At 59.9% G+C, this 56,875-nt stretch carries 53 protein-coding genes and 5 tRNA genes (2 of these 58 cut by a window edge); 31 read left to right on the top strand and 27 right to left on the bottom strand.

The genetic code is table 11. The features are described 5' to 3' along the window. The 9 genes from A9G06_RS01310 to A9G06_RS01350 form a co-directional block, all read right to left on the bottom strand. Nucleotides 1-1,248 carry the 5' portion of an HD-GYP domain-containing protein gene (locus A9G06_RS01310; RefSeq protein ID WP_069554035.1) on the bottom strand. 126 nt of this gene lie to the left of the window's left edge, so only the first 1,248 of its 1,374 coding nucleotides appear in the window; it begins with the start codon at nt 1,246-1,248; the stop codon falls past the left edge of the window. A gap of 87 nt (nt 1,249-1,335) precedes the next feature. After that, on the bottom strand, nt 1,336-1,890 hold the full coding sequence (locus A9G06_RS01315) for a DUF3332 domain-containing protein (RefSeq protein ID WP_047439970.1): 555 nt from the start codon (nt 1,888-1,890) through the stop codon (nt 1,336-1,338). Between the two features lie 180 nt (nt 1,891-2,070). Continuing rightward, nucleotides 2,071-3,372 carry a PAS domain-containing methyl-accepting chemotaxis protein gene (locus A9G06_RS01320; protein WP_069554036.1) on the bottom strand — a complete coding sequence of 434 codons (1,302 nt, stop codon included), beginning with the start codon at nt 3,370-3,372 and terminating at the stop codon, nt 2,071-2,073. Nucleotides 3,373-3,462: 90 nt separating this feature from the next. Next, nucleotides 3,463-3,942 (bottom strand): GNAT family N-acetyltransferase, encoded by a 480-nt coding sequence (locus tag A9G06_RS01325; RefSeq protein ID WP_069554037.1) that lies wholly within the window; start codon nt 3,940-3,942, stop codon nt 3,463-3,465. 97 nt (nt 3,943-4,039) lie between these two features. Continuing rightward, nucleotides 4,040-4,483 (bottom strand): DoxX family protein, encoded by a 444-nt coding sequence (locus A9G06_RS01330; protein ID WP_069554038.1) that lies wholly within the window; start codon nt 4,481-4,483, stop codon nt 4,040-4,042. Next, on the bottom strand, nt 4,480-5,232 hold the full coding sequence (locus A9G06_RS01335) for a DNA-binding domain-containing protein (RefSeq protein ID WP_069554039.1): 753 nt from the start codon (nt 5,230-5,232) through the stop codon (nt 4,480-4,482). The genes A9G06_RS01330 and A9G06_RS01335 overlap by 4 nt, the downstream gene beginning before the upstream one ends. Next, on the bottom strand, nt 5,225-6,073 hold the full coding sequence (locus A9G06_RS01340) for a DUF692 domain-containing protein (protein WP_069554040.1): 849 nt from the start codon (nt 6,071-6,073) through the stop codon (nt 5,225-5,227). Before A9G06_RS01340 ends, A9G06_RS01335 begins: the two co-directional genes overlap by 8 nt. A gap of 72 nt (nt 6,074-6,145) precedes the next feature. Beyond that, nucleotides 6,146-6,409, bottom strand: coding sequence for a DUF2282 domain-containing protein (locus A9G06_RS01345; protein ID WP_005334862.1), 264 nt, complete (start codon nt 6,407-6,409; stop codon nt 6,146-6,148). A gap of 434 nt (nt 6,410-6,843) precedes the next feature. Then, the gene (locus A9G06_RS01350; protein WP_005334863.1) at nt 6,844-7,044 is read right to left on the bottom strand and encodes a YbfA family protein; all 201 of its coding nucleotides are present in this window, start codon (nt 7,042-7,044) and stop codon (nt 6,844-6,846) included. 212 nt (nt 7,045-7,256) lie between these two features. Here A9G06_RS01350 and A9G06_RS01355 point away from each other — a divergent pair, with 212 nt between their 5' ends. Continuing rightward, entirely contained in the window at nt 7,257-7,550 is a 294-nt protein-coding gene (locus tag A9G06_RS01355; protein ID WP_069554041.1) for a hypothetical protein, read from the top strand. 50 nt (nt 7,551-7,600) lie between these two features. On the opposite strand, the gene A9G06_RS01360 is transcribed toward A9G06_RS01355, so the two are convergent. After that, nucleotides 7,601-7,674, bottom strand: a tRNA-Cys gene (locus tag A9G06_RS01360). Between the two features lie 57 nt (nt 7,675-7,731). Then, nucleotides 7,732-7,807 (bottom strand) — tRNA-Gly (locus A9G06_RS01365). Nucleotides 7,808-8,056: 249 nt separating this feature from the next. On the opposite strand from A9G06_RS01365, the gene A9G06_RS01370 reads away from it, so the two are divergent. From A9G06_RS01370 to A9G06_RS01420, 11 genes are all read left to right on the top strand, one after another. After that, nucleotides 8,057-11,494, top strand: coding sequence for an ATP-binding protein (locus A9G06_RS01370; RefSeq protein WP_069554042.1), 3,438 nt, complete (start codon nt 8,057-8,059; stop codon nt 11,492-11,494). Between the two features lie 415 nt (nt 11,495-11,909). Then, on the top strand, nt 11,910-13,595 hold the full coding sequence (locus tag A9G06_RS01375) for an ABC transporter substrate-binding protein (RefSeq protein WP_069554043.1): 1,686 nt from the start codon (nt 11,910-11,912) through the stop codon (nt 13,593-13,595). Nucleotides 13,596-13,713: 118 nt separating this feature from the next. Next, a complete protein-coding gene (locus tag A9G06_RS01380; RefSeq protein WP_005334871.1) occupies nt 13,714-14,697 on the top strand; it encodes an ABC transporter permease in 984 nt (327 codons plus the stop codon). 1 nt (nt 14,698) lies between these two features. Next, nucleotides 14,699-15,619: an ABC transporter permease gene (locus A9G06_RS01385; protein WP_064340888.1), complete on the top strand. Its 921-nt coding sequence runs from the start codon at nt 14,699-14,701 to the stop codon at nt 15,617-15,619. Beyond that, a complete protein-coding gene (locus tag A9G06_RS01390; protein WP_019446723.1) occupies nt 15,616-16,635 on the top strand; it encodes an ABC transporter ATP-binding protein in 1,020 nt (339 codons plus the stop codon). The genes A9G06_RS01385 and A9G06_RS01390 overlap by 4 nt, the downstream gene beginning before the upstream one ends. Nucleotides 16,636-16,646: 11 nt before the next feature. Further along, a complete protein-coding gene (locus A9G06_RS01395; protein ID WP_069554044.1) occupies nt 16,647-17,639 on the top strand; it encodes an ABC transporter ATP-binding protein in 993 nt (330 codons plus the stop codon). Between the two features lie 114 nt (nt 17,640-17,753). After that, nucleotides 17,754-19,487, top strand: a complete 1,734-nt coding sequence (locus A9G06_RS01400) for a glycoside hydrolase family 9 protein (protein WP_069554045.1) — start codon at nt 17,754-17,756, stop codon at nt 19,485-19,487. A gap of 110 nt (nt 19,488-19,597) precedes the next feature. Continuing rightward, nucleotides 19,598-20,470: a BadF/BadG/BcrA/BcrD ATPase family protein gene (locus tag A9G06_RS01405; protein ID WP_069554046.1), complete on the top strand. Its 873-nt coding sequence runs from the start codon at nt 19,598-19,600 to the stop codon at nt 20,468-20,470. Continuing rightward, complete coding sequence (locus tag A9G06_RS01410; protein ID WP_069554047.1) at nt 20,455-22,320, top strand: beta-N-acetylhexosaminidase; 1,866 nt, start codon at nt 20,455-20,457, stop codon at nt 22,318-22,320. Before A9G06_RS01405 ends, A9G06_RS01410 begins: the two co-directional genes overlap by 16 nt. Nucleotides 22,321-22,531: 211 nt before the next feature. Continuing rightward, nucleotides 22,532-24,085, top strand: coding sequence for a PAS domain-containing methyl-accepting chemotaxis protein (locus A9G06_RS01415; RefSeq protein ID WP_069554048.1), 1,554 nt, complete (start codon nt 22,532-22,534; stop codon nt 24,083-24,085). Between the two features lie 66 nt (nt 24,086-24,151). Beyond that, nucleotides 24,152-24,508, top strand: a complete 357-nt coding sequence (locus A9G06_RS01420; RefSeq protein WP_019446729.1) for an MGMT family protein — start codon at nt 24,152-24,154, stop codon at nt 24,506-24,508. A 16-nt stretch (nt 24,509-24,524) separates the two neighbouring features. On the opposite strand, the gene A9G06_RS22235 is transcribed toward A9G06_RS01420, so the two are convergent. Beyond that, nucleotides 24,525-24,689: a hypothetical protein gene (locus A9G06_RS22235; RefSeq protein WP_005334891.1), complete on the bottom strand. Its 165-nt coding sequence runs from the start codon at nt 24,687-24,689 to the stop codon at nt 24,525-24,527. Between the two features lie 108 nt (nt 24,690-24,797). Then, nucleotides 24,798-27,419 carry a type I DNA topoisomerase gene (gene topA / locus A9G06_RS01425; protein ID WP_069554049.1) on the bottom strand — a complete coding sequence of 874 codons (2,622 nt, stop codon included), beginning with the start codon at nt 27,417-27,419 and terminating at the stop codon, nt 24,798-24,800. A gap of 355 nt (nt 27,420-27,774) precedes the next feature. Between topA and astB the strand changes: the two genes are divergently transcribed. From astB to A9G06_RS01460, 7 genes are all read left to right on the top strand, one after another. After that, a complete protein-coding gene (gene astB / locus A9G06_RS01430; protein WP_069554050.1) occupies nt 27,775-29,112 on the top strand; it encodes an N-succinylarginine dihydrolase in 1,338 nt (445 codons plus the stop codon). Nucleotides 29,113-29,352: 240 nt separating this feature from the next. Continuing rightward, a tRNA-Tyr gene (locus tag A9G06_RS01435) sits at nt 29,353-29,437 on the top strand. A 38-nt stretch (nt 29,438-29,475) separates the two neighbouring features. Beyond that, nucleotides 29,476-29,560: transfer RNA gene (locus tag A9G06_RS01440), tRNA-Tyr, on the top strand. A 45-nt stretch (nt 29,561-29,605) separates the two neighbouring features. Further along, nucleotides 29,606-29,690 (top strand) — tRNA-Tyr (locus A9G06_RS01445). A 141-nt stretch (nt 29,691-29,831) separates the two neighbouring features. Next, nucleotides 29,832-30,122, top strand: coding sequence for a hypothetical protein (locus A9G06_RS01450; protein ID WP_040069073.1), 291 nt, complete (start codon nt 29,832-29,834; stop codon nt 30,120-30,122). A 277-nt stretch (nt 30,123-30,399) separates the two neighbouring features. Next, a complete protein-coding gene (yegQ, locus tag A9G06_RS01455) occupies nt 30,400-31,761 on the top strand; it encodes a tRNA 5-hydroxyuridine modification protein YegQ (RefSeq protein WP_005353849.1) in 1,362 nt (453 codons plus the stop codon). Nucleotide 31,762: 1 nt separating this feature from the next. After that, nucleotides 31,763-32,011, top strand: a complete 249-nt coding sequence (locus A9G06_RS01460; protein ID WP_005334896.1) for a YfhL family 4Fe-4S dicluster ferredoxin — start codon at nt 31,763-31,765, stop codon at nt 32,009-32,011. Nucleotides 32,012-32,068: 57 nt separating this feature from the next. On the opposite strand, the gene A9G06_RS01465 is transcribed toward A9G06_RS01460, so the two are convergent. Next, on the bottom strand, nt 32,069-32,461 hold the full coding sequence (locus tag A9G06_RS01465; protein WP_069554051.1) for a DUF1090 domain-containing protein: 393 nt from the start codon (nt 32,459-32,461) through the stop codon (nt 32,069-32,071). A 158-nt stretch (nt 32,462-32,619) separates the two neighbouring features. Between A9G06_RS01465 and A9G06_RS01470 the strand changes: the two genes are divergently transcribed. Then, nucleotides 32,620-32,973 carry a DsrE/DsrF/TusD sulfur relay family protein gene (locus tag A9G06_RS01470; protein WP_005334901.1) on the top strand — a complete coding sequence of 118 codons (354 nt, stop codon included), beginning with the start codon at nt 32,620-32,622 and terminating at the stop codon, nt 32,971-32,973. Between the two features lie 174 nt (nt 32,974-33,147). Continuing rightward, nucleotides 33,148-34,230, top strand: a complete 1,083-nt coding sequence (locus A9G06_RS01475; protein WP_069554052.1) for a protoglobin domain-containing protein — start codon at nt 33,148-33,150, stop codon at nt 34,228-34,230. 34 nt (nt 34,231-34,264) lie between these two features. Here the strand turns inward: A9G06_RS01475 and A9G06_RS01480 are convergent, their stop codons facing one another. Together A9G06_RS01480 and sohB are read right to left on the bottom strand one after the other, a co-directional pair. Continuing rightward, a complete protein-coding gene (locus A9G06_RS01480) occupies nt 34,265-35,488 on the bottom strand; it encodes an MFS transporter (RefSeq protein WP_069554053.1) in 1,224 nt (407 codons plus the stop codon). Nucleotides 35,489-35,668: 180 nt separating this feature from the next. Further along, a complete protein-coding gene (sohB, locus tag A9G06_RS01485) occupies nt 35,669-36,676 on the bottom strand; it encodes a protease SohB (RefSeq protein ID WP_069554054.1) in 1,008 nt (335 codons plus the stop codon). A gap of 13 nt (nt 36,677-36,689) precedes the next feature. Here sohB and A9G06_RS21820 point away from each other — a divergent pair, with 13 nt between their 5' ends. The 3 genes from A9G06_RS21820 to A9G06_RS01495 all read left to right on the top strand — a co-directional run bounded on the left by A9G06_RS21820 (nt 36,690) and on the right by A9G06_RS01495 (nt 38,696). After that, a complete protein-coding gene (locus tag A9G06_RS21820; protein WP_139126126.1) occupies nt 36,690-36,887 on the top strand; it encodes a hypothetical protein in 198 nt (65 codons plus the stop codon). Between the two features lie 11 nt (nt 36,888-36,898). Continuing rightward, the gene (locus A9G06_RS01490) at nt 36,899-37,654 is read left to right on the top strand and encodes a YciK family oxidoreductase (RefSeq protein WP_005334909.1); all 756 of its coding nucleotides are present in this window, start codon (nt 36,899-36,901) and stop codon (nt 37,652-37,654) included. Nucleotides 37,655-37,781: 127 nt separating this feature from the next. Then, nucleotides 37,782-38,696 carry a LysR family transcriptional regulator gene (locus tag A9G06_RS01495; protein ID WP_069554055.1) on the top strand — a complete coding sequence of 305 codons (915 nt, stop codon included), beginning with the start codon at nt 37,782-37,784 and terminating at the stop codon, nt 38,694-38,696. 15 nt (nt 38,697-38,711) lie between these two features. Here A9G06_RS01495 and A9G06_RS01500 read toward each other — a convergent pair whose 3' ends face one another. Continuing rightward, the gene (locus A9G06_RS01500) at nt 38,712-39,884 is read right to left on the bottom strand and encodes an MFS transporter (protein ID WP_069554056.1); all 1,173 of its coding nucleotides are present in this window, start codon (nt 39,882-39,884) and stop codon (nt 38,712-38,714) included. Between the two features lie 181 nt (nt 39,885-40,065). Here A9G06_RS01500 and A9G06_RS01505 point away from each other — a divergent pair, with 181 nt between their 5' ends. Further along, entirely contained in the window at nt 40,066-41,211 is a 1,146-nt protein-coding gene (locus A9G06_RS01505; protein WP_069554057.1) for a MalY/PatB family protein, read from the top strand. 82 nt (nt 41,212-41,293) lie between these two features. Then, entirely contained in the window at nt 41,294-42,610 is a 1,317-nt protein-coding gene (locus tag A9G06_RS01510) for a TAXI family TRAP transporter solute-binding subunit (protein ID WP_083243717.1), read from the top strand. 104 nt (nt 42,611-42,714) lie between these two features. On the opposite strand, the gene A9G06_RS01515 is transcribed toward A9G06_RS01510, so the two are convergent. Beyond that, nucleotides 42,715-43,629, bottom strand: coding sequence for a LysR family transcriptional regulator (locus tag A9G06_RS01515; RefSeq protein WP_005353868.1), 915 nt, complete (start codon nt 43,627-43,629; stop codon nt 42,715-42,717). A gap of 170 nt (nt 43,630-43,799) precedes the next feature. Between A9G06_RS01515 and A9G06_RS01520 the strand changes: the two genes are divergently transcribed. The 4 genes from A9G06_RS01520 (at nt 43,800) to ygjK (ending at nt 49,278) form a co-directional block, all read left to right on the top strand. Then, a complete protein-coding gene (locus tag A9G06_RS01520; RefSeq protein WP_005334922.1) occupies nt 43,800-45,056 on the top strand; it encodes an adenylosuccinate synthetase in 1,257 nt (418 codons plus the stop codon). Between the two features lie 197 nt (nt 45,057-45,253). Beyond that, a complete protein-coding gene (locus A9G06_RS01525; RefSeq protein WP_069554058.1) occupies nt 45,254-45,790 on the top strand; it encodes a YbhB/YbcL family Raf kinase inhibitor-like protein in 537 nt (178 codons plus the stop codon). A gap of 11 nt (nt 45,791-45,801) precedes the next feature. Beyond that, nucleotides 45,802-46,602, top strand: coding sequence for an AraC family transcriptional regulator (locus A9G06_RS01530; RefSeq protein ID WP_069554059.1), 801 nt, complete (start codon nt 45,802-45,804; stop codon nt 46,600-46,602). A 195-nt stretch (nt 46,603-46,797) separates the two neighbouring features. After that, nucleotides 46,798-49,278, top strand: a complete 2,481-nt coding sequence (ygjK, locus tag A9G06_RS01535) for an alpha-glucosidase (protein WP_069554060.1) — start codon at nt 46,798-46,800, stop codon at nt 49,276-49,278. Between the two features lie 100 nt (nt 49,279-49,378). On the opposite strand, the gene A9G06_RS01540 is transcribed toward ygjK, so the two are convergent. The 3 genes from A9G06_RS01540 to A9G06_RS01550 all read right to left on the bottom strand — a co-directional run bounded on the left by A9G06_RS01540 (nt 49,379) and on the right by A9G06_RS01550 (nt 51,488). Next, nucleotides 49,379-49,930: a hemerythrin domain-containing protein gene (locus tag A9G06_RS01540; RefSeq protein WP_005362195.1), complete on the bottom strand. Its 552-nt coding sequence runs from the start codon at nt 49,928-49,930 to the stop codon at nt 49,379-49,381. Nucleotides 49,931-50,000: 70 nt separating this feature from the next. Beyond that, on the bottom strand, nt 50,001-50,678 hold the full coding sequence (gene ung, locus A9G06_RS01545) for a uracil-DNA glycosylase (protein WP_005353881.1): 678 nt from the start codon (nt 50,676-50,678) through the stop codon (nt 50,001-50,003). 69 nt (nt 50,679-50,747) lie between these two features. Beyond that, nucleotides 50,748-51,488, bottom strand: coding sequence for an ABC transporter substrate-binding protein (locus A9G06_RS01550; protein WP_069554061.1), 741 nt, complete (start codon nt 51,486-51,488; stop codon nt 50,748-50,750). Between the two features lie 367 nt (nt 51,489-51,855). On the opposite strand from A9G06_RS01550, the gene grcA reads away from it, so the two are divergent. Beyond that, nucleotides 51,856-52,236 carry an autonomous glycyl radical cofactor GrcA gene (grcA, locus tag A9G06_RS01555; protein ID WP_069554062.1) on the top strand — a complete coding sequence of 127 codons (381 nt, stop codon included), beginning with the start codon at nt 51,856-51,858 and terminating at the stop codon, nt 52,234-52,236. A 144-nt stretch (nt 52,237-52,380) separates the two neighbouring features. Here grcA and kdsA read toward each other — a convergent pair whose 3' ends face one another. The 6 genes from kdsA to hemA form a co-directional block, all read right to left on the bottom strand. Then, the gene (kdsA, locus tag A9G06_RS01560) at nt 52,381-53,235 is read right to left on the bottom strand and encodes a 3-deoxy-8-phosphooctulonate synthase (RefSeq protein ID WP_005334937.1); all 855 of its coding nucleotides are present in this window, start codon (nt 53,233-53,235) and stop codon (nt 52,381-52,383) included. A gap of 269 nt (nt 53,236-53,504) precedes the next feature. Beyond that, a complete protein-coding gene (locus tag A9G06_RS01565; protein WP_005362204.1) occupies nt 53,505-54,305 on the bottom strand; it encodes a tetratricopeptide repeat protein in 801 nt (266 codons plus the stop codon). Between the two features lie 12 nt (nt 54,306-54,317). Beyond that, nucleotides 54,318-54,701: a SirB2 family protein gene (locus A9G06_RS01570; RefSeq protein WP_069554063.1), complete on the bottom strand. Its 384-nt coding sequence runs from the start codon at nt 54,699-54,701 to the stop codon at nt 54,318-54,320. Nucleotides 54,702-54,757: 56 nt separating this feature from the next. Continuing rightward, nucleotides 54,758-55,609: a peptide chain release factor N(5)-glutamine methyltransferase gene (gene prmC, locus A9G06_RS01575; protein WP_069554064.1), complete on the bottom strand. Its 852-nt coding sequence runs from the start codon at nt 55,607-55,609 to the stop codon at nt 54,758-54,760. A gap of 61 nt (nt 55,610-55,670) precedes the next feature. Beyond that, nucleotides 55,671-56,759 (bottom strand): peptide chain release factor 1, encoded by a 1,089-nt coding sequence (gene prfA / locus A9G06_RS01580; protein WP_042061304.1) that lies wholly within the window; start codon nt 56,757-56,759, stop codon nt 55,671-55,673. A gap of 51 nt (nt 56,760-56,810) precedes the next feature. Continuing rightward, a protein-coding gene (gene hemA / locus A9G06_RS01585) for a glutamyl-tRNA reductase (RefSeq protein WP_069554065.1) crosses the window boundary here: on the bottom strand, nt 56,811-56,875 show its 3' end. It continues 1,195 nt past the right edge of the window; the window shows 65 of its 1,260 coding nt (coding positions 1,196-1,260); its start codon lies off the right edge, out of view; it ends in the stop codon at nt 56,811-56,813.

Raw genomic sequence — 56,875 nt, forward strand, 5'->3', positions numbered from 1 at the left:
CGCCTGCGGCACAGGGATGGCGCCGCGATAGGGGCGCTTGGCGGTGATTGCATCGAAGATGTCGGCTGTGGTGATGATGCGCGTCTCAAGGGTAATCTCGTCCCCTTTCAGCCCCTTGGGGTAGCCCTTGCCATCGAGCCGCTCATGGTGGGCGCCCGCCACTTGTGCCAGCTCCTCGAAGGCGCCGATACGGCTCAGGATCTCCTCGGTATAGGCGGCATGCATCTGCACCGCCGCCCACTCCTGCGCATCGAGTTTGCCCGGCTTGTCGAGAATGGCGTTGCTCACACCGAGCTTGCCCACATCATGGAGCAGGGCTCCCCGCTTGAGCCAGCGTCGACGCGACTCGGACAACCCCATCTGGGTGGCGAGAATATCGGTATAGAGCGCCACCCTGCCGCTGTGACCCGCGGTGTAGGGACTTTTGGAGTCCACCACCTGCCCGAAGGCCGCCGCGATTTCGTCCAGATAATCCTCATCCAGCGCCACCTCCCCTTGCCCGGCCGGGTGGACCAGCACCCACTCGGTCAGTCGGGGATCGGCCAGTCCTTGCCAGAACTCTTCGTCGGCCAGCGCTTCAAATTCCCGAACCAGTGCCGGATCAAACCAGCTGCCGCTGCGCTCGCGCAGCTCCTTGAGCGCCGCATCCGGGCCTGCGGCTGCGTGAAACACATCCACCACCTGACAGAGCAGGGCAATGCGCGAGAAGAGCGGGATCGCCTCGCCAGCCAGTTGCAGGGGCCGACCTTTGCCATTCCAGTGTTCATCAAGGGAGAGGATGCCATCGGCTACCTCGTCACTGAAACGCAACTGGCGAGCGATATCCGCCCCCCGATGACAGCGGGTCTGGATCAGTTCGTTGGCAATCTGGTCACCGTTGCGAAAGATATGAAACAGGCTGCGAAAACGTCCCAGCAGATCCGCCTGCAAGCCGGTGTGGCCCAGCACAAAGTTGACTACCTCGGAGAGGGAGCCATCCACCAGTTTGAAATCGCGTTTGAAGTGAAGATCGTCGGTGAGATAGAGCTCGCAGATACGGGCAGCATTGCTGCTGCACCCAAGATCCTTAAGCAGGAGCGTGTAGTAGAGATCATGGCGCAGCCGGGCGTCCAGTCCCAGCCGCTCCCCCAGACGGGAACCTATCCAGCAGCAGCGAATGCAGTGTCCTCTTGGTTGCCCCTCAGTCATATCGAGCGCATGACTGAGGGAACCAATCAACTCCGCCAATCGCAATCCATTCACCGTCATAGTCTACTCCCTTAGACATCATGGCGATTTTGCCAGCAGATTAGGTATACCCCATCTGAAGCTGGATCGATCTGGATTCAGTTGAATTTAGGCAGCAGCCTTGCCCTGATTAGCCCGCTCTTCCAGCTCCGCACGGCTCAGGGTAGAGACAAAGCGGCCATCGAAGTAGATATCCATCAGCTCGCCACGCTTCTCGCCACGCATCATGCTGCGGCGGCCATCCAGATAGTGCACCTCCATCTGGGCGGTATGCTCGTCCGGGTAGCTGATCTCCACCTCACGCACCCCTTGTGGCAGCATGGCCAACGGCACCGTCTTGAGGGCCGGATCCAGATGCTGGTTCACCTTGATCACCGGATTGGCTTTCATGTCCACCACAGCCGGAGATTTGCCGGTGATGGGGTTCTTGCCAGACCAGAACTCGATGGTATTGAAGACGAACAGGTCAGCGGTCGCGGCCAGACCGTAGACAGGGGAGAGCAGCATAAAGACCCCGGCACGAGCGTAGCGGTTATCCACCACGCTCAGGTTGCCCTTGGTGACCATGCCGGAAAGCCCCATCTGCCCCATACAGCCGCCCAGACCCATGCTCGCGACCATAACCAGCAGGGCCATTGCCCGCCCCTTCTGTTGTAATGCCATCGTGTTCTGTTCCTGCTCTGAAATAAATGAGGCGGCAAGCCTAATCAAGGGGCCAGAAGAGGACAATTCACAATGGCGGGACGATACAGGAGGGGTTCAGATTGGCATATCAAGTGCGCAATAAATAAGCACCGATAGGATTATCATCCGATCGGTGCCTCGTTCAACAATCAATAACCGTCAGGAGCCGATGGCCAGATTGGAGACTGTCTCGGTCACATTGATGGCACCCTGCTCTATCTGTGCCATCACGCCACTCACCTCGCCGATCTGCTCCTTGCCACGCTGGGCGCTGGTGGCCACCTCATTGATGTTGCCGGTGATCTGGGCCGTCAGTTCGCGGTTTTTCTGAACCACGCTGGCGATCTCGCCGGTCGAGAGGGAGGTGCGCGCAGCCAGCTGACGTACCTCGTCGGCCACCACCGCAAAGCCGCGCCCCTGATCGCCAGCCCGGGCTGCCTCGATGGCGGCGTTAAGGGCCAGCAGATTGGTCTGCTCGGCAATACTGCTGATGGTCGAGACAATGGCTTCAATACTTTTCGACTGCTCATTGAGCTGGCCAATCAGGCCGGAAGTGCGACTCACCTGTTCGGAAATGGCGCTGGAGATGGCAACCGATGCCGCCAGCAGCTCAGACCCGGTTTCGGCAAAGCGGGTGGTCTCCTGCGAAATGGTCTGGGCTATGTTGGCCGCCTCGCTCACTGCCTGGGCGCGCTTGATCCGCTCTGTCACCTCACTGGCAAACTTGATCACCTTGACCACCTTGCCGCTCTCATCCTTGATGGGGTTGTAGGTAGCCTCCAGCCAGATCTCGTTGCCGTGGCTGTCACGACGACTGAACAGCCCCGACTTGAGCTGGCCGTGGGCCAGATCGTCCCAGAAGTGAGGTTGCTCGTGATAGAAGCTCTCATCGCAAAACAGCCTGTGATGCTGCCCCTTGAGCTGCGAAAGGGAGTAACCGACGCAGGAGAGGAAATTCTGATTGGCCGTCACAATCTCCCCCTTGGGGGTGAACTCGATAATGGCGAGTGCCCGATCGAGTGCCGAGATGATCGCTTTCTGACGACTCAACTGCTGATAACTCTCGGTGATATCGGAGGCTATCTTGACGACCCTGACCACCTTGCCCTCAACCTTGACCGGGAAGTAGGTCGCCTCCAGCCACAACTCCCTGCCATGTTTGTCAATGCGCTGGTAGATGCCACTGTGGGAATGCCCCTGACGCAACTGCTCCCAAAACTGGGCATAGGAGGATGACTGGGCGTAGTGGGCATCACAAAAGATCCGGTGGTGTTTACCAATCACCTCCTGCTCGCTATAGCCCACCACACTCAGAAACAGCGGGTTCGCCTCGAGGACCTCGCCGCTTGGAGTGAAACTGATGGTAGCGACACCGACTTTTACTGCATCAATAAATGCCTGGGCCTGGGCCAACTGCATTTGACACGCTTGTAATTCCGCTTTGAGTTTGAAGTTGAACATCTTGCCCTGCCCCTCTGTTACCTGGTTACAACTACGTCACATCTGCATGAACTTTAGACGAGAAACCATAGAGATAACGGGGCCCATCGATTAAGGTGCCAGGTCCCACTCCAGATAGGCCGGATTGGCGACAAAGCCGATCCGCTCATAGAGAGGGCGCCCCTGCTCGCTGGCATGGAGCCACACCTTGCCCAGCTGACGCGATCTGGCGAAGTCTGTAATGGCATCGAGCAGCGCCGTGGCGATCCCCTGCTGGCGCCATTGTGGCCGCGTATACATATTGAGCAGATACCCCTCCATCCCCGCCAGATTGCCGGGATAGGGTGGCCGTTCAAACAATGCCAGCGTCCCTGCAGCCACGATCTGTTTACCGCCCTCCTGCGTATCGGCCTCAGCCAGCCAGGATAAAGCACTCTCTTCACTCATCGCCCGGGTGAAATAGTCAAGGGTGGCCTGCCACAAGGCCGGGTCTGCCTGCGGCGTCACCAGCTCACCGACCTTACAAAACAGCTCCATGCGCAGCGCCACCAGTGCGGGAATATCTGCGGTCCTTGCCTGACGAATAATCATTGGCTGCTCCTTTTCTCTCATGGGAAATTTCGCCAGCCGTCATTATGACAAAGAGCGCCTTGTGGCGCTCTTTGTCATTGGGGAAATCACTGATAAATCAATGGTTGCGACGTGTCAGCCAATAATCCAGGCTCAGCACACCGCCGCCCCAGATGGTCAGGGTCAGCAGCATCCAGCCCCACAGCTGGTGATCGTAAAAGCCGCCCGCCCAGAGGGTCGGGTAGGAGATCACCGCCATGATATTGAAGCCAAACAGCAGTAAGGCGGCCGGGCGAGTAAAAAGCCCCGCCAGCAGGAAGAGCGGCAACAGCAGCTCGGTCGCCGTACCCAGATAAGCAGCCCACAACCAGGGCAGCAGGGGCACCTGATACTCGGATTCAAACAGATAGAGGGTGGAATCCCACGCCGTCAGCTTGAGCCAGCCTGAAGTGAAAAAAACCGAGGAGACCCAAAGCCGCGCCAGCAACAGCACACCAGCGCTGCTCCAGCGCGGCAAATCACCACTCGAGCTGGCCAGCACCAGCCATTTGTTTGCCATCATGGCATTACCTCCATATCCACCAGCAGACCAAGGGTTATCAGGCGAGTGAGATGTTCACTGGCCGCAGGGTCGGCCGCAAGCAGATCGACCAGCGCCGTACCAGCGAGACAACCCTGTAGCAGCGCCCACTCACCCACCGTCAGGGGCAAGGGGGCAACCCGGCAATCCGGCTGTTTCTTCAATGCCAACCAGACGGGGGCATCAAGCGCGTCCACCGCTTCACCACAGTGCAGCGCCATCTGCCACAGGGCCAGCACCGGATAATCGCTGGCAACCAGCAGCAGATCCGTGGCTGGCAACAGCCGCAGCCGCTCCCATTGTTGCGGCGATAATGCGGCCAGACGCTCGGCTGGCCAGCAGCGTGATTCCAGCGGCAGCAGACTGGCACGCTCAAGCTGCCATTCGAACTGAGCCAGCTCCTCCAGCCAGGGCAGTCCGGTTGTAGTCGGCAAGCGGGCCAACCATTGGCCAAATCCGGCGCCATAGTGCATGACGCTCCCTTCCCTGAGCGGCTCGGCCAATACGAAGCCACGGGCCGCCGCTGCAAAAAAGTCATCCCCGACCATAGCCTTGACGGCGGGATAACTGCTCGCCAGCATCTCGCCGAGGCTCAGGATGAAGTGGTTGCGATAGACCTGCAGCACAGACTCGGCAGAAAAGAGCCGGGAGCTGATGTGAGGGGAAATGGCGTCAGGCGCCCCCAGCAGACCCTCGGCAAAGTGCTGTTGCAGCTGTGCCAGTTCAGCCATGGGCCACCTCCCGTGGCGCACTCATGGCTCGCGCCTCATCCAGAATTGCACTGGCCTTCGCCGCCTCTGCCAGCAAGACCGGCAGCGGCGGGATCTCGAGGTCCCACTCAATCAGGGTGGGAATGGCCTGCTTGCGGCAGATCTGGCGATAGAGTTCCCAGACCGGTGCCACCACAGGGGCGCTGTGGGTGTCGATATAGAGAGAGCCTTCCGGCAGCTGTTTCTCGGTATAACCGGCCAGATGGATCTCCCCGACGGTGGCGAGATCGATCGCCGCCAGATACTCATCGCAAGAGAAACCGTGATTGAAAGCACTGACATAGAGATTGTTGAGGTCGAGCAGAATGCCGCACTCGCTGCGCTGCTGCAGCTCGGCCAGAAATTCCCACTCGCTCATCTCCCCGGGCAGTTGCAGATAGGAGGAGGGATTTTCAATCAACATGCGGCAACCCAAGGTCTGTTGTACCTGCTGGATCTTGTCGCTCATGTTGCGCAGGGAGGCTCGGGTATAGGGCACCGGCAGCAGATCGTTGAAGTAACGCCCGCCAATGCTGCCCCAGCTGAGATGTTCGGAGATCCGTACCGGTTTTATCGCCGCGGCCAGTGTCGACAACTGCAGCAGATGGTGCGGATCGAGCGGGTCGGCAGAACCGAGGGACATGCCAACGCCGTGAAGACTGACGGGGTAGTGCTGCGCCAGTTCGGCGAGCACCTGAAAACCGTGACTGTGCCGTTCGAAGTAATTTTCACTGTGCACCTCCAGCCAACCGACTGCCGGCAGGGTTTGCCGGATCTCATCGTAATGGGGAGTGCGTAATCCGATACCAATCAAAGGGTTCATCGCAAGACTCGCTTTCACCAATCAGAGAAGATGCAGGGGGTGGCCCGTTGGCCATCCCCTGCCCGATGTCTCTTACTTGGGTTGCAGCGAACCGCCGACCAGCTTCTCGCACAGCCCTTTGGGCATCACCACAAAGGCATCACCCTGAGCATCTTCCTTGGCAGTACCGGCGCAGGAGCTGCTCTTGGTCGCACAGTCATTTTTGCTGGCCTTGACCACGCCGTAGCACTTCTCCTTTTCATCGGCAGCCATTGCTGGTGCCGCGATAAATTGGGCGCCCAGCGCCAGCAGACCGGTCATGGCGGAGGCGATAGCAGTGCTTTTTTTAACATTCATGTTCATGTTCCTTTTGATGTCGTTGGATGTTGCTGATATCCCCGATTTGTCGCAACCGGGTACCTGCAATAGAACCGGCAAACGGGATATTCCCTTTCAAAAAAAACACAAAAAGAGTTAAAAAATCCAAAGACAGACACTCAATCAATTGATTTTAAAAAGCTATTTTATCATTGAAAATTTCTCGACGACCACCCATTAATGAACGAGGAACGTGCCATATGGTGCTTTCATCCCGTTAATCTTCGTCACTGCTTCCATCAAAAGAGAGGCGTCAGACATAAAAAATCCCCGCCAACAGGCAGGGCTGGATGCAACTTTAAAGAAACAAGAAATAAACAATCTGAGTAGTGTTGGGAGGCAGGAGTTGCGGCAAACAGATAAAAAAAGAGACAGCTTTGGCTGTCTCTTTTTGCACATGGTGCGAATGGGGTTTAGTAGAAGATCCGCTCGCCACGCTCGCTCATTTTGAGCCACACCGGTTTGGTGCTGGTTTTGTTCCAGATCCGGTGCAGATAGCTGTAGAAGCGGGCACGATCGCTGCGAAACAGCATCACGGGGAAAGCCAGAATGCCCACCAGCAATACATAAATGCGACGAAGAATAATCTGAGTCAGGGAAAAGGGATGAAACATGATGTAACTCCTTACTGGTAAGACCACCGAGCAAAGATTACCCCACTCCATGTAGGATTACTACATCACCAACGCATTTTTTTATAAAAAAATGGTGAAAAACGGGAAATACTGAAAACGGGTTACGTCATTAACCAACAGTTAACAAACTTGCGAAAATCGTGCGCTTTGCCACAGTTATCAGGGGAAAAACATGCAATAGGGAGACACGCATGAAACTGCCGGAAGTGGCACTGCTGGTGCTGATGGTTGCCCTGACACGGGCACAACTGGAGGAGTGGCAACTGAATCGGGAAGATGCCATCGTGCTGGCCGAACGGGGCGTACCCGCCGTCAGCCTGTGGCAATGCGGCACACTGAAGCAACGGATTGCGGATCTCAACCAGCACAGTGCCGAGGTGCAGTTTCAATATCGGGGGCAAAACATGGCGGATGTGAGCCACTATCTCGAGCGCGAGTGGAAACAGGCTGGCTGCGAACAGTTACTGGTGCAGCAAGGATACTGACCAAGCTTTACGGATCGAAGAGTGATGAATCAGGGAAAAGAGAGAGAAGATGGAGGCACGTTCCGGAGTCGAACCGGACTAAACGGATTTGCAATCCGCTGCATAACCGCTTTGCTAACGCGCCATGCTGACAAGACTGATTGTCTTGAAAGTGATTTCCATCATTGGTGTGATGGAAAATTGGAGCGGGAAACGAGACTCGAACTCGCGACCCCGACCTTGGCAAGGTCGTGCTCTACCAACTGAGCTATTCCCGCGTTACTGCTTTCGTGCCAGTTGCCTGACAACGAGGCGCATTATACGTACCACGAGCGCCAGCACAACCCCTTTTTCGCAATTTAAGCCCTGATGCAGACTGTTTGCTCAGGGTTTAAACGCCTTGCTGCATTTTTCTCCAGCCAGCTGTGACCCACCAAGCGAATTTGGGATAAAGTCGTTGAAATGATTACGCTTTCGTTCGAGACTTGAGCGGCTTAATAACCGGATTCTCAATTGAAAATCACAAGATGAAATGGATCTTCACGCTTCGTGGGCTCAGGCCGCAGTTAATGCTGGCTTTTTTCATGTTGGGCATGGTGCCCTTTTTGGTCATCACCCTCTTCTTCCTATACAGCCACGGCAAGGATCTCACCACCCAGACCTCCAACCATCTGGTCTCCGTTCGTAATATCAAGAAGAGTCAGCTCGAGGATTACTTCAACAACCTCAAAGAGCAGATCATCAACTTCTCCCAGCAGGATTTTGCCGGCAACAGTATCGGCCGTTTCTATGGCTTTACCGGCGCCTTCGAGAAGTTGGGCACCACACCGCAGGAGGCCCGCAGCCGTGCCCAGGCCCGCTATCTGCCAGGCTCCTGGGATCAACTGCGCAAACCGGACAGTCAGGTGGAGATCGAACCCTCCATCACGGCGCTTATCCTCGCCGACGAGATGTATGGCCGGGTGCACCAGCGCTTTCATCGCGGCTATGCCGACATGGTGCGCAAGTCCAACTACAGCGACATCTTTCTGGTGGACCTCAACGGTGATGTGGTCTATTCGGTCACCAAGCACCCTAACTTTGCCACCAATCTGCTCTCAGGACCTTATCAGGGCAGTGGCTTGGGCCAGACCTTCGCCAAGATCAAACGCCGTCTTGATGGCGGCCAGAAGCCGCAGCAGATCTTCGAATTCACCGATTTTGGCCGCAACGAGCTGACCGGGCAGGTGGTCGCCTACATGGCGGCGCCCGTGATGCAGTACGACTATGTGCGCGGTGTGGTGATTTTCGAGCTGTTGCCGGACAAGCTCAACCAGATCATGGCGGAGCGGGAGGGGCTGGGCGAGACCGGCGAAACCATCCTGATCGGCCCTGACAAACGGATGCGCGCCGATGCCTGGCTGGCGCCGGAGTTCAGCGTCGAGAACAGCTTCAGCCCCAACTTCCGTCCACTGCAAACGCCCCTCATCACCAAGACGCTCTCCGGCGAGCAGGGGGTCGGGCTGTTCCACTCCTATCAGGATGACGAGGTGCTGGCCGCCTACACCCAGGTGAAGGTGTTCGATACCGAGTGGGCCTTTATCGCCGAGATCTCCACCCGGGAAGCCTATGCCCCCATCCGCCAGCTGGAAACTCTGGTGATTGTGCTGGGTGCGGGCTCGGTACTGCTGCTGATCCTCTTCTCCCGCTGGCTCTCCCACTCCATCACGGCGCCGCTGCGATCCCTGACCGAAGCAGCCGAGCAGGTGGCCGACGGCGCGCTGGATCACCCCATCGCCATCGAGCGCACCGGCGATGATATCGACCGGCTGGCCGAGGCGTTTCGCCATATGCAGCGCTCGGTGAAGGACAAGATCGAACTGATCGAACAGCAGACCCAGGAGCTGCAACAGCAGGTCAAGCTGACCCACAAGCAGAACCTCAGCCTGCAGCAGGCGGACAAACTCAAGGATGAACTGCTGGCCAACACCTCCCACGAGCTGCGCACCCCCATTCACGGCATCAAGGGGATGGCAGAGTCGATGCTCGCCAGCCAGCAGGATTTGACCGAAGGGCAGCAAAAGCAGCTCGGGCTCATCATCAAGAGTGCAGACGGCTTGGCCCGTCTGGTTGACGATCTGCTGGACTACCACCAGATGCGCTACGGCCAGCTGGAGATCCACTCCCAGCCCGTCTCATCAAAAGGGGTGATCCGGCTGGTACTGGATCTCTGCCAGCATCTGGTGCAGGCCAAACCCCTCACTCTGGTGGATATCAGCCCGGCCGAACTGCCGCCGGTGCTGGCCGACGAGCAGCGGCTCGAACAGGTGCTCTACAACCTGGTGGGTAACGCCATCAAGTACACGCCGCAGGGCAAGGTGGTGCTCAGTGCCATCGTCGAGAACAACTTCCTGCGCATCAAGGTCACCGATACCGGCATCGGCATCGCCCCCGACCATCTGGAACATATCTTCGAGCCGCTGGTGCAGATGAGCCCGGAGGTGAGCAAGCAGGGGGCTGGTCTTGGTCTCTCCATCACCCGCCAGCTGGTGCACCTGATGGGGGGCGAGCTGTTTGTCGAGAGCGAGCCGAGCGTTGGCTCTACCTTCGCCTTTACCCTGCCCCTTGCCACCGGCAAAGCGGCCAATCTGACTCTCGACAGCCGCCAGATCGAGCATCAGCTGGTGCGCCAGCAACCGCTGATCCTGCCGGACTGGGAGAGCGACGATCTGCCCCCTCCCCCCGAGGATGCTCCGCTCATTCTGGTGGTGGATGACGAGCCCATCAACCTGCACATCCTGCGCCATCTGCTGCAACCCTGCGGCTACCGCATCCTGCCCAGCAGTGACGGCCACGATGCGCTGGCCAAGCTGGCCGAGGAGCCGGTGGACCTCATCCTGCTCGATGTGATGATGCCGACCCTCTCCGGTTTTGACGTCTGCCGTCGCCTGCGCGAGCTGCACCCGAAAGATATGCTGCCGGTGCTGCTGCTCACCGCCCTCAACCAGCCCAAGGATATCGAGGAGGGCTTCGGGGCCGGTGCCAACGACTATCTGGTCAAACCCTTCTGCAAGGAGGAGCTGTTTGCCCGGGTCAAGGCATTGCTGGAGGCCAAGGCCGGACGCGCCTCGCTGGTAGAGAACCGGCTATTGAAGCAGGAGATCGAACATCGCCTCACCCTGCAGGATCGGCTGCATCAGGATCAGCAGCGGCTGCTGGCCCTGCTCGGCGAAGGGGCCGACCCCATGATCTTTATCGACGAGCAGGGCATAGTGCTGTTTGCCTCCCGGGTACTGGCGCGCCTGCTGGGACAAGAGCCGGAAGCCTTGGAGGGGCAGCCCCTCAATGAGTGGCTCGCCACCCCGCTGCAACAGCAGTGGCCCGATCTAGCCAGCGAGCGGGAACACAATCTGGAATTTTTGGTGGCCGGGCAAAAAGATGTGCTCAACGCCCGCGCCCTGCCCATCGCGCTCGGAGGACAGGCCGCTTTCGCCCTCACTCTGAGTACCGAGCTGCGTCAGGATGAGAACCGGGTAATGGCGCTGGAGAACGCCCTCAAGAACCTCTCGCGGCAAGCCATCATCGAAGATGAACAGCTACTGGGCGAGCTGAGCCGCCTGGGTGGCGAGTTCCGTTCTCTGGCCGACGACCTCATTCGCCAGCAGGATGACGAGCCGCTGCGCCGGGCGCTGGTAGAGACCATGCAGCTCACCCTGGATGCCTGGCAGCAGGGGACCGGCAAAGGCAAAATCGTGCTGGCGGAGAAGAGCAAGCTGTGGCGGGTCTATATGGACAGATCCAGCCCGCAGACCCGCACCCTCGACAAATACCTGAGTCTGGACACCCTGCCCAAGTCACCACGCTGGAAGACGGTGGTGGCCACCACCGAGTATGTGCTGGGCCACTGCCCGCTCAATGACCACCAGCGCCAGCAGTTGCAGCACAGCGCACAGACCCTGCGTCAACTCGCCAACCGCAAACCGTGACACGGCGCTCTAAACGGGCGCCGGATCACAATTGGCAATCTGGTTTCTTTTTATGCAAAACAAAGCCCCGCCCGCCCCTGAAACCGAGAGCAGATCCAATTCACAAATTTGTCATATACGCCATTTTCACAGCCACTTTTTACGCGAAAGCAAATAACGCAAGACAATGATTTTAAACAGATAAAAATCAATTTTGACGAGATTGACGTAACACCGTCAATTTTTACGAAAACAACGAAATCAATAGTTGTTGTTTTCCTGTTAATTCTGGTTTGCTTAGGGCGTTGGAAAACAGAACGACAAAGGTTAGACACCTGACCAACACAGAGGGCCGATTTCATCAGCATGCGAAACCGGTGCTCACACAAAACAAGGCGAACCCTCGGGAATGCCAAAAAATAAGAAAGGAAAACATATGCTTGCCAAAGTATCCAAAATCTCTACCGCTGTAATGCTGGGAACCATGATGCTTGCCGGTGCCGCCGGTAACGCCATGGCCGCAGAAAACAAAACCGTGCTGACCATGGTCGCACAGCAGGAAACCGCCTGGGTCAAGAACTTCAACCCCTTCCTGCAAGCGGGCTTGCTGCACACCACCCGTCACTTCATCTATGAACCGCTGGTGATCTTCAACGATATGCAAGGGGGCAAACCCGTCTATCGTCTGGCCACCAACTACGCGTTCAGCGATGACCTGAAATCCGTCACCTTCGATCTGCGTGACGGCGTGAAGTGGTCTGACGGCGAAGCCTTTGATGCCGATGACATCATCTTCTCCTTCAATCTGGTCAAGGCCAACAAGGCGCTGGATGAGCGCTCAATCTGGACCCAGATCAAGAGCGTCGAGAAGCTGGCCCCCAACAAGGTCAAATTCGACCTGACCGAGGTCAACACCAACGTGGTGAACGATCTGGTGCTGGTACCTATCGTGCCGGAGCATCAGTGGAAATCGGTGAAAGATCCGGTTGCCTTCACCAACGACAAGCCGGTTGGTACTGGCCCCTTCACCGAAGTGGACAACTTCTCTGCCCAGCTCTACACCCAGTGCCGCAACCCGCACTACTGGGATAACGCCAACCTCGCCATCGACTGTATCCGCATGCCGCAGATGGCCACCAACGACCAGGTGCTGGCGGCTGTCATGAAAGGTGACATCGACTGGTTCGGCTCCTTCGTGCCGGATATCGAGCGCCTCTACGTTGGCAACGATCCGAAGAACAACAAATACTGGTTCCCGGCCTCTGGTACCGTGGCGTTCAACGTCAACTTCCAGACCAAGAACCCGGGCAATAATGAAGCCTTCAACGACATCAACTTCCGCCGCGCCTTCTCCATGGCGATGGACCGCCAGTCCATGGTGGATATCGCGGGCTACGGCTACCCCACCGTCAACGAGTACCCGTCAGGTCTGGGCAAAGCCTTTGACTCCTGGAACAACCCGGAAGTGGACAAGAAGTACGGCAAGTACAACAAGTTCGATCTGGAAGGTGCCAAGGCCCTGCTGAAAGAGGCAGGCTACAAGGATTGTGACGGCGACAAGTTCCTCGACACCCCGAGCTGCAAAAAGATCGAGTTCAAGGTTCTGGTGCCGAACGGCTGGACCGACTGGGTCAACACAGTCCAGATCGGTGTAGAAGGGCTGCAGGCATTGGGCCTGAATGCCAAGACCGCTACCCCGGAAGCGACCGTCTGGACCGAGAACCTGATCACCGGTGACTTCGACGTCGCCCTGCAGGGTTACTTTGCCGGAGCCAACCCGCACAAGTACTTCGAGACTGCGTTCCACTCCCGCAACATGGGTGAGCGTGGCAACCGCTTCGCCGCGCCCCGTTACAAGGATCCCGAACTCGACAAGCTGATCGATGACTTCACCCAGACCGCCGATGCGGCCAAGCAGAAGGAGATCATGTTCGCCATCCAGGATCGTGTTGGTGCCAACCAAACCATCATTCCGGTCTTCAACAACCCGACCTGGTATGAGTACAGCACCAAGCGCTTCAACGGCTGGTTCAGTGCTGATAACCCGGTAGCCAAACCTCAGCTCCACCCGGACACCCCTGAGCGTCTGCTGCACGTGTTGTCCCTCAAGCCAAACAGCTAAACAATCCCGGCCCCCTGCAGGGGGCCATCTTCCCCGTTAATCCCCTTCTTGCCCGGCTTTGCCGGGGTTGGGGTAGCTATACCCGACGCGGGGCAGACTTGCAGTAAAAGGTACTATCATGGGATTCATACTGAGACGCTTTTCCTTCTACCTGGTTGCCTTTCTGGTAGCCGCCACCATCAACTTCCTGTTACCCCGTGCCATGCCAGGGGATCCTGTCTCCGTGATGTTTGCCCGCGCTGGCGCCATGATGGAACCCGCCGCCCTGGAAGCCCTCAAAGCCACCTTCGGCTTTGTCGACGGCCCCATCGGCACCCAGTTTCTCACCTATGTGAAGAGTGTCTTCACCTGGGATCTCGGCACCTCGGTGCGCTTCTACCCGCAGCAGGTCTCTGACGTGCTGGGCCGTGCCATCGGCTGGACCCTGTTTCTGGTCGGCACCTCCACCATCCTGAGCTTCTCCCTCGGTTCCATCGTCGGCATCTTTGCCGCCTGGTATCGCGGCGGCCGGATGGACAGCATTCTCTCCCCGCTCACCCTGGTGATGCAGGCCATTCCGCCTGTAGTGGTCTCCCTGCTCGCCCTGTTTCTGTTCGGGGTCAGCCTCGAGTGGCTGCCCATCGGCTACGCCTACAGCCCGGAGATCAAGGCTGACTGGGGCTGGGAGCACATCAAGAGCATCATGACCCACGCCATCATGCCGGTGCTGACCCTGGCCGTGGTGCAGGTGGGGGGCTTTCTCATCACCATGCGCAACAACATGATCAACCTGCTGGGCGAGGATTACATCACCATGGCCAAGGCCAAGGGGCTCTCCAGCAACCGGGTGATCTTCAACTACGGCGCCCGCAACGCCATTCTGCCCAGCGTCACCGCCCTCTCCATGGCGCTCGGCTTCGTTATCGGTGGCTCCCTCATCACCGAGGTGATCTTCAACTATCCCGGCCTGGGCCTGACCCTCTATCAGGGCATTCTGGCCCGCGACTACCCGCTCATTCAGGGGCAGCTGCTCATCATGACCATCACCATGCTCAGCTTCAACTTCCTGGCCGACGTGCTCTACGTCTTCCTGGATCCCCGTCTGCGTACAGGAGGCAAATAAGATGCGTATGCCGACCATTCTCAAGATCCTGCTGGGCAACAAGAAGGCTGCCTGTGGCCTCGCCATCGTGGTTGCCTTCGTACTGATGGCCATTTTTGCCCCCATTCTGGCCAGCAACGAGCCGACCAAGCGGGTAGCTCGCCCGCACCAGCCGCCCAGTGCCGAGTTCGTGATGGGGTCCACCCGCATGGGCCACGATATCTGGGCCCAGTTCACCAACGGCGCCCGTATTTCGCTGCTGGTGGGCTTCAGCGCAGGCCTGCTGGTCTGCACCCTGGCCGTCGCCATCGGCATCACCGCTGGTTACTTCGGGGGTCTGGTGGATGAGTGCCTCACCTTCCTGATGAACGTGGTGCTGGTGATCCCCAACCTCCCCTTGCTACTGGTACTGGCGAGCTTTATCGGGGAGGCGTCACCGGCGGTGATTGCCGTGATAATAGGGTTGACCTCCTGGGCCTATGGCGCGCGGGTCATCCGTGCCCAGACCCTGGCGCTGCGCGAGAAGGAGTTCGTCATCGCCGCCGAAGTGCTGGGCGAGCCAGCCTGGCGCATCATTCTGGTGGAGATCCTGCCCAACCTCATCTCCATCATCGGGGTGAGCTTTATCGGCTCCATCATCTACGCCATCGTTACCGAAGCGACCCTGGAGTTCCTGGGGCTTGGCGACCCGACCGTGGTGAGCTGGGGCATCATGCTCTACAACGCCCAGACCTCCAGCGCCATACTGGTCGGCGCCTGGTGGGAGATCCTGGCCCCCTGCTTTGCCATCGCCACCCTGGGTGCCGGTCTGGCCCTGCTCAACTTCGCCATCGACGAGATTGCCAACCCGCAGCTGCGCTCCCACAAAGGGCTGAGCCGCTGGAAGAAACTCGCGGCGCCGGTCACCACTCCGGTTGCCACTGCACAGGAGAAGACAGCATGAACAAGCATCCCCTGCTGTCAGTACGCAATCTTTGCGTCGACTACATCACCGAAAATGGCGACGTGCGCGCCGTCAACTCGGTGAGCTTCGATATCAGACAAGGCGAGATCTTCGGTCTCGCCGGTGAGTCGGGCTGCGGCAAATCCACCGTCGCCTTCTCGGTGGCCCGGCTGCACAAGCCGCCCGCCTATATCAGCGGTGGCGAGATCCTGTTCAAGGGGGAGAATATCCTCCACTACAACGACGAACGGTTGCGCTCCTACCGCTGGCAACAGGTGTCGGTAGTGTTCCAGTCCGCCATGAACGCCCTGAACCCGGTGCTGCGGATGGAGGAGCAGTTCTGCGACGTGCTGCTGGCCCACAACCCCGGCATGACTCGTTACGAGGCGATCAAGCGCGCCCAGGAGCTGCTCACCATCGTCGATATCCACCCGAGCCGGCTCAAGGACTACCCGCACCAGTTCTCCGGCGGCATGCGCCAGCGGCTGGTGATCGCCATCGCCATGGCGCTCAACCCCGAGCTCCTGATCATGGATGAGCCAACCACGGCGCTCGATGTGGTGGTACAGCGGGAGATCCTGCAGAAGGTCTATGCCCTGAAAGAGAAGTTCAACTTCTCCATTCTGTTCATCACCCACGACCTCTCCCTGATGGTGGAGTTCTGCGATCGCATCGGCATCATGTATGCCGGTGAACTGGTGGAGGTGGCTCCTTCCAAGGCGATCCTGACCGCGCCGCTGCACCCCTATACCAGAGGGCTCGGCAACTCCTTCCCGCCCCTGCACGGGCCGAAGAAGGTGCTGGAGGGGATCCCGGGCACACCACTCAACCTGCTGGAGGTGCCTGTCGGCTGCCGCTTTCAGGCCCGCTGCGGCAAGGTGCACGATCGCTGCCGTCAGGAGTACACCAAATTGGCCGAGATCCGCCCCGGGCAACAGACCGCCTGCCACCTCTATGAAGAGCAGGGGCTGCAACAAGATTCCGTGATCTATCTGGACAAGGCCGCTGGCTGTTAAGGATGTCTGTCATGCAAATCGCCAAAACCGATGCACCCATCATCGAAGTCCAGCACCTCTACAAGGACTTCCCCATCAACTCCAATGCCATCAAGAGTGGCAAGATGCGGGCACTCTCCGACATCACCTTCAACCTCCACCGGGGCCGCGCCCTGGCGGTGGTCGGGGAGTCGGGCTCCGGCAAGAGCACCATCGCCAAGATCATCGCCAAGATGTACAAGCTCAGTGCCGGGCGCATTCTCTATCGCGGCCACGATCTGGAGGAGTTCAACAAGGGCACCGCCCTGCTGGACTATCGCCAGAGCGTGCAGATGGTGTGGCAAGATCCGTTCGGTTCTCTCAACCCGACCCACACCATCTATCACCACATCGCCCGCCCCCTGCTGCTGCACAGCAAGGTGATCGACAATAAAGAGCTGCCCGACATGGTCTACGCCCTGCTGGAGAAGGTCGGCCTGACCCCCGCCAAGGCAACGGCGGCCAAGTATCCGCACCAGCTCTCCGGCGGCCAGCGCCAGCGGGTCAACATCGCCCGCAATCTGGCGGTGGAGGCGGAAGTGGTGCTGGCGGACGAGCCCACCTCCATGCTCGACGTCTCCATTCGCATCGGCATCCTCAACCTGATGGAGCAGATGAAGGATGAGCTTGGCGTCTCCATGCTCTACATCACCCACGACATCGCCACCGCTCGCTACGTGGCGGAAGATCTGGCGGTAATGTACGTGGGCCACATGGTGGAGTGGGGCGAGGTGGACGAGATCCTGCACCACCCGCAGCACCCCTACACCCAGCTGCTCATCTCGGCGGTGCCCGATCCGGAGAAAAGCATCCACGCCGAGCTGGAAGGAGGCCGCAAGGGGGAGATCCCGCTCTGGACGCCGGAGTCCTGCGGTTGCCCCTTTGCCGGGCGCTGCAATCAGGCAATGCCCCGCTGCAAGGAGGCGCTGCCCCCCATCACCAAGCTTGCCGACAACCACTTCGTGCGCTGCTACCTCTACGAGTGAGGGTGAGCCTTAGACCGGCCGGACAACCCTGTCCGGCCATGCCTCGATACGGGGCGGCCACAGCCCCGTGATGTGCCTCACCGCCCGTCGGTGAACCACAGGAGTAAGAAGTTGATGGAACTCTTGATCAATCAGGTGGGCTACGAGTGCGACGGACACAAGGTCGCCCTGTTGCAAACCTCCCCCGCCCCTGATCTCGGCGGCTATGTCAGGCTGCAACGCCTCGACGATGGCCAGATCCTGTTTGAAACCCCGCTGCAACCGGCTGGCAGCGTCCCAGGCTGGCAAGGCCGCGCTTACTGGCGTGCCGACTTCTCCGCCTTCAAGGAGCCCGGCCACTATCGGCTGGAGGCGATCACTGCCCAAGGCATTGTCCGCTCGACCCGCTTTGCCATCGGCCAGGATCTGCTGGCCAGCCGCTGCCTCTCGGACGTCATTCACTACTTCAAGGGGCAGCGCGCCAGCGGCACCTTCGATCGGGCCGACCGCAGCGCCCGCCTGTTTGGCACCGACCAGCACAAAGATGTGCACGGCGGCTGGTTCGATGCCAGCGGCGACATGAGCAAGTACCTGAGCCACCTCTCCTACGCCAACTACCTCAACCCCCAGCAGACCCCCATGGTGGTGTGGGCCCTGCTCAAGTGCCGCGAACTCTTGGCCCCGCGCCGCGATATCGACGAGGTGAACCTCTGCAAGCGGCTCAATGACGAGGCGCTGCACGGCGCCGATTTCCTCTGCCGGATGCAGGATGAGTCGGGCTTCTTCTTCATGACCCTGTTCGACAAGTGGAGCAAGGATCCCGCCCAGCGCGAGCTGTGCGCCTATGCCACCCAACAGGGGATCAAGTCCGCCAACTGGCAGGCCGGTTTTCGCCAAGGGGGCGGCATGGCCATCGCCGCACTGGCCCGCGCCGCCCGCGAGAGCGTCAGTGGCGACTTCGATGCCAGCCGCTACGCCGAGGCAGCCAAACGCGGCTACCTGCATCTGTGCGAACACAACCTTGCCTACCTCGATGACGGGGTCGAGAACATCATCGACGACTACTGCGCCCTGCTGGCGGCGGTGGAGCTGACCCGCACTTTCGGCAACGAGTGGCTCAATGAGGCAAGAGCCCGCGCCAGCAAGCTCTGTGCCCGCCAGCGCCCTCATCCTGAGCTGGGTCACTACTGGTCGGCCAACGAGGATGGCTCGCGCCCCTACTACCACGCCGCTGAGGCGGGTCTGCCGGTGCTGGCGCTGCTGGAATATCTGGGCGTAGAACCGGATCAGGAATACAAGGCTAGGGTACAAACCGTAGTGGAGCAGGCGCTGGCCGCCGAGCTGGCGCTCTGCGCCCGCGCGGGCAACCCCTTCTCCCTCGCCCGCCAATATGTGAAAGGGGTGGATGAAGCGCCGCGCGTCAGCTTCTTTATGCCCCACAACAACGAATCCGGTTACTGGTGGCAGGGGGAGAATGCCCGCCTCGCATCGTTGGCGACCATGGCCTTTGCTGGCGCCCGCCACTTCCCCCGCCAGAGCCAGCCGCTCATCACTTACGGTCAGCGCCAACTCGACTGGATCCTAGGGCAAAACCCCTTCAACGCCTGCATGCTGGCGGGCCACGGCATCAACAACCCCGCCTATACCGCCGGGTATCCCAATGCGCAGGGGGGTATCTGCAACGGCATCACCTCAGGGTTTGATGACGAAAATGAGGTGGCCTTTATTCCGGAGGAGTACAAGGATCGGCTGGATCAGAACTGGCGCTGGGGCGAGCAGTGGATCCCCCACGCTGCCTGGTTTGCTTTGGCTATCAGCTGGCAGAGTGCCCTGAGTCCTCGAAATGAGCAGGGAGAGCACCATGATTGAGATCGGCTCGAGCATCATTGGCATTGGGGAGAGTCGTGGATCCTCCATACAGCCAGCCTGGTTTGCCCTGGCTATCAGCTGGCAGAGTGCGCAGGGAAATGGAGGTCGACATGATTGAATACTGGGTCGGTGTCGATGGCGGGGGCACCCACACCCGCGCCCGCATTCGGGATCGGGCGGGCAAGCGGCTCGGAGAGGGGCGCGCGGCAGGATCCAATCTGGAGCTGGGCATCCCCCATGCCCACGCCAATGTGCTGGCTGCCATCGCCAGCGCCCGCCTTGCCGCCGGGCTCGGAATAGAGTGCGAACAGCAGATGGGGATCGGGCTGGCGCTCGCCTCCGCCGAGCTGGCCGACTGCTATCACGCCCTGCTCGAGATGCCCTTCCCCTTTGCCAGCGTCAGGCTCACCTCTGATGCCTTCGGCGCCTGCCTCGGCGCCTTTGGCGGCCGTGAGGGGGCCATTCTGATCGCAGGTACCGGCTCGGTGGGGCTGGTCTATCAGGAGGGGCAGATCCGCACCTGCTCCGGCCGCGGCTTCCCCATTTCAGACATAGGTAGCGGCGCCTGGCTGGGGCTGTGCGCCATCCAGCAATCCCTGCTCTGCCACGACGGCATTCTGCCCCCCAGCACCCTCGCCATCCGCCTGATGGACCGCTTCAAGCGGGATCAGGCCGAAGTGGTACGTTGGGCCACCCGCGCCATTCCGGCGGACTATGGCCACTTTGCCCCCTGGGTATTCGATGCCGCCAGCGATGGTGACGAGCTCGCCAATCAGCTGCTGGACGAAACCTGCGAACAGCTGCGGATCCTGCTGGAGGGGATGACCCAGCTGGGTGCCAGACAAATCGCCCTGCTGGGGGGGATTGGCACCCGCCTCGCTCCCCGTCTCGGCCAGCTCAACCTGATCCCCCCCCAGGCAGATGCGCTCGATGGCGCCATCCTGTTTGCCCAATCAGAGGATTTTCCATGTCTACACCCCTGATCCACACCCAGGTCGCCCGACGTGACGGCGAGGATGTCTGGTTCACCTTCACCCTCTCCCGCATGCCGGATACCAAGTGGAAGCTGCACTTCTGTCTGGCTCGCCACATCGACCCCGACTCCTTGCAAGGGGGCGAGCTGGAGCGCCAGAGCGGCAGCTACAAGGTGATTGTCCCGAACGCTGGCAGCTGCGAGCTGCGCTTTTGCTGCCGCCAGACCCCCATCAAGAAGCTCTCCGACATGCCGCAGGGCTTTTTCCTCAGCTTGCCGGAGGCGACCACGGGTGCCCAGCTGCTGCCGGTGACGCTGGCGGCTCAGGATCTCGGACTGGAGAACCCGCCGGTAACCCGCCCCGACCTGCCAGATGTCGAGCCCCTGCCCGGCATCGTGCCACAACCGGCCCATCTGGTACTGCTGGAGGGGAACTTCCGGCTGGCAGAGCGGGCTCATGTCAGCGCCCCCCGCGATGTGCCGAAATTGCTGGCCCACTTCAACGAACTCACATCGCTGGCGCTGGAGCAGGATCACGACGCTGAAATCCGGCTGACCGAGGCCAAGCTGGCCCCCGAAGCCTACCAGCTCACCATCACGCCGCAGGAGGTGGTAATTGCCGCCGCCGACGAAGCGGGCTGGCGTCATGGGCTCGTCACGCTGGCCCAGTGGTATCTGCAACATGGGGAGAGCCTGCCCTGCGTCACGCTGGAGGATGCCCCGCGCTTTGGCTTTCGCGGCATTTTTCTCGATTGCGCCCGCCACTTCCACACACCGGCCACCATCAAGCGCCTGCTCAAGCTGATGAGCCTCTACAAGTTCAACCGCTTCCACTGGCACCTGACCGATGACGAGGGGTGGCGACTCGAGATAAAGGCCTTCCCGGAGCTGACCGACGTGGGTGCCTGGCGCGGCCACGATCTGGCGATCGGCCCCCAGCTCAGCGGCGGTGCCGAACCTTATGGCGGCTACTACACCCAGAGCGAGGTGAAGGAGCTGGTGAGCTATGCCGGTGAGCTCGGCATCACTGTCATTCCCGAGATCGACATTCCGGGCCACTGCCACGCTGCCATCAAGGCGCTGCCCGAGCTGCTGATCGAAACGGCGGATCACTCCCGCTACCGCTCGGTCCAGCATTTCGATGACAACGTGCTCAACCCCGCCCTGCCCGGCACCTACCGCTTTCTGGAAGCGGTGCTGGACGAGGTGTGTGAGCTCTTTCTCGGCCCGCAGATCCACATGGGGGGTGACGAGGTGCCGACCGGGGTCTGGACCGACAGCCCCACCTGCCAGCAGCTAATGGTCGAGCAGGGCTACGCCGACTGCCGCGAGCTGCAGGGCCATCTGCTGCGCCACTGCCAGCGCTATCTGGCCGCCAGAGGCAAACAGATGATCGGCTGGGAGGAGATCCTGCATGGCGACAAGGTGAGCCGCAAAGCGGCCATCTGTGCCTGGACCAGCTTTCAGGCGGGGCTGGATGCTGCCGCGGCCGGTTATCCGGTGGTGATGGCGCCCGCCCAGTTCCTCTATCTGGACCTCGCCTGGAGCGCCGATATTCATGAACCCGGCCTCTATTGGGCGGGAACCCTCAATCTGGAGCAGGTTTATGCTTGCGATCCTGCCCCAGCCGATTTCCATGCCAACGATAACATCCTCGGGGTGCTGAGCCCCTTGTGGTCAGAATTGATCACCAGCCGTGATCGTCTCGACTACATGTTGTTCCCGCGTATGCTGGCCACGGCCGAGGTGGCCTGGAGCGATCCCGCCCACAAGGGGTGGGAGCACTTCGCCGCCCGCCTGCCGGGTCAGCTGCAGATCCTCGATCAGTTGCAGGTGCGCTACCGGATGCCACAGAGGTAATGTTGTCTCTACTTTGGCGGCCAATCGGTCGCCTTTTTACGATTAACCAACAAAACATCAACTTCCCCCTACCATTCATCCGCCATTATTGGCAAAATCCAGCCCCCAATGAAGCTGGTCTGCCTCCTGCTGGCGCGAGCCTGCGGCCACCTCCAGACCTGCCACAATAACAACGACAACATTATCAACAAGAACATCGGAGCGTATTCCTATGGCCCGCAGAGACGTCCATACCCTGGATAGCGAAGTGGAGTTTCCTGCCGACGTACAACTGGTCTCCACCACTGACCTGCGCGGGGTGATCACTTATGCCAATCCGGCTTTTTGCACCATCGCCGGCTATAACGCCGACGAGCTGGTCGGTCACAACCACAATCTGGTACGCCACCCCGACATGCCCAAGGCCGCCTTCGCCGATCTCTGGGCCCGCCTCAAGGAGGGCAAACCCTGGCGCGGTATGGTAAAAAACCGCTGCAAGGATGGCCGTTACTACTGGGTAGATGCCTATGTGACCCCCATCTATGAAGGCAACAGGATCAGCGGCTACCAGTCGGTACGCTGCAAGCCAGAGCCCCAATTCAAGCGCATCGCCGCTCAGACCTACCAAGCCCTGCTCAAGGCCGAGCGCGGCAACAGCAGCAACCTTCCCTCTCTTGCCAGAGTGCGCACCCCGGCCATTACCCTGCTGCTGCTCGGCCTGATGGGCTGGACCTTCGCCAGCCAAGGGGCCATGACCGTCCTGCTGATGCTGCTGCCCCTGTTGCTTATTGGCGGAGCCTACTGGCGCGAGCTCTTTGCCCTGCCCCACTATCTGCAGCAACTGGGCCGCGAATATGACAGTCTGACCCGGCTGGTCTACTCCGGTGACAACCCCGGCGCCATTGCCGATTTTCATATCAAGATGCTGCAGGCCCGCATCCGAACCGTGTTGGGGCGGATCAATGATGCCACGGCACCTCTGCAAACCCTGGCCATCAATCTGAAGCAGGCCTCTCATCAAGCCTGTCTCGATATCAACGAGCAAGATGCCCAGACCCAGCAGATGGCTACGGCTATGACTCAGATGGCCAACACAGCTCACGAAATCGCCCGCAACATTCAGGACTCCAACGGTCAGGTCAACGAAGCTCGCAATCGTTGTGAACAAACCAACCAGCAGTTGAACCAGACCGAGCAACAGATCGAACAGCTCGCCAAACAGGCAGAGCTGGCGTTCAACTCGGCGGTAGAGCTCGCCAGTGAATCCGAACGGATTGGCAGTGTCATGGGCGAGATCCAGGGCATCGCCGAGCAGACTAACCTGCTGGCCCTCAACGCGGCCATCGAAGCCGCTCGCGCCGGGGAGCAGGGCCGTGGTTTTGCGGTAGTCGCAGACGAGGTGCGTACTCTATCGACCCGCACCCACAAGGCGACCGAGCAGATCCTGGGCAGCATCAAGCAGATCCAGCACACTCTGGGACGCTGGAAGGGGATGATGCAGGAGAACCTGCAACAGACCCGCGCATGTGCCGAGATGACCCGCCAGGGCGCCAGCAGCCTCCATACCGTGCTGGCAGAGATAGAGCTGGTCACCGAACACTCCACCCAGATCGCCACCGCTGCAGAGCAGCAACAAGCGGTCGTGGAGGAGATCAGCCGCAGTATCCACCAGATCTCCGAGTACTCCCACGCCAACAGTCAGAAGATGCTGGATGTCGATCACTCCAGTCAGGCTCTGCTGGAACGGGCCAAGCAACTGAAGGGGCTTAGCCAGACCTTCGGCTGAATCATTGCCAGCCCCATGACAGAAGCGCCACAATGGCGCTTCTGTTGTTTTTGACGAATCGGGTCTATGAGCATTGAACCAAGTCCATCCCCATTGAACAAAACGGCCCGTATCGAAGCGATCATCGCCCTGATCCCGGCAGGCCGGGTGGTCAGCTATGGTCAGGTGGCCGATCTGGCGGGGCTGCCCGGACGGGCAAGACTGGTGGGCAAGGTGCTGCGGGAAACCGACAAGGTACTGCCCTGGCATCGGGTGCTGGGCGCAGCGGGCACCATCTCGTTACCGAAAGGATCGCCAGGCTTTGCCGAACAGACGGGACGCCTGCAGCAGGAGGGGGTCGTGGTGATCGGGGGGAGGGTCAGAATGAAGGAGTGGCAATGGCAGCCCGATCTGGCCGAGCTGCTTTTTCTACTGCCGTTTTGAGGGGATCACAGCCGGATCACTCCAGCGGCGCCAGGATCTCGTCGCTGCGCACCTGCACCGGTATGGTCTCATCCGCTCGCTGCAGCAGCACCAGCAGGCTCTGCCGGTCCACTTCCAGCACATAGGCCGCCCCTTCACGGGTCATGCAGCTCATGCCCGGCCGGATCTCGTTAATCTCCATCTCAACCTCCTTGTCTACTTCGCGATTGACGACAGCTGCACTCCTTGCAGCTGTCTCAGTATACCGCTATCCATAAGCAAAGAGGCCCCTTGTCGGGGCCTCTTTTCATCACGCTTTTTTAGCCTTTGGCAAACTCTCTTGCCAGGTACCGTTGTCGTAGTGAGCGGTCCAACCGGTCGCCTTGCCGTTGACCTCGCTCATCACGTACTGCTCCTTGGTCTTGCGACTGAAGCGCACGATGGCGGGGTTGCCGTCCGGATCGGTGAGCGGGGCACCGGCCAGATACTTGTGCTTGGCGGAGATGCGATCCTTGAAGCGCTTGAGCTCTTCCACCAGCGGCGCGCGGGTCTCGCGGGATTTGGGGAAGTTGCTGGCCGCCAGGAACAGACCGGCAGCCCCGTCGCGCAGCACAAAGTGAGCATCGGACTGGGTGCACTTGAGCTCCGGCAGCGGCACCGGATCCTCCTTCGGCGGCGCGATGTCGCCGTTTTTCAGGATCTTGCGGGTGTTCTTGCAGGTCTCGTTGGTGCAGCCCATGTACTTGCCGAAACGGCCGTTCTTGAGCTGCATCTCGGCTCCGCAACGGTCGCACTCGATGCTCGGCCCTTCGTAGCCCTTGAGCTTGAACTGGCCCTTCTCGATCTCGTAGCCATCGCAATCCGGGTTGCGACCACAGACGTGCAGCTTGCGACTGTCGTCGATGATGTAGGCATCCATCGCAGTGCCACAGACACCGCAGCGGTGCTTGGCGCGCAGCGCTTCGGTTTCCGCCTCTTCGCCGTCAGTGGCGGAGACAAACTCGTCGGCAGAGACCAGGTTGATGGTCTTCTTGCAGCGCTCTTTGGGCGGCAGAGCATAGCCGGAGCAACCAAGGAACACGCCGGTGGTGGCGGTACGAATACCCATCTTGCGGCCGCAATCCGGGCAGTCGATGTCGGTCATCACCATCTGGTTGGCACGCATGCCGCCCTCTTCGGGCGCCTTGTCGGCCTTCTCCAGCTCCTGGGTAAACTCGGCGTAGAAGGCGTCGAGCACCTTCTTCCACTCAAGACTCCCTTCGGCGATGCCATCGAGCTTGTCTTCCATCTTGGCCGTGAACTCGTAGTTCATCAGCTCGACGAAGTTCTCCACCAGGCGATCGGTGACGATCTCGCCCATCTTCTCGGCGAAGAAACGGCGGCTCTCGACCCGCACATATCCGCGATCAACGATGGTGGAGATGATGGATGCGTAGGTAGAGGGACGACCAATGCCGCGTTTTTCCAGCTCGCGCACCAGCGCGGCTTCGGTGAAACGGGCAGGCGGCTTGGTGAAGTGCTGGCGCGGATCCAGCTTGATCAGCTTCAGCACCTCGCCCACGGTCACCGCCGGCAGCTGACTATCTTCGCCCTTGCGACCCATCGGCGGCAGGGCCTTGGTCCAACCGGCGAAGCGCAGGGTACGGCCACGAGCCTTGAGCTCGAACTCACCCGCCTTGACGGTCAGGGTGGAGGAATCGTACTGAGCCGGGGTCATCTGGCAAGCAACGAACTGACGCCAGATGAGGTCGTACAGACGCATGGCATCCGGCTCCATCCCTTCCAGCATCTCGGCAGTCACCTGTACGTTGGAGGGACGGATCGCCTCGTGCGCTTCCTGAGCATTGGCCTTGGCGCCATACAGATTCGGCTCGGCAGGCAGATAGGCCGCGCCATACTGCTCGCCGATATATTCACGCACCGCCTCAACCGCCTCTTTGCTGAGGTTGGTGGAGTCGGTACGCATATAGGTGATGTAACCCGCTTCATAGAGACGCTGGGCCATCATCATGGTTTTCTTGACCCCGAAGCTCAGACGGGTAGAGGCCGCCTGCTGCAGGGTGGAGGTGATAAACGGCGCGGACGGTTTGGAGCCGGTCGGCTTGTCTTCCCGGTTCACCACCTTGTAGTCGACCCCTTTCAGGGCTGCGACAGCGGCGAAGGTCTCGGCCTGGGTCACCGGCTTGAAGTCGGCACCGTTGCGGCTGACCACTTCCATCCGCAGATCGCTCTTGTCGGCGGTCAGCAGGTCGGCATTGAGATCCCAGAACTCGACCGGAACGAACGCCTTGATTTCGCGCTCTTTATCGACGATGAGACGCACCGCGACAGACTGCACCCGACCGGCGGAGAGACCGCGGGCCAGCTTTTTCCACAGCAGCGGGGAGACCATGTAACCCACCACGCGGTCGAGGAAACGACGGGCCTGCTGGGCATTGACGCGGTCAATATTGAGTTCGGACGGCTGGGCGAACGCCTCCTTGATGGCGCTCTTGGTGATTTCGTTAAACACCACGCGCTTGTAGCGGCTGTCGTCGCCACCGATGATCTCGCGCAGGTGCCAGGCGATCGCCTCTCCTTCTCTATCCAAGTCGGTTGCGAGATAGATGGTGTCTGCCTTCTCGGCCAGACTTTGCAACTCGCTGACCACCTTCTCCTTGCCGGGCAAAATCTGGTAGTTAGCCTGCCAGCCAGCGGTCGGATTGATACCCATCCGGGCAAACAGGGCCTTGCGATCCTTGGCAGCCTTCTCGGATTCGCTCAACTTGATGCCGCGAATGACAGGTTTCTTGGGCTCGGTGCTGGCGCTGCCGCTGGTGGGCAGATCGCGAACATGACCAACGCTGGATTTCACCACGTAGTCCTTGCCCAGATATTTGTTGATCGTCTTGGCCTTGGCCGGAGACTCCACTATGACCAGTGATTTGCCCATGCTGTAACTATTATCCTCATTGCACCCGACGGGGTTGGTGTGCGGTTTTGTGGGGCTGTATAAGAGATTTGGCGCGAAAAAGCAATCTTGTGAGCAAATTTGCCTGACCAGCCCGAACCACACGGCTTCTTTTATTGCTTCTTTATTTATTAATGCGAAGGCAACAGGCCGGACGCAACCGCTTTTTCAATTTTCTGCCATACCGCCCCTCTTTTTATATCTGAAACGACATAAAAACGTCTGCTGGTTACCGGCTTGTTACAAAAACATAAAATCTCTTTATAATGGCCCAACCCCGACGCATTGTGCGCGGAAGGAACCGCTACCCATCATAAAAATCGAAAGGATGTACTCAATGAAGCACTTCGAGGTCAATTTCGACGGTCTGGTCGGCCCGACTCATAACTATGCCGGCCTCTCCTACGGCAACGTTGCCTCCCAGAGCAATGCCCTGGAGGCTTCCAATCCGAAAGAGGCCGCCAAACAGGGGTTGCGCAAGATGAAGGCGCTGACCGAACTTGGCATGACTCAGGGGGTACTGGCGCCACAAGAGCGCCCTGACCTCGCCACCCTGCGCCGCCTCGGCTTCACCGGCAATGATGCCCGAGTGCTGGAACAGGCCGCCAAGCAGGCTCCTGCCGTACTGGCTGCCTGCTATTCGGCCTCCAGCATGTGGACCGCCAATGCCGCCACCGTCTCTCCCAGTGCCGATACCCAGGATGGCCGCATTCACTTCACCCCCGCCAACCTGACCAACAAGTTTCACCGCTCCCTGGAGCCGGACGTCACGGGCCGCATCCTGCGCGCCGTGTTCAACAATGATCGCCACTTCAGCCACCACCTCCATCTGCCGGAGAATGACCACTTCGGCGACGAGGGGGCAGCCAACCACACCCGCCTCTGCCGCGCCTATGGCGAGGCGGGGGTCGAGCTGTTCGTCTATGGCCGCAGCGCCTTTGACTACTCCCGCCCGGCGCCGAAGCGCTACCCGGCCCGCCAGACCCTGGAGGCAAGCCAGGCCATCGCCCGCCTGCATGGCCTTGGCGAGGAGAGCGTGGTGTTTATTCAGCAAAACCCGGAGGTGATCGATCAGGGGGTATTCCATAACGATGTGATCGCGGTGGGCAACCAGAACGTGCTCTTCTTTCACCAACAAGCGTTCCTCAACACCGAAGCGGTGCTGACCGAAATCCGCGGCAAGTTTGGCGAAGGAGATTTGCACTTTATCGAAGTGCCAACCGCCGAGGTATCCGTGCTGGATGCGGTGAAATCCTACCTGTTCAACACCCAGATCCTCACCCTGCCGAGCGGCGAGATGGCCATCATCGCCCCCACCGAGTGCCGCGACAATCCGGCGGTCTCTGCCTATCTCGGCAAACTGCTGACACAAGCTACCCCGATCAAGGCGGTCCATTATATGGATGTGAAACAGAGCATGCGCAATGGTGGCGGCCCCGCCTGCCTGCGACTGCGGGTTGCCATGAACGATCAGGAACTCGCCGCGGTCAATCCGGCCTGCCTTATCAACGACAGCCAGTTTGCCCGCCTCGATGGCTGGGTCGATCGCCACTACCGTGACCGCCTGACCCTCGACGATCTGCGGGATCCGGCACTGGTGCAGGAGTCCCGCAGCGCACTGGACGAGCTGACCCAGATCCTGAAACTGGGTTCGGTCTACCCATTCCAGCGCTAGATGTGATGCCCGGCAAGACCGCCGACACTGGCGGTCTTCTGCTATCTGCCTGTCTTCAGCGCGATCGCCAACTTGCACAGATGCTGTTTTGTGCAGAAAAGCAGCGCACAACTTGCTGATAAGCTTGAATTTTGAGCTGGATGTATCAAAAAATCGACGAACAGTCATTTTTTACTGCCAGATGCCTCATCAAGGGGTTCACAAAGCCTCTGGATCTGATAGTATGCGCCTCGCACTTGGGGAGGGGTTCCCGAGCGGCCAAAGGGATCAGACTGTAAATCTGACGGCTCTGCCTTCGAAGGTTCGAATCCTTCTCCCTCCACCATTCAAGTGCAAAGTAGTGACAATCAGGAAATACCCCGTGGAGGGGTTCCCGAGCGGCCAAAGGGATCAGACTGTAAATCTGACGGCTCTGCCTTCGAAGGTTCGAATCCTTCTCCCTCCACCATTTCCCTGATTGCAATGGCTGAATACAATTTGCTTTGCCCCCTGTGGAGGGGTTCCCGAGCGGCCAAAGGGATCAGACTGTAAATCTGACGGCTCTGCCTTCGAAGGTTCGAATCCTTCTCCCTCCACCATCATTCAAGAAAACCCGGCCTCGCGCCGGGTTTTCGCTTTCTGCTATCCCCTCACACTTTTTCGGCATTGTCAGATCTGACAGTTGCAATTGCATCCCATCTTGCTCATCGTGGCATCATCGACATCAGAGTGTTCACATCATGTTTGAAGTCTGGGACGAGCATGGTCACGCCACCGGTCTGACACTGCAGGCGCTCAAAGTCAGAATCAGCAACGACTATCAGGGTGATCTGATGGTGCGCTACAGCAACAAGCTGGGACTCCCAACGACCCTCTTTCTGACCATTCATCAGGGCGTTGCCTATCAACGCTTCAAAGCGGGCTCGCCAAAACTGGATTGGGAATGGCTGGCCACCGCAGGCAATGGCCACAGCCCCCGCAATTTTATGAGCGAACAGTTCCCCGATTTTCAACTCGCACTGGATAATTGAAGATCAGCAACTATTGCTAACCCACCATCACAGATTACCCAAAAACTGATTTTCCATTCGCATGATATTCCTGCCAAATTGCATGATGACGTGGGGGCGAGTACAATCTCGCACCCCGAATATCCGGCGCATCTTCTTTAGATAACCCCGGATATGCCGTCATCGGGTCGCGCTGCATTGAGCCTCCTCTCGAAGGGCATCTTGCACCGCAACTCAACCACTACGATGCCATCAGGTGGCATCGTCCTGATTTGCAATCAGATATAAAGAGTCCGCCATGTTTAAACCAGAATTGCTCTCCCCCGCAGGTTCCCTCAAGAACATGCGTTACGCCTATGCCTATGGCGCCGATGCCGTCTATGCCGGTCAGCCCCGCTACAGCCTGCGGGTGCGCAACAACGAATTCGATCACGAAAACCTGCAGCTGGGCATCAACGAAGCCCATGCGCTGGGCAAGCAGTTCTATGTGGTGGCCAACATCCAGCCCCACAACTCCAAGCTCAAGACCTTTATCCGCGACATGCGCCCTGTGGTGGAGATGAAGCCGGATGCGCTGATCATGTCCGACCCCGGCCTTATCATGATGATGCGCGAAGCCTTCCCGGACATGCCCATTCATCTGTCGGTGCAGGCCAACGCGGTCAACTGGGCCACGGTGAAGTTCTGGCATCAGATGGGCCTGACCCGCGCCATCCTCTCCCGCGAGCTGTCGCTGGACGAGATCGAAGAGATCCGCATGCAGGTACCGGAGATGGAGCTGGAGGTGTTCGTCCACGGGGCGCTGTGCATGGCCTACTCCGGCCGCTGCCTGCTCTCTGGATACATCAACAAGCGTGACCCCAACCAGGGCACCTGCACCAACTCCTGCCGCTGGGAGTACAAGGTGCACGAAGGTAAAGAAGATGACGTGGGCCAGATCGTCCACCGTCAGGAGCCGATCAAAGTGCGTCCGGACAACACGCTAGGCCTTGGCAAGCCGACCGATGCGCTGGTGCTGCTGGAAGAGTCCAACCGCCCGGGCGAGTACATGAGCGCGTTCGAGGACGAGCACGGCACCTACATCATGAACTCCAAGGACTTGCGCGCCGTCGAGCACGTCGAGCGACTGACCAAGATGGGCGTTCATTCCCTGAAAATCGAAGGGCGCACCAAGTCTTTCTATTACTGCGCCCGTACCGCTCAGGTCTATCGCAAGGCCATCGACGATGCAGTGGCGGGTCGTCCGTTTGACCGCAGCCTGATGGGCACCCTCGAAAATCTGGCCCACCGCGGCTACACCGAGGGCTTCCTGCGCCGTCACAACCACAGCGAATACCAGAACTACGACTACGGCTACTCTGTCTCCGACACCCAGCAGTTTGTCGGCGAGATCACCGGTCGCAAAGGTGACATGGTCGAGGTCGAGGTGAAGAACAAGTTCCTGGTGGGCAACAACCTGGAGCTGATGACCCCGCAGGGCAACGTCCGTTTCAATCTGGAGCAGATGGAGAACCGCAAGGGGGAGCTTATCGATACCGCACCGGGCAACGGTCACGTGGTCTATGTGCCGGTCCCGAAAGATCTGGATGTGAACTACGGCATTTTGCTGCGCAATCTGGGCGATAGCCAGGATACCCGCAACCCGCACACGGCGGCCTGAGATGGCGTTGCTCATCACCGACAAGTGCATCAACTGTGACATGTGCGATCCAGAGTGCCCCAACCAGGCTATCAGCCTGGGTGAGGAGATCTACGAGATCGACCCCAGTCGCTGCACCGAGTGCGTCGGTCACTATGAGAAGCCGACCTGCATCAGTGTCTGCCCTATCGACTGCATCATCTGGGATCCCGCTCATGTGGAGACCGAAGATCAGCTGATGGAGAAGTTTGTGCGGATGCACAGGCAGTAAAACGAAAAAAAGGCCGAGCAATCGGCCTTTTTTGATCCTGCGTGCAGCGACTGGCCATCACTTTTCAACCAACCGGATCAGTTTGTCCAGCTCCCGCTGGGCTTCCAGCATCCGGGTCTGAGACTCCTCCAGCCTGGCCTGCCGCTTGGCAATCTTCTCCGGTTTGCCACTGACTCTCGCCTCCTGCAGCTCGAGCAGGCGCTCATCCACCTCGCCGCGCAGTTTGTTAACCCGCTCTTTCTGCTCCTTGAGCAGACCTTCATCAGTACAGTTGGCCTTGATATTGCGCGCTGCCTGTTCGAGCCCGGCAATCTGCCCGGCATTGTTGTGTGCTTTGGCAAACACCAGCTGGTCATTGACGGCCTGCAGACGGGCCTTGCAACCGACCGCCTCACTGCCAAAGGCCTGACCCGCCAATAGCAGCAAGCCGGCTCCCAATACTTTCCACATCTCGATTCATCCGGTCTTGTTTGCGAGCTGACCATAAAAACCTCGATCGACAGCAGGGTCAAGCAAGTGGGAAAAAGGTGCGACAGAAGTTGTGCGACATCACGCAATTGGCACCCTGTTGGTTCTACAATGGCGCTCTTTCCAATCGGGAGTCTGTTATGAATCAACAAATTGTGGTCATTGCCAACGGAGCACCCTATGGCAGCGAATCCCTGTTCAACGCCCTGCGTCTCGCTATCGCCCTCAACGAACAGGGGGGGGCCAGCCTGAAGCTGTTCCTGATGTCCGATGCGGTGAGCGCGGCGCTGGCCGGTCAGGCACCGGCCGAGGGGTACAACCTGCGCCAGATGCTGGAGATCCTGCTGGCTCAGGGCGTCACCATTCGCCTGTGCAAGACCTGCACCGATGCTCGTGGCATCACCGCCCTGCCACTGATCGAGGGGATTGAGGTCGGCACCCTGCCGATGCTGGCCCAGTGGACCCTGGCTGCCGACAAGGTGCTGACCTTCTAATCTCCCCCTCCGGATCTCTTGCCCCTTTAGCCTTCACCTGACCCTCCATGGCCCCCGCCACGCGGGGGCATTGCGTGCGCACCCGCCCAACTGACTACACTATCAATTGAGACTCTTTCTTGCTTGTCCCACCTCACGGACAGCACAACGCCCAGCCATAGAGCGAGGACGACGATGAATCCGACCGAACAGACTCTGCTTGAGCAGATGAGGATCACCGAATTCGAGATTGCTCATCGCAAGGAGTTATTGCTGCTCAATGAACAGGATGTGGCGCGGTTGGCAAGTTACTGCAGCAAGATAGAGCCACGGATCGATGCCCTGGTGGATCGCTTCTACCAGCAACAGACAGCCATCACCGAAATCGCCCTGCTGATCGGCGATGCCGACACCCTCATCCGGCTGCGCACCGCGCAACGGCGTTATGTGCTCGATCTCTTCAGCGGCCATTACGATCTGGAGTACGTCAACAACCGGCTGCGGATCGGGCTGGTTCACAAGCGGATCGGGGTCGAGCCGAAGCTCTATCTGGCCGCCATCAACACCCTCAAGGCCCTGCTTATCGAAGATATATTCGAGCAACTCCACGATGAACCGGAGCGCCTCGCCATGCTGGCGGCACTGGACAAACTCTTTCTGTTCGACATCACCCTGGTCTTCGAAACCTATATTCGCAGTCTGGTGTCGGAAATAGAGTCCTCCAGAGAGAAGTCGGAGAACTATGCCAAGAGTCTGGAGCAGAAAGTGCGCGAGCGTACCAGGCAGCTGGAGGAGCTGAACCGCACCGATGCCCTGACCGGATTGCTCAACGTTCGCCACCTCAACGAGCTGTTGCTGCTGAGCCTGCGCACCTGTCAGCGCCGTGCCGAACCCATGGCCATCGCCTATCTCGATATCGACAACTTCAAGCAAATCAACGATACCGAAGGTCACCAGCGCGGAGACGAGATCCTGCGCATCGTCGGCCACTGCATCCGTCAGGTCTTTCGCGCCGAAGACAGCTGCTTTCGTTATGGGGGAGATGAGTTCTGCCTGATCCTGCCCAACTGCAACGAGAGTCAGGCGCGGGATATCTATCTCAAACGATTGGTCAACACCGTCAAGGAGCAGCTGGGCGATCTCACCCTCAGTATCGGCATCGTGCAGACCGGGCCGGAGCACTACGACGACGGGCTAAACCTGATCCGGCTCGCCGACGAGAGGATGTACGCAGCCAAGAAGGCGCTCAAAGAGAAGACGCCGGGTAGCACGCACTGAACATTCAGCATCACAGATCCCCGCATTAACCGGGTCAGCTCCGCTCAACCACAGACGTGGCCACAGCGGGACGCTGTACTCTGGCCCCCCACTCATAGAGCGCAAAAATCGCCACACAAAGCAGCGCCATCAGCACATAGAGCAACTGGCCGCTCCACTGTTCGAGGATCCAGCCGCCCAGCAGGGCACCTGCGGCCCCTCCCAACCCGGCCAGTGCACTGGCGCCAAAATAGCTTCCCTTGAGGTGGGTGGGGGCCATCTGGTCGATCAGCACGTTAAGCAGGGGGAACAGGATGGTCTCGCCGATGCTGAGCAGCAGCACGGCGCCAAACCAGTGGCTGCGCACCATCGGGTCCCCCAGCGCGAAGAGCAGCTGGGCCGCCAGAAAGAGCGCCATGCCGATATGAAGCCGTACCCGCACCGGCCAGCGCGACAACAAACGCAGCAGCGGAAATTGCAGCAGCACCACGGTCAGGGCATTGGTCGCCACCAGCAGAGCAACCAGCTCGGCCACCTGCGGCATACCGGCCCGAGTCAGGTATTGCACCAGCGGCGAGTGAAACTGGGAGTAGACCAGCACCATCAGGAGATTGGCCATCACCAGCAGCAGGAAGGCGCGATCCGCCAGCAACACCTTGATGGCATCCCGCAAGCCGGGCCCGGCAGTCCCCGGCTTGCCTGTGCTGCCAGCCCGGCGAAAGCCCCAGCCAAAGGCCAGCGCCAGCAGCAAATAGCTCACCACCAGAAACAGGAAGGTCTCCTGCTGGGCGTTGATCCCGAGGGTCACCCCGAGCAGCGGCCCCAACGCGGCCCCCAGGTTGAGCAGAAAATAGCGCAGGTGCAGTGCCAGCTCCCGCGCTTTGGCCGAGGCCAGACTGTCAGCCATCAGCGCCTTGCCGGGCGCATCGATGAGCCCCGACGAGAGGCCGCTGCCCATCACCCCGACCCCGAGCCAGAACACCGCATGGGAGAAACCGAGCAGGCCGAAACAGATCATCGCCACCAGACAACCGGCCAGCAGTATGCTGCGCCGTCCGAAGCGATCAGAGAGCCAGCCGCCGTAAAAACTGACCAGGGTAGAGAGGGCCATCGAGCCACCCAGCAACAGGCCGATGAAGGTGGCCGAAAGGTCATAGTCACGATAGAGCAGAATGGAGAGGAAAGGCCACACCATGTAGTAGCTGGTACGCACCATGAAGGTGCCCAGAATGACGATCCAGACCAGCGGGGTAAATTGCCTGAAGGTGCTCCATGACATCGCTATGCTCCATGCCCCGCAGCTCTTACCACAAGATCCTGTCATAAACGGGGAAAGCATTCAGTTGTAACAGAGGGCCTCAATAGAAACAACCCTCGCTCACCGACAAGGTGCAACCGGATGCAAAAAGGCCAGCCGATGGGCATCGGCTGGCCTTTTTATCGCAGGATTTCCCTCGGGCTAGCGCCAGGGGCTCTGCTGCCACAGACGCCCCAGTCCGGCTTCCAGCGCCTGCGCGCCCTGCTGCCCCAGCTTTTGGGTCAGGCTTTTTGGCTTGCGATAGCTGATGCCGATCACCTTGTGGTGGCTGGCCTGCGCCAGCAGGTAGTCATCGCTGGTGCAGAGGGTATCCACCAACCCCAGCCCCTTGGCCTGACTCGCCAGCCAGTGCTCGCCGGTCGTGACCTGATCGATATCGAGTTGCGGGCGGTGTTCTGCCACAAAGGCCTTGAAGCGCTCGTGGATCGCCGCCAGCTCCTCGCGAAACTTCTCGCGCCCCAGATCGTCGTTCTCACCGAACATGGTGATGGTGCGCTTATACTGACCGGCGGTGTGCATCTCGAATTCGATGTCGTGCTTTTTCAACAACTTGTTGAAGTTCGGCATCTGGGCGATCACCCCGATGGAGCCGACGATGGCAAAGGGGGCAGCCAGGATCTTGTCCGCCACGCAGGCCATCATGTAGCCGCCGCTCGCCGCCACCTTATCGATAGCCACGGTGAGCTTGATGTCACGATCGCGCAGCCGCTGCAGCTGGGAAGCGGCCAAGCCGTAGCCATGCACTACGCCACCACCGGATTCAAGCCGCAGCAGCACCTCGTCGCCGGGCTGGGCGACACCAATCACCGCACTCACCTCCTCGCGCAGGGAGGCCACCTCTTTGGCATCCATGCTGCCGTTGAAGTCGAGCACGAACAGGCGGCTGCGCTCATCACCGGCCTTGGCGCGCTTTTTCTGCTCCTCTTTCTGCTGCTTTTCCAGCACCTTGCGCTCTGCCTTGCTGGCAAGCGCGCTCTTGAGCGCAAACTGCCCCTGCTCCAGCTCGCTCGAGAGATCGGTCACCACCAGCTCACCCTTGCGCGCTTTCGGCTGGCGAGTGCTGACGATCATCAGGATGATGGCGCCGATGGCCAGCAGGAAGGTCACTGTCTTGGCCAGAAACAGGCCATATTCGGTCAGAAATGTCACGATGGACTCCAGAATGGATCGGTTTTCGTCACATTCTAGGGAGTTTGATGGAGGCGCGCAAAAAATCGCAGCCAGTGACCGGAAAAACCAACCCGAGCATCACAACCTCTCTATTTTCTTCACATTTTTCTTGCCGCTGGCTGGTCAAACAGGCGCGCGGATCAGTACACTTGGCGCCGATTGCCATGCACTTATGGCCGGAATTTGTTAACAGGAGTTGTCATGCTCGATTATCAGGCACCCCGCGATCTGCTCAAGGATAAAGTCATTCTGGTCACCGGTGCCGGCGACGGGATCGGCCGCGAAGCCGCCCTCACCTACGCCGCTCACGGTGCCACCGTGATCCTGCTCGGCCGCACCAGCGCCAAACTCGAAGCCGTGTATGACCAGATTGAAGCGGCCGGTTATCCGCTGCCCGCCATCGTGCCGGTGGATCTGAAAGGGGCCACCGCCGCCCACTACCGCGGCATGGCCGAAACCTTCGCCCAGCAGTTTGGCCGCCTCGATGGCGTGCTGTTCAACGCCGGTCTGCTCGGCACCCTCTCTCCGTTTGAACACATTCAGGAGAAGGAGTGGGACGAGGTGATGCAGGTCAACGTCAAATCGGAATTCCTGCTGACCCAGGCGCTGCTACCGCTGCTGCGCCAGACTGCCAAGGCGCAGGGCGATGCCTCCATCGTCTACACCTCCTCCAGCGTGGGGCGCAAGGGGCGCGCCTACTGGGGCACCTATGCCATCTCCAAATTTGCCATCGAGGGGATGATGGAAGTGCTGGCCGACGAGCTTGAGAACACAGGTGTGCGGGTCAATACCCTCAACCCGGGCGGTACCCGCACCAAGATGCGCGCCAGCGCCTTCCCGGCGGAAGATCCCATGAACCTCAAGACTCCGGCCGACCTGATGCCGCTCTACCTCTACCTGATGGGGTCGGACAGCCGCGGCAAAACCGGCCAGACCTTTGTGGCTCAGCCAAAATAAACAGGCGGCTCAGCCCAAATAAATCAATAAAATACCCAGAGTGTTGTGCGGCAGGGGTTAAATTGAATAGGGGGCACAGGCTCCCTGTTCGAACCACTGACCATTCTATCTCCAATCAGGTTGAACTATGTTTCGTCCCAAGAGCACGTTTGAGCAATGGCGGATCTTTCAGGCGGTGGTCGACTGCGGCGGCTACGCCCAGGCGGCCGAGGCGCTGAACAAGAGCCAGTCCTCCCTCAATCATGCGGTTGCGAAGTTGCAGCAGAGTCTGGGGGTGCCCTTGCTGGAGGTGCGCGGCCGCAAGGCGGTGCTGACCCCGGCGGGCGAGATCTTCCTCAAGCGGGCCCGTCAGTTGAGCCAACAGGTGGAAGAGCTGGAGAATCTGGCCAACAACCTGGAGCGGCAGTGGGAGCCGCAGATCAACCTCTATGTCTCGGCGCTGCAGCCAAGGGATCGCCTCTATCAGGCGCTGGCCAGCTTCTATCCCCGCAGCCGGGGTTGCCGGGTCAACCTGCACGAACGTATTCACTGCCACTTCAACGCCCTGCAACCGGGGGATCTGATGCTCTCCGAGCACCTGCCCGGCGATCGCACCGGTCTGCTGCTGGACGAGGTGTGCCTGCTGCCCCTCTGCGCCGCCAACCATCCGCTGGCACAAGAGGAGGGGGCGATCCGCAGCGATGTATTGACCAGCCACAACCAGATCAGCCTTCACCCCCCCATTCACCGCTCGGTGGACTGGAACGATGCGGATGACACCGGCTGGAAGGCGACCCACTACCACGAAGTGCTCGCCATGCTGCGCCTCGGCCTCGGCTATGCCTGGCTGCCGCGCCATCTGGTAGAGCGGGAGTTGGCGGAAGGTTCACTCATACAGCTGGATCTGGAAAGCGGCAACGAGCGCCACCTCTATACCTACCTGCTGACCCTCTCCCCCGAATCCCTCGGCCCCGCGACCGAGCTGCTGCTGCGCTGCCTGCGCAACGAATATCAGGGCGAATCAGCGCCGCTCCCGCACGCCCACTCCCAGCACGATAAATAACAGCCAGCTCCCCCGTCAGACGTTGGGCACCCGCCAGCTGGCGGCCAGTGCCACCAGTGCCAATCCCAACGCCACCATAAAGACCCCGTGGAAACTCCACACCTCCGCCACCACACCGGCGATGGCCCCTGCCATGATGGAGCCGGTGCGGATGCTGTTGGCAAACAGGGTGGTCGCCACCCCGGCTCGCCCCGGCATCAGATCCTGAAAGTAAGACATGCCGATCCCCGCCACGATACCGATGAAGATGGCGTTGAACAGCTGCAAGGCGATCAGAGCGTATTGATCGGTGAGGGTTACCAGACCTGTGTAAAAGGCCGCGCCAGCCAGCACCGCCAGCAACATCATGGGGCGCTTGCCAAAACGGGCCGTGTAGTAACCCGCCAGCAGCATGAATGGGATCTCCAGCGCCGCCGCCGTGCCCATCAGGATACCGGCAAGCTTCTCATCCATCCCGAGCTCCCGGGTGATGTAGAGCGGCATATTGATGAGGTACATGCTGTTGCAGGTCCACATCAGGGTGGAGGCGATAAAGAGCGCCCGCACCGCCGGATCCCGCCAGCTGCTGACCCGCTCGGTCTCTTCGGCCATTTTGGGCAGCGGCAGAGAGGGCAGCCAGCGCCACACCACCAGGGCACAGAGCAGATAGGCCAGTGCCGAGGCCAGGTACATCAGCTCAAAACCGTAGCCGATGGCCAGCGCGAAGGCGATGGGTGGGCCGATGACCCAGGCCAGCGAAAACTGGGCCCGCATCACCGAGCTGAACATGTCAGCCCGCCGGTTGCGGCTGTCAGAATACTCCCGCGCCAGCGCAAACAGCTGGGGACTGGCCGTGGCCGCCAGCGCCGCAAGCATGACCCCCAGACTCGACAGCAACCAGTAGTTGCGGTTCCAGGCAAACAGCAAGGAGAGCGCTACCCCGGCAAAGCAGCAGCGCAGGATCAGTCGCTTGCGATCCCCCTTGTTGTCAGAGCGATGGCCCAGCCACTGGCTGACCAGAATGCCCACCACGGCGTTGATGGTATAGAAGAGCCCGACCAGAAAGGGGCGCACATGCACCTCTTCGGCCAGAAACAGACTTAAGGTGGGCACCTGCAGTGCCACCGCGACGCCGGTCATAAAGGTCACGGCAAGAAATGAAAGAGAGACGGGATCCGGGCGTTTGACCGCCGCTATCGACAAGCTCATAGGGTTACCACTGGTTGGAGGGACGATACGGGCTAACGGGCGGCAGCCGTATGAAAATTCGGCGCCTATCTTATGTCACTATCAAGAGCGGGCTCAAGGATGCATAAGCAGGTGTGCGCCTTGCGAGGGAGGCCGCGACCCCGTAGAGTGAAAGCCCATCCTGCCAGCACAAGGAGTTCGCATGTTTGATTTTGATCAGGAAGTAGACCGCAGTGGCACCATGAGCCTTAAATGGGACAAGTACAAGGGTCAGGATGTGCTGCCCATGTGGGTTGCCGATACCGACTTTGTCTCCCCCCCGTCCGTGATTGAGGCGTTGACCAAACGAGTCGCCCACGGCATTTTCGGCTATTCACGCCCCTCGCCGCGCCTGATCGAACTCATTATCGAACGGATGGCGACCCGCTATGGCTGGGCTATCGAGCCCGAATGGCTGGTGTTCCTGCCCGGCGTGGTGCCGGGGCTCAACCTTGCCTGCAAGGCGTGGAGCCAGCATGGCCGTGGCATCATCACCCCCAAGCCGGTCTACTACCCCTTCCTGCAGGCGCCGGGCTTCAATGATCGCCCCCTGCTCACCGTGCCGATGATTGAAGAGGCGGGTCGTTGGGTGCTGGATCTGGCAGAGCTTGAGCGTCAGGCCCCCGCCGCAGATCTGCTGCTGCTCTGCAACCCACACAACCCGGGCGGCACCATCTTCACCCGTGGCGAGCTGCTGGCCATCGATGCCATCGCCGCGCGCCACAATCTGGTGATCTGCTCCGATGAAATCCACTGCGATCTGCTGCTGGATAAAAACGCCCGCCACATTCCCTACGGCGCCATCAGTGCACAAGCGGCCGAGCGCTGCGCGGTGATGATGGCCCCGAGCAAGACCTTCAATATCGCCGGTCTCTGCTGCTCCTTCGCCATTATCCCCAACGCCCGTCTGCGCTTCAGGCTGCAGCAGGCGATGCGCGGCATCAGCGCCGACGTCAACCTGCTGGGCTTTGTCGCCGCCGAAGCAGCCTATGAGGGTGGCGAACAGTGGCTGACCGAGCAACTCGACTATCTGGCGGCCAATCTGGCCCTGATCCAGCAGGCGGTTGCCCGCTGGCCCGGCGTCAAGCAGGCCAACCATCAGGCGACGTATCTGGCCTGGATCAATGTGAGCGCCCTTGGCCTTGCCGATCCCATCGCCTTCTTCGAGCAGGCCGGCGTCGGTCTCTCCCCCGGCGCTCAGTTTGGCGACGGTCAGTTCGTGCGGCTCAACTTCGGCTGCACCAGGGCACGGCTGACCGACGCGCTGGCGCGGATGGAGCGGGCAATCCTCAACCACAACAAGCCCTGATCAGCCAGCAACGGGATGGGCAAGCCCCATCCCTTTTTCCCCTGTGTCATCAGCCAGCGGTCAACTCAGTCAACGGTCAATTATGTCTCTACGGATCTTGCATCACCTTCTGCTCCCCCTCTGTGCACTCTCTGCGCTGCTCCCCTTTGGCAGCCAGGCGCTGACTATCGGAACAGGCCCGCTCAACGGGGTCTACTACCCGACCGGTGGCGCCATCTGCCGGGTACTCAATGCCGGCCATGCCCTGCATGGGGACAGCTGCACCGTGCAGAGCACCCGTGGCTCGATGGCCAACCTCAAGGCACTCGACAAGGGGGACGTACAGCTGGCGCTGGTGCAATCCGATGTGTTGCACCACGCCCTGCACGGCACCGGCCCCTTCAGTGGGCAGGGGGCCAACAATGAGCTGCGCAGCCTGTTTCGCCTCTATCAGGAGTCGTTGACCCTGCTGGCCGCACCCAATAGCGGCATCACCACCCTGGCAGATATCGAAGGGAAACGGGTCTATCCGGGCAACAACGGCGCCGGTGAACAGATCACCAGCCAGGCCCTGATGGCGGCCATGGGATGGCAACCCGGGCAGTTTGCTGCCTATCAACTCAAGTCGGACAGCGAACCGCTGGAAGGGCTGTGCGATGGCTCGCTGGATGCCGCGTTTGTGGTTGCCGGTCACCCCAGTCTGGCGGTCGGCGATCTGATCAGCCGCTGCAAGGTGCGCCTCATCCCCATCGAAGGGGAGCAGATCGACAGGCTGCTCAAGCAACACCCCTACTACCAGCGCAGCCGCATCGCCGCCAACCTCTATCCGGGGCAGACCACCGCCATCAACAACATCGGGATGAGTGCCGAACTGGTGGCGCTGGCCAGCCTGCCGGACCCCATCGTCCGAACCGTGCGCGATACCCTGCTGGCCCGGGTCAAACAGTTCAGTCGGCTGCACCCTGCCCTGAGCAAGGTGACGCCCGAGCAGTTGCAGGCGCAAACCGAGCTGCCCCTCCATGCTGGGATGTCGGATCAACCGCCAGAGCCCTTGCCACTGACTCCCGAGCAGTTAACCGCGGAACAGCTGACACCGGAGCCGTTAACACCAGCGCCATCGACCTCAGAGGCTGCACCAACGGCAGAGCAGGTGAGTGCCGCCGACGGGACGACAACGCCCATTGAGGCGCCTTCTGACGCGACCGCCACCAGCAGTGCCGCAGTGGCAACAGAAGCCACAGAGGTTAATCCCTTGCCCGAAGAGGCACTTGAGGTCACCCCCGAGCTCACTGCTACGCCGACCACAGAGGGTGAGAGCGTGGCCCCTTCGGCCGCAGCGTCAACTGCGCCAGCACCATCGGCTGCCGTTTCGACTCAGTGGCCACAAAGCACCTCTGCGGCCACTGCGCCGCAGCACTGAGTGGTCAGCACCCACAAATGCATCAGGGCAGCCTCGGCTGCCCTGATTATTGATATGCGCTCGACAGTGGCGAAGTCGATTGGCCTGCTCACCTTGCCGCCCCGCTACGGCTCCATCACCCGGGTCAGATAGGGGTTGGGCTTCTGGATCTCCTCCTCCACCCAGTGCAGCAACTGCTTGATGGCCCGCGACAATACCTGATTCTGGCGCACCACGTAGCCCAGACTGGTACCGGGAAAGTCGCCGAGGCTGGTGACCGGCGCGGTGAGGTTGAGGCGCGGATGCAGGGAGAAGTCCGGCACGATGGCGACACCAAAGCCCGCCTCGGCCCAATCGAGCTGGGCGTCCACGCTGCCCACCTCCATGATGCGACAGGGGGGCAAGGCCAGCAGCGGCAGGGACGGGTCGATCAGCGCCCGGGTACGGGTGTCGTGACCGAGCAGGATCAGGGTCGGCTCGTCGAGGGGGTCGCTCTCTCCCGCCACCGCCCGCGCCTGCCAGCGGGCAAGGCCGTGGCCCAGCGCGCACCATGTTACCTGTTGCAGCTCGGTATAGAAGAGCGGCTCGCTGCGCTTTTGCGCCATCACGAAGCCCAGATCCGCCTTGCCCGCCTTGACCAGCTCGGCGGCCTGATCCGAAGTGGTGTTGAACAGGGTGAGGTCGATGCCGGGGAACTCCCGCTTGAAGCGCTGGAACGGCTGGATAAGCAGCAGGCGGGAGATAATGTCGCTGGCGGCGATGGCCAGCGTCCCCTGACTGAGCTGGTTGAGGGCATTGAGATCAGACTGGCAGAGCTGCAACTCGGCAATGGTGCGCTCGGCGCTTTGCAGCAGCCGCTCCCCCGCCTGCGTCAGGCGAAATGGGCTGCGCTCGATCAGCCGCACCCGGGTCGCCTGCTCCAGCCGTTTGATATGCAGGCTGACATTGGGTTGGGTCATGTGCAGTTCGGTGGCGGTCTGGCCAAAATGTTGCAATCGGGCCAGGGTGACAAAGGTTTGCAGCCAGTGAATATCCAGCATAAGAGTCCCTCAACCCGCGAGGTGCGGGGCTTGCCAGGCAAAATCGGACGGTTTGCCGCTTAATTGGCCATAATTATATGGTTCTCTTATCGGAATTATAAAGATAATTAATTTTTCTAATCAGCATCAGGCTCCTAGGATGGACGCCTAACGTCTTAGGAGAAAGAGTCATGTCGTCTATCGTAGTCGTAGGTGCTAACTGGGGTGATGAAGGCAAAGGCCGCATCGTGGATTATCTGGCAGGTCAAGCTGGCGCCAGCATTCGCTTCCAGGGCGGCAACAACGCTGGCCACACCGTGGTCAACGACCTTGGCACCTTCAAGCTGCACCAGGTTCCGAGTGGCGTATTCAACCCGGATTGCCTGGTTGTCCTCGGCCCGGGCATGGTGATCAGCCCCGAGAAACTGACCGTCGAACTGGATGAAGTCAAAGCCTCCGGCGTGACTCCGAAGCTGGCCATCTCTGACCGCGCAACCCTGTGCCTGCCGCTGCACGCGCTGGAAGATACCCTGGAAGAGCAGCGTCTGGGTGACGGCGCCTATGGCTCCACCCGTCAGGGCATCGCTCCTGCCTACGGCGATCGCGTGATGAAGAAAGCGATCCTGGTCGGCTGGCTGAAACAGCCGGACGTACTGGTCGAGCGCATCCAGTTCATGCTGGACTGGAAACTGCCGCAGATGAAGGCTATCTACCCCTCCTTCGAATTCACCCAGACTGCCCAGGAGATGGCCGACTGGCTGCTGGAAGTCTCTGCACCCTGGATCGACGCCGTCTGCAACGTCAGCATGCCGCTCAAAGCGCTGCAGGCCGAAGGCAAGACCCTGCTGTTCGAAGCCCAGCTGGGCGCTGGCCGTGACCTGATCTACGGCGAATACCCCTGGGTGACCTCCTCCCACGTATCTGGCGCCTACGCCGGTATCGGTGGCGGTCTGCCGGGTCTGCGCCCGGAGCGCGTCATCGCAGTGGCCAAGGCATTCAGCTCCTCTGTCGGTACCGGCACCCTGCTGACCGCCATGGAGAACCAGGACGAGTTCCGCAAGATCACCAACGAGTTCGGTGCCACCACTGGCCGTCCCCGTGATGTCGGTTACTTCGACGCCGTCGCCACCAAGAACGGTGTCGAGCTGCAAGCCGCCACCGAAGTGGCTCTGACCAAGCTGGACTGCCTGACCGGTCTGCCAGATCTGAAGATCTGCGTGGCCTACGAAGGTGCCCACACCGAGAACCCAATTTGGCCGCAAACCGCTGCCCTGAAGCCGGTTTACGAGCAGATGGAAAGCTGGAGCGAAGACATCACCGGTTGCCGCACTTTCGAAGAGCTGCCCAAAGCGGCCCAGCAGTACGTGCTGCGTATCGAAGAGCTGCTCGGCGTACCGGTTCCGATGGTTTCCGTCGGCCCGGGCCGTGACGAGATGATCCTGCGCTAAGCCGCACCTCTTATCGTCAAACAAAAAACCGGCATCCCTGATGCCGGTTTTTTTATGGCTGCTATTTACCTTATCGCCATAAAAACCACCCAAAGGCTCAATTAACTTACCAATCGACCTCACATTGAGCCGTTCTGCAATAACATTCTACCCTGCCCTCGTTAAAGTCAACCCATTACCACACGAGGAGTCACCCGATGAAATTGCTAAAACAGAGTGCCCTGTTGCCACTGCTCTGCCTGACGGCCATGCCAGCCTTTGCCATGACCCTGAAGAGCGCGGATATTCACGAAGGCCAGTTGATGGACAAACAGTCCAGCTTCAACGGCTTTGGCTGCAGCGGCGACAACCACTCGCCCCAACTTAGCTGGCAGGATCTGCCGGCAGGCACCAAGAGTGTTGCCATCACCGCCTATGACCCCGATGCCCCTACCGGCAGCGGTTGGTGGCACTGGCTGGTGGTTAACCTGCCTGCCACCCAGAGCGAACTGGCCAGCAATGCCTCTGGCAAGCTCAAGCAGGGATTGGAGATCCGCACCGACTTTGGCAGCCAGGGTTACGGCGGCCCCTGCCCGCCCGCTGGTCACGGCATGCACCGCTATCAGTTCACCGCCTGGGCCCTGCCCCATGATCTCGAGGTGAAGGCCGATACCCCGCCCGCGATGGTAGGCTACATGCTCAACAGCATGGCGCTCGGCAAAGCCACTCTGACCGCCACCTTCGTCACCCCCTAGGAGCCAACCGGATGAGCACTCCCCTGCTGCAACAGAGCCACTATCTCGGGATCCGCCAGCAGCCCCTGCACCGGGTGCTCATCTACGCCCCGACCCTCATCTGGGTCACCCAGGGGAGCAAGCAACTGTGGTGGCGCGAGCGACGTCTGTCGTTTGACAGGGAGCGGTGGCTGCTGATCCCGGCAGGCCACCAGCTCACCTTCGTCAATCAGCCGGAGCAGGGCAAATTTCGCTCCCACGCCATCACACTGCTGACTCCACCACCGCCGGAGTGGCTGGCCGAGTCAGCCCCTTCCCACGCCGACCTGGAGGAACCCGCCGTCAAGATCACCCCCGGGCTCGCTTTCTGCTTTGAACTCATCAGCACCATGGCCGAACGGGGACTGAGCGAGGCGACCCAGGTCGAACTGCTGCGCGGCTTCTATGTCGAGCTGCGGGCCGCCAACGCCCTCGGGTTGCTCTTTCCCGCCAGCACCATGACCCTCGCAGAGCGGCTGGCCCGCTACCTGGCGGTGGAACCCGGCATCGCTCACACCCTGGAGGCGGTGGCCCCCCACTTCTCCATGAGTCGCGCCTCCATGGTGCGCAAGCTGGCCGCCGAAGGTCGCAGCTTTCGCCAGTTGCTGGCTCAGGTGCGGATGAGTCACGCCCTCAACCTGTTGCAACAGGGCCTGACCCCGCTGGAGGTCGCCCTCGCCTGCGGTTATGACTCCCCCAGCCGCTTTGCCGCTCGCTTCAAACAGGAGTTCGGCCTGACGCCCCACCAATACCTGCACACCTGCCCTGCCAGATTGGCGAGCAATGACCAGTAAAATATTACTTAAAATCAATTCTATGTAACCTGATGTAACCCGGTGATCCCGCTCACATTGCCACCTCTTCAGAGTGTGATCTCGCTCCAGCGCTCCCTTTTCCCTTGCCATACAATGGCTACCGAACACCTTTTCACTAAAAATAAGCGTAAAAAATCTTCCTTTTAACCTACATAAACGGAATTGGAGTGAGCAATGTTTCGTAAAACTTTACTCTCGGTAGCCCTCGGCACCGCCCTGTTCGGACTGACTGCCTGCAACGATAACCAGACAGAGAGCAGCACAGTCGCCAAACCGGAGCAGGCCATCCAGTACAAGGACGTGATCGACCGTCGGGGAACACCGACCCAATTCCGCGACTTTGACAGCTACTCCAACCTCAAATACAACCCGCTGCTCGATCTGGGGGCATGGCACGGTTTCCTGCTGCCTGCCAGCGACAAGGAGTGGGGGGGCTTTACCGGCCCCATGGTCATCTCCGAGGAGTACAGCCTCTTCTTTGCCAGCGAGCTGGACAAGCTCACCCTCAGCGATGCGAGCGGCCGCCCGTTCCCGCTCACCAGCGCCCGCAAGCAGGAGGTGTACGCCATTCCCGGTGCGCTGGTGCAACGCTTCGAGTTCGAGCCCTTCACGCTGGAGCTGGAGCTGCGTTATGGCGATGCCCGCACCGCCCTTATCCGCACCCGACTCATCAACCAGACCGAGGCACCGCTCACCCTCCACCTCAACTGGCAGGGCGAGTTGCTCAATCAATGGGATGCCAAGGATACGATTGCCAGCAAATATCCAGGCTGGACTCGCACCATCAGCGAGAGCGACAAAGGAATCGAATTCCAGTTCGGCAAACTGCGCAGCACCTGGAACATCATGCAGAGCGGCAGCGCCCGCTATCGCATCGACCGCACCCTGCCAAGCCGCACCACCCTCGACCAGAAGACACTGGGCTACCAAAGTGACGCCAGCATTACCCTGGCCGCCAAGGGGAGCGAGGATATCTACACCCTGCAGAGCTATCTCCACTCCGCAGATGACGCCAGCCGCCATCAACAGAGCCGTCAGGCCCTGCTGGCCGACCCGGCCAACTATTTTGCCGACTCCATCCGCCGCTGGGAGGGCTACCTTGCCAACGGTCTCTCCAATCAGGGGATCCCCGAGTCGGAGCGTCGCATCGCCGTCAAGGCAATGGAGACCCTCAATGGCAACTGGCGCTCCCCGGCTGGCGCCATCCTCCACGACGGGGTGACCCCCTCCAATACCGCCCGCTGGTTCGACGGGGTCTGGGCTTGGGACAGCTGGAAGCACGCCTATGCCATGGCGCACTTCAACCCTGAGGTGGCCAAGAACAACGTGCGCGCCATGTATGACTATCAGGTACAGCCGGATGATGCGGTACGACCACAGGATGCGGGCATGGTGATCGACGCCGTCTTCTACAACAAGCTGGCGGATCGCGGTGGCGATGGCGGCAACTGGAACGAGCGCGACACCAAGCCGCCCCTCTCTGCCTGGGCCATCTGGGAAATCTACAGCGCCACCAAGGACAAGGCCTTTATCGCCGAGATGTATCCCAAGCTGCAGGCCTACCACGACTGGTGGTACCGCGCGCGGGACAACAACCACAACGGCATCATCGAATATGGCGCCACCAAGCATGTGGAGCACAACGACGAGTACGGCAATATCACCTTCAAGGTGCAGTACTCCAACGGTATTCCCGCCGGGCTGGATCTCTCCAGCTGTACCAGTGAGGGGGATGGCTGGTATGCCTGCGCCGGTATGCCGCTCTATCAACAGGTGTTAAACGTGGGCGGGTACAGCGACATGGATATCGGTGCCCAGCACGGCGCCGGTTGGGAGTCCGGCATGGACAACGCCGCCCGCTTCGGCTTTATCGAACCGGGCCAGCTGCAACGTTATGCCGACAAGACCTATGGCGGAGATTTGGCCAAGGCTCGTCAGGACTGGAACGTCGCCTTCTTTGAAAACCATCAGGACAATGGCGATTTGATCGGCTTCTCCATCGATCAGGAGTCAGTGGAGCTCAACGCCTTCCTCGCCAAAGAGAAACGCATTCTGGCAGACATGGCCGACCTGCTTGGCAAGCCGGTCGACGCGAGCCGCTACCGCGATGGCGCGACCCAGCTGGCTGGCTACATCAACAGCTGCATGTTCGATGAGGCATCAGGCTTCTATTACGATCGCCAGATTACTCAGGGGGATGTTGCTGACGGCAACGGCTGCGTCGGCAAATTGCTGACCGCCCGCGGCCGTGGCCCGGAAGGGTGGAGCCCGCTCTGGGCAGAGGTCGCCGACAAGGAGAAAGCGGCGCGGGTGCGTGAGGTGATGCTCAACGCCCAGGAGTTCAACACAAAGATCCCGCTGGGCACAGCGGCGCTGACCAACCCGGCCTACGATCCCAATATCTACTGGCGCGGCCGGGTATGGCTCGATCAGTTCTACTTCGGGGTGAAGGGGCTGGAGAACTACGGCTACCGCAGCGATGCCGAGGCTCTGGTCAACAAGCTGTTCAACAACGCAGAGGGCTTGGCGGGCAGCGGCCCCATCCGCGAAAACTACAATCCGGAGACCGGCGCCATGCAGGGGGCAAGCAACTTCAGCTGGAGCTCGGCTCACCTCTATATGCTCTATCGCAACTTCCTGAAACCACAGGCGTAAGCTTGCTCCACCATGCAAAAGGCCTCCGGATGGAGGCCTTTCTGTTTTCACTCAAGTTGCACTCACACAATACCCGCCACACGGCAGGTACGGGCTAGTCTTAGCCGTTCGTGAGCGGCAAAGAGAGGCGTTTGGCCAGTGCCTGAAAGTGCTGGCTCACCTCAGCCCCGAACAGGGGGTCGCCAATGGCGCGGTTCTGCCAGTTTTGCTCCAGATGACGCCAGTCATCCTCGGTCAGGGAGTCACGCAGATGGGGGAAGATCACCCCCTCTTCATAGTTCATGTGTGCCTCTTGCAATTCCACGAAGCGCTCCAGCTTGGTGGTGAACTGGTCGAGCGGAATCACCGCATCCATCAGGATCATCTCCACCATCTCCTTGAGATCGGCCCCGGCCTCCAGCAGCTTGACGTGCTCCTCCTGCAGGCGGTTGGCGACCTCACCCTCCACCACCCGATATTTCAGGTAGTAGTCATAGATGAGGTCTTCCTTGGGATGGTGGTACTTGTCAGAGACCTCCCGCAGGTAGTCGATGACATCGCGCACCAGAAAATAGCTGATGGGCTCTTCGGCACGGATGGCTGCCAGCTTGTGCTTGAGCAGCTCCAAAAGTCGGGCGATGTTGAGATGGTCCTTGTGCAGACTGGATAACATGGGCACTCCTTGGCTCTGAATTAATCTTATGTCCCTGAGTATACGGTCATTTGTCGCCCGAACTTTGCACTCAATCAAGTGGGATGCAGACAGATTTCCACTCTATCGGACTCTTGCCCTGTTGTTCCAGCAAGCGATTGGTCTCGCTAAAGTGACCGCAACCGATGAAACCGCGGTGGGCAGAGAGTGGGCTCGGGTGCGGCGCGGTCAGCACATAGTGGCGCTGACGGTCGATGAAACGTCCCTTCTTCTGGGCGTGGGCACCCCACAGCAGGAACACCACACCCTGACAACTGGCATTGATCTGCTCGATGACCCGATCGGTAAAGGTCTCCCATCCCAGATGGGCGTGGGAATGGGCCTGACCGGCCTGCACCGTCAGCACAGTGTTGAGCAGCAGGACCCCCTGTTTGGCCCAGGATTCGAGAAAGCCGTGATTGGGTGTGACGAAACCTGGCAGGTCACGCTGCATCTCTTTATAAATGTTGACCAGTGAGGGAGGCGTACGCACGCCGGGCAGAACGGAGAAACAGAGACCGTGCGCCTGATTGGGGCCGTGGTAGGGATCCTGCCCCAGGATCACCACCTTGACCTGATCCAGCTCGGTCAGCTTGAAGGCATTGAACACATCGGTAGCTGGCGGGTAGATCACCTTGCCCGCTTCCCGCTCGGCTCTGACAGTTGCCAGCGTACTCTTGAAATAGTCCTGCTCTTTCTCAGAGCCAATCACATCACTCCAGGTCAGCACCCCGGCCTCCTCACTTGATACGGCGAAGGGCTCAGGATAGGGGGCCAGCCCGCAAGACGCAACCGTGGCTCACGCTTTCCAGAGCCTGGCGAGGCGCCCCGAGCGCTCCAGCTTGCGCAGGCCGGTATTGAACAGCAGCATCAGACGGCGCGCCTCGGGATCAGCCTTGCGCATCAGCAGGTATCCCGGTTGCGACCAGATGGGGTCGGCGGCACCGGTCAGTGACAGCGATTGGGGATGACGAACGAGCGCCTGCTGGAACAGAGTCTGTGCCACCTGCTCATCCATCACCAGATAGTGGATCCGCCCGTCAAGCAGCTTGCCCATGCTCTCCTCATCGGAATCTGACCACTCGAGGGTGAGCCCGGCTTGGCGAGCGGCAAAACCATCGCCATAGAAATAGCCACGGGTCACCCCGACCGGCTCGTGTTTCAGCTCACCCAGATTGACCGCGGGCGTACCGGTCAGCGTCATCAGGCGAGTGGTGAAATGGCCGAGCGAGGCGGAGAGATAGAAAAGCTGCACCCGCTCGCGGGAGCGAAACCAGGGCATGGTGACCACATAGCGCCCCTCCAGAGTCAGTCGGTAAGCCTCGGCCCAGGAATAGAAGTGAAAGCTGACATCGAGCCCCTCTTCGGCAAAGGCCTGGCGCACCACCTCACAGAGAAAGCCCTGATTGGGCAGCGCCTCACTGATATAAGGTGGCCACTCGCCCACAGCAATACGCACCGTCTCGGCCCGTACCGCAACACTGCTTGCCCAGCAACAGAACAGGGCCAGCCATGCCCACTTTCGCCACCCATTATTCACCCGGCACTCTCCTCGCTTTTTTGCTGAGTGTAGCCAACCCCTCAATTAACCTCAGAAAAAGCCGAAAAGATGTAGTTAAATTACTAGATTAGCGAGATAAAAGATGCATAATTTGGATATCTTACAAAATCAGAAAAATGACCTATTTTTGATTCAACTCAAGAATTTAATCCCATTTAAATGGCGCTTTGTCGGATTTTCTTGATCTGGATCAATTTTGGTAATATTACCACCGTGGTATATATGACCCCATCAAAGAAAAGGTGTAAGGCAAGGGCCCTTTAAGTCATCGCCATCGACGGTAGCTTAAATACATCAGGGTAATTTCCTTACAGTTGGATTCGCGTTCCCATTGAGGAGTCATACCATGATCAAAGGCATTCAAATCACCCAGACCGCCAACACCGCTCTGCTGAACTCTTTCTGGCTGCTGGACGAAGAGAAGCAACAAGCTCGCTGCATCTGCGTCAAAGGCGATGCTTTCGCTGCCGATCAAGAAGTGCAACTGGCTGACCTGGGTCAGTTCGAATACCGCGAACTGCCGGTTCAGGCTGAGCCTGCTGTTGAAGGTGGCCAGCACCTGAACGTCAACGTGCTGCGTCGCGAAACGCTGGAAGATGCTATCGAAAACCCGGAGAAGTACCCGCAGCTGACCATCCGTGTATCTGGCTACGCAGTGCGTTTCAACGCCCTGACCCCGGAACAGCAGCGTGACGTGGTTACCCGTACTTTCACCCAGAGCCTGTAATCAGCGCCCTGCAGTGAAGAGCTGATACTTGCGGTATCAGTAAAAAAACGGCCAATCGGCCGTTTTTTTTATACGTGCTTTCACTGGGCAAGCGCAAAAAACAAGGCCTCGCATTGCGAGGCCTTGTAATAAGTGCTTGTCCCATCAAGCAGAGGTATCGAGGGGCTCAAAACCCTTGATCAGGTCATCGATGGCCTTCATCTGTTTGAGGAAGCCTTCCAGCTTCTCCAGCGGCAGGGCACTCGGGCCATCGCAGCGAGCAATTTTCGGATCCGGGTGGGATTCGATAAAGAGACCAGCCAGACCGACCGCCATGCCGGCACGAGCCAGCTCGGTCACCTGTTCGCGACGACCACCGGAGGCCGCCCCCAGCGGATCACGGCACTGCAGGGAGTGGGTCACGTCAAAGATCACCGGATAGCCACCGGTGCTCTTCTTCATCACGCCCAGACCCAGCATGTCCACCACCAGGTTGTCGTAGCCGAAATTGGCACCGCGCTCGCAGAGGATCAGCTGATCGTTGCCGCACTCCTCAAACTTGTCGGTGATGTTCTTCATCTGGCTTGGGCTGAGGAACTGCGGCTTCTTGATGTTGATGACGTTGCCGGTGCGGGCCATGGCTTCCACCAGATCAGTCTGGCGCGCCAGGAAAGCGGGCAGCTGGATAACGTCAACCACCTCGGCAACCGGCTTGGCCTGATGGGGTTCGTGCAGATCGGAGATGACCGGCATGCCGAAGGTCGCTTTCAGCTCCTGGAAAATCTTCATCCCCTCTTCCAGACCCGGACCGCGGTAGGAGTGGATGGAGGAGCGGTTGGCCTTGTCCCAGCTCGCCTTGAACACAAACGGGATGCCCAGCTTGCTGGTCACTTCCACGTACTTCTCGCACACCGCCATCGCCATGTCGCGGGATTCCAGCACGTTCATGCCGCCAAACAGCACGAACGGTTTGTCGTTGGCAACGTCGATCTGGTTGATCTTGATATTCTTCTGTTCCATCTAAGACATCCTAAATAAAAGGGCCTGAAGCCTAGTTAATCCGTTGCGGCCGGACGCAGCGGCCTTGATATTCTTCTGTTTCAACTCCAAGACACCCTTAATGAAAGGGCCTGAAGCCAGGTTAGTCCGTTGCAACCGGGCGCAGCGGCCTTGATATTCTTCTGTTTCAACTCCAAGACATCCTTAATAAAAGGGCCTGAAGCCTAGTTACTCCGTTGCGACCGGACGCAGCGGCCTTGATATTCTTCTGTTTCAGTTTCAAGCCCCCCTTAATGGAGGGGCTTGGGGCTCAGATCCAGCGCGGCCAGTTGCACTTTCAGCACATCGGCGACCGGGTCGTCCGGGCATTGTTCAATAAAATATTCAAAATCGTCGGCGGCCTGGCGCGGGCAATCGAGCTGCTCGTAGATAAAGCCGCGATCCCGCGTCTCCAGCGGATCGCCAGGCTTCATCCGCAGCAACAACTCGCTGCAACGCAGCGCCTCGGGCATGCGGTCTTCCCGCAGCAGGGCCCCCTTGCTGACGTTGAGCAGCCGTTCGATGATCTCCCACTGGCCGGAGGGCTGCAGGTAGTCGGGAGTGAGGGTCGCCAAGTCCCCCAACGCACCGCGCAGCAGCAGCTCGATGCGGGCCAGACTCAGCTCGTCGCCGGTAAAGGGGTCGACATAGACCTCCCCCTCGCCACCGGCAAAGCTCACCAGGAAGTGGCCGGGGAAGCAGATCCCCTCCACATCGAGCCCAAGCTTGCGCCCCAGCTGGATGATGAGAATGCCGAGGCTGACCGGGATCCCTTTGCGCTGAACCAGCACCTGATTGAGATCGCAGTTGTTGGCAGAGAAATAGTCCTGCCAGTCGCCATGAAAACCGAGGCTGTGGTAGAAGCCCTGCAGCAACTGCTGGCGCACCTCGTCGCAGGTGCCCTCTTCGATCTGCTCGTCCAGCCACTCGTCCAGCAGGTTCAACTCGCGGATCCCCTCCTCGACCGAGCCATAAATCTCGTCGCTGACTGACAACGCCAGCTCGGTGATGTCGTGGGCTTCGAAATCGGTCCATTCGTCTATGTGTAACATTCTCTTCATGCCTTAGCCGAACACACTCGTCTGTTTGAGCACTGCCAACTTGGCAATAAAGTAGATCCAGCCGAGCGCCCCCAGAAAGGAGCACCAGCGCACCAGATTGCTTTTGGCCAGCCGCAGCGCCATCGCCGCCAGAAATACCAGCACCAGAATGGCCATCAGCTTCTCGCTGAGCCAGGGCGTTCCGTTATTGAGCGGGTTGAGATCCAGCACCATGCAGAGCAATACGCCGGAGAGCACCACCAGACCGTTGAGCCAGCCGCTGACCTTCATCACCGGCGCGCTATAAGCTCGACCAGTGGCGGTCTGTACCCAGTAGAAGCGGAGCATAAACATCAGCACGGCCCCGCCAATCAGGGTGAGGTGCAGGTGTTTGAGCACAAAAACCATATTCAATCCTTGCATGGGGGCGCACAGGCAACCCGCCGTGTAACAGTAAGGGGCTGTCAGCGCAGCGGGCAGAGGCCCAGCGTCACCCTGTCGTTATCCCCGTAATCGCGCACCGTGGCTACCTCGCGGTAACCGCCATCGCGCAGCAACTGACGCACCGCCTCCCCCTGATCCCAGCCATGCTCCAGCAGCAACCAGCCATCGGTCAGCAGATAAGCGGGAGCATGGGCCACGATGTGGCGGATATCGGCCAGCCCGGCGTCATCGGCAACCAGCGCCGAGCGGGGCTCAAAGCGCACATCACCCTGCTCGAGATGGGGATCGGCGCCATCAATATAGGGGGGATTGGAGACAATCACCGCAAAACGTGGCGTATTGTCGCGATCCGGCTCGCCAAGGGGCTCGAACCAGCTGCCATCGCGCACCTCGATGGGTAACCCCAGCGCGGCGCTGTTCTCGCGGGCAAGTGCCGCGGCATCCGCCATCCGATCCACCGCCCACACATCGAGCTCGGGCCGCTCGGACTTGAGCGCCAGCGCGATGGCGCCGGTGCCGGTGCCGAGATCCAGCACGGCGCACGGCCCTTGCGGGATTCTGGTCAGCGCCTGCTCGACCAGCACCTCGGTATCGGGGCGCGGGATCAGGGTCGCTGGGCTCACCTTGAGGGGCAGCGACCAGAACTCCCGCTCGCCCACCAGATGGGCGATGGGTTCGCCATTGAGACGACGGGCCAGCCACCCCTGCAGGGTGGCCTGCTGGGCGGCATCCAGCTCACGCTCGGGCCAGGTCATCAGATAGCTGCGACGACACCCGAGCAGATGGCAGAGCAGTACATCGGCATCGGCGCGAGGGGACTCCCCCTCAGCCAGCACAGTCATGATATGGGCACGAGCCTGCTGGATCTGCATCAGTGCCACTCCACCTTATGGGCAGAACACTTAATACGAGCTTGCCGGATCACCATTTGCATTAGTTGTTCTCGGCCAGCGAGGCGAGCTGATCGGCCTGATACTCTTGCACCAGCGGCGTGATGACGCAGTCCAGATCCCCTTCCAGAATTTCGGAGAGGCGATAGAGGGTCAGGTTGATGCGATGCTCGGAGAGGCGGCCCTGCGGGTAGTTGTAGGTACGGATGCGCTCGGAGCGATCGCCGGAGCCCACCAGATTGCGGCGGGTGCTCTGCTCGGCGGCGCGGTGGCGCTCATCCTCGGCCGCTTGCAGGCGGGCGGAGAGCACCGACATCGCCTTGGCGCGGTTCTTGTGCTGAGAGCGCTCGTCCTGACACTCCACCACCAGACCGGTCGGCAGGTGGGTGATACGAATGGCCGAGTCGGTCTTGTTGACGTGCTGACCACCGGCACCGGAGGCGCGGAAGGTGTCGATCTTCAAGTCGGAAGGGTTGATCTCGATCTGCTCGGCTTCCGGCACTTCCGGCAACACGGCGACGGTACAGGCGGAGGTGTGCACGCGGCCCTGAGATTCGGTCTCCGGCACCCGTTGTACCCGGTGACCACCGGATTCAAACTTGAGGCGGCCATAGACGCGCTCGCCGTCGATCTTGGCGATCACCTCCTTGTAGCCACCGTATTCACCGTCGTTGCAGCTGACGATGGAGACGCGCCAGCCCTGACGCTCGGCAAACCGTGAATACATGCGGAACAAGTCACCGGCAAAGATGGCCGCTTCGTCGCCACCGGCACCGGCGCGGATCTCCAGATAGCAGTTATTGTCATCCTTGGGATCCTTGGGCAGCAACATCAGTTGCAGCTCCTGCTCCAGCGCCTCCAGATTGGCCTTGGCGAGCGGCAGCTCCTCCTGCGCCATCTCGCGCAGGTCGGCATCCTCCTCCTCCAGCATCATCTGGGTGGTCTCAAGATCATCCTGAGCCTGACGGTAACGCTGGAAGGCGTGAACGATATCTTCCAGCTGGGCATATTCGCGGGTCAGGGCGCGGTAGCGATCCTGATCCGAGACCACGTCTGGCTCGCCGAGCATGGCCTGTACTTCTTCGTGGCGCTCGATGAGGCCTTCCAGCTTTCTGATCAGTGACGGATTCATAACTCTTGCATTCTCAATGGAGGACGGGACAACCGGCAGGTTGCCCGAAAATTATGGCTCTTGTGACAACCCCAGCGCCTGCCGCAAGCGGGAGAGCTCGCTCTGATCCCCCAGGG

This window comes from Aeromonas sp. DNP9 (genome assembly GCF_001728955.1).
GTDB lineage: Bacteria > Pseudomonadota > Gammaproteobacteria > Enterobacterales > Aeromonadaceae > Aeromonas > Aeromonas veronii.

Bases quoted from the DNA above. Each gene is read 5' to 3' on its own strand.
- A9G06_RS01315 (WP_047439970.1), bottom strand. From the start codon at position 1,890: ATGGCATTACAACAGAAGGGGCGGGCAATGGCCCTGCTGGTTATGGTC.
- A9G06_RS01320 (WP_069554036.1), bottom strand. From the start codon at position 3,372: ATGTTCAACTTCAAACTCAAAGCGGAATTACAAGCGTGTCAAATGCAG.
- A9G06_RS01325 (WP_069554037.1), bottom strand. From the start codon at position 3,942: ATGATTATTCGTCAGGCAAGGACCGCAGATATTCCCGCACTGGTGGCG.
- A9G06_RS01330 (WP_069554038.1), bottom strand. From the start codon at position 4,483: ATGATGGCAAACAAATGGCTGGTGCTGGCCAGCTCGAGTGGTGATTTG.
- A9G06_RS01335 (WP_069554039.1), bottom strand. From the start codon at position 5,232: ATGGCTGAACTGGCACAGCTGCAACAGCACTTTGCCGAGGGTCTGCTG.
- A9G06_RS01340 (WP_069554040.1), bottom strand. From the start codon at position 6,073: ATGAACCCTTTGATTGGTATCGGATTACGCACTCCCCATTACGATGAG.
- A9G06_RS01345 (WP_005334862.1), bottom strand. From the start codon at position 6,409: ATGAATGTTAAAAAAAGCACTGCTATCGCCTCCGCCATGACCGGTCTG.
- A9G06_RS01350 (WP_005334863.1), bottom strand. From the start codon at position 7,044: ATGTTTCATCCCTTTTCCCTGACTCAGATTATTCTTCGTCGCATTTAT.
- A9G06_RS01355 (WP_069554041.1), top strand. From the start codon at position 7,257: ATGAAACTGCCGGAAGTGGCACTGCTGGTGCTGATGGTTGCCCTGACA.
- A9G06_RS01370 (WP_069554042.1), top strand. From the start codon at position 8,057: ATGAAATGGATCTTCACGCTTCGTGGGCTCAGGCCGCAGTTAATGCTG.
- A9G06_RS01375 (WP_069554043.1), top strand. From the start codon at position 11,910: ATGCTTGCCAAAGTATCCAAAATCTCTACCGCTGTAATGCTGGGAACC.
- A9G06_RS01380 (WP_005334871.1), top strand. From the start codon at position 13,714: ATGGGATTCATACTGAGACGCTTTTCCTTCTACCTGGTTGCCTTTCTG.
- A9G06_RS01385 (WP_064340888.1), top strand. From the start codon at position 14,699: ATGCGTATGCCGACCATTCTCAAGATCCTGCTGGGCAACAAGAAGGCT.
- A9G06_RS01390 (WP_019446723.1), top strand. From the start codon at position 15,616: ATGAACAAGCATCCCCTGCTGTCAGTACGCAATCTTTGCGTCGACTAC.
- A9G06_RS01395 (WP_069554044.1), top strand. From the start codon at position 16,647: ATGCAAATCGCCAAAACCGATGCACCCATCATCGAAGTCCAGCACCTC.
- A9G06_RS01400 (WP_069554045.1), top strand. From the start codon at position 17,754: ATGGAACTCTTGATCAATCAGGTGGGCTACGAGTGCGACGGACACAAG.
- A9G06_RS01405 (WP_069554046.1), top strand. From the start codon at position 19,598: ATGATTGAATACTGGGTCGGTGTCGATGGCGGGGGCACCCACACCCGC.
- A9G06_RS01410 (WP_069554047.1), top strand. From the start codon at position 20,455: ATGTCTACACCCCTGATCCACACCCAGGTCGCCCGACGTGACGGCGAG.
- A9G06_RS01415 (WP_069554048.1), top strand. From the start codon at position 22,532: ATGGCCCGCAGAGACGTCCATACCCTGGATAGCGAAGTGGAGTTTCCT.
- A9G06_RS01420 (WP_019446729.1), top strand. From the start codon at position 24,152: ATGAGCATTGAACCAAGTCCATCCCCATTGAACAAAACGGCCCGTATC.
- A9G06_RS22235 (WP_005334891.1), bottom strand. From the start codon at position 24,689: ATGGAGATTAACGAGATCCGGCCGGGCATGAGCTGCATGACCCGTGAA.
- topA (WP_069554049.1), bottom strand. From the start codon at position 27,419: ATGGGCAAATCACTGGTCATAGTGGAGTCTCCGGCCAAGGCCAAGACG.
- astB (WP_069554050.1), top strand. From the start codon at position 27,775: ATGAAGCACTTCGAGGTCAATTTCGACGGTCTGGTCGGCCCGACTCAT.
- A9G06_RS01450 (WP_040069073.1), top strand. From the start codon at position 29,832: ATGTTTGAAGTCTGGGACGAGCATGGTCACGCCACCGGTCTGACACTG.
- yegQ (WP_005353849.1), top strand. From the start codon at position 30,400: ATGTTTAAACCAGAATTGCTCTCCCCCGCAGGTTCCCTCAAGAACATG.
- A9G06_RS01460 (WP_005334896.1), top strand. From the start codon at position 31,763: ATGGCGTTGCTCATCACCGACAAGTGCATCAACTGTGACATGTGCGAT.
- A9G06_RS01465 (WP_069554051.1), bottom strand. From the start codon at position 32,461: ATGTGGAAAGTATTGGGAGCCGGCTTGCTGCTATTGGCGGGTCAGGCC.
- A9G06_RS01470 (WP_005334901.1), top strand. From the start codon at position 32,620: ATGAATCAACAAATTGTGGTCATTGCCAACGGAGCACCCTATGGCAGC.
- A9G06_RS01475 (WP_069554052.1), top strand. From the start codon at position 33,148: ATGAATCCGACCGAACAGACTCTGCTTGAGCAGATGAGGATCACCGAA.
- A9G06_RS01480 (WP_069554053.1), bottom strand. From the start codon at position 35,488: ATGTCATGGAGCACCTTCAGGCAATTTACCCCGCTGGTCTGGATCGTC.
- A9G06_RS21820 (WP_139126126.1), top strand. From the start codon at position 36,690: ATGGATCGGTTTTCGTCACATTCTAGGGAGTTTGATGGAGGCGCGCAA.
- A9G06_RS01490 (WP_005334909.1), top strand. From the start codon at position 36,899: ATGCTCGATTATCAGGCACCCCGCGATCTGCTCAAGGATAAAGTCATT.
- A9G06_RS01495 (WP_069554055.1), top strand. From the start codon at position 37,782: ATGTTTCGTCCCAAGAGCACGTTTGAGCAATGGCGGATCTTTCAGGCG.
- A9G06_RS01500 (WP_069554056.1), bottom strand. From the start codon at position 39,884: ATGAGCTTGTCGATAGCGGCGGTCAAACGCCCGGATCCCGTCTCTCTT.
- A9G06_RS01505 (WP_069554057.1), top strand. From the start codon at position 40,066: ATGTTTGATTTTGATCAGGAAGTAGACCGCAGTGGCACCATGAGCCTT.
- A9G06_RS01510 (WP_083243717.1), top strand. From the start codon at position 41,294: ATGTCTCTACGGATCTTGCATCACCTTCTGCTCCCCCTCTGTGCACTC.
- A9G06_RS01515 (WP_005353868.1), bottom strand. From the start codon at position 43,629: ATGCTGGATATTCACTGGCTGCAAACCTTTGTCACCCTGGCCCGATTG.
- A9G06_RS01520 (WP_005334922.1), top strand. From the start codon at position 43,800: ATGTCGTCTATCGTAGTCGTAGGTGCTAACTGGGGTGATGAAGGCAAA.
- A9G06_RS01525 (WP_069554058.1), top strand. From the start codon at position 45,254: ATGAAATTGCTAAAACAGAGTGCCCTGTTGCCACTGCTCTGCCTGACG.
- A9G06_RS01530 (WP_069554059.1), top strand. From the start codon at position 45,802: ATGAGCACTCCCCTGCTGCAACAGAGCCACTATCTCGGGATCCGCCAG.
- ygjK (WP_069554060.1), top strand. From the start codon at position 46,798: ATGTTTCGTAAAACTTTACTCTCGGTAGCCCTCGGCACCGCCCTGTTC.
- A9G06_RS01540 (WP_005362195.1), bottom strand. From the start codon at position 49,930: ATGTTATCCAGTCTGCACAAGGACCATCTCAACATCGCCCGACTTTTG.
- grcA (WP_069554062.1), top strand. From the start codon at position 51,856: ATGATCAAAGGCATTCAAATCACCCAGACCGCCAACACCGCTCTGCTG.
- kdsA (WP_005334937.1), bottom strand. From the start codon at position 53,235: ATGGAACAGAAGAATATCAAGATCAACCAGATCGACGTTGCCAACGAC.
- A9G06_RS01565 (WP_005362204.1), bottom strand. From the start codon at position 54,305: ATGTTACACATAGACGAATGGACCGATTTCGAAGCCCACGACATCACC.
- A9G06_RS01570 (WP_069554063.1), bottom strand. From the start codon at position 54,701: ATGGTTTTTGTGCTCAAACACCTGCACCTCACCCTGATTGGCGGGGCC.
- prmC (WP_069554064.1), bottom strand. From the start codon at position 55,609: ATGCAGATCCAGCAGGCTCGTGCCCATATCATGACTGTGCTGGCTGAG.
- prfA (WP_042061304.1), bottom strand. From the start codon at position 56,759: ATGAATCCGTCACTGATCAGAAAGCTGGAAGGCCTCATCGAGCGCCAC.